The sequence below is a fragment of the Fibrobacter sp. UWT2 genome (assembly GCF_900142545.1).
Classification (GTDB): Bacteria; Fibrobacterota; Fibrobacteria; order Fibrobacterales; family Fibrobacteraceae; genus Fibrobacter.
This window is the reverse complement of the sequence record NZ_FRBF01000021.1, coordinates 1-43,546: the sequence shown is the minus strand read 5'-3', so window position 1 is coordinate 43,546 and position 43,546 is coordinate 1. Positions and strand designations below refer to the sequence as shown.

General features: G+C 51.3%; 29 protein-coding genes. 17 read left to right on the top strand and 12 right to left on the bottom strand.

The annotated features are described in order from the left end of the window. Nucleotides 1–328: 328 nt before the first annotated feature. From BUA40_RS12380 to BUA40_RS12370, 3 genes are read right to left on the bottom strand one after another with little or no spacing between them, the layout of a single operon-like run. Nucleotides 329–1,168: an MBL fold metallo-hydrolase gene (locus BUA40_RS12380; RefSeq protein WP_072801170.1), complete on the bottom strand. Its 840-nt coding sequence runs from the start codon at nucleotides 1,166–1,168 to the stop codon at nucleotides 329–331. A 15-nt stretch (nucleotides 1,169–1,183) separates the two neighbouring features. Next, nucleotides 1,184–1,726 carry a hypothetical protein gene (locus BUA40_RS12375; RefSeq protein WP_072801169.1) on the bottom strand — a complete coding sequence of 181 codons (543 nt, stop codon included), beginning with the start codon at nucleotides 1,724–1,726 and terminating at the stop codon, nucleotides 1,184–1,186. Between the two features lie 27 nt (nucleotides 1,727–1,753). Beyond that, a complete protein-coding gene (locus BUA40_RS12370; protein ID WP_072801168.1) occupies nucleotides 1,754–2,311 on the bottom strand; it encodes a flavin reductase family protein in 558 nt (185 codons plus the stop codon). Nucleotides 2,312–2,514: 203 nt separating this feature from the next. Here BUA40_RS12370 and BUA40_RS12365 point away from each other — a divergent pair, with 203 nt between their 5' ends. Together BUA40_RS12365 and BUA40_RS12360 are read left to right on the top strand one after the other, a co-directional pair. Beyond that, nucleotides 2,515–3,354: a TIGR02147 family protein gene (locus BUA40_RS12365; RefSeq protein WP_072801167.1), complete on the top strand. Its 840-nt coding sequence runs from the start codon at nucleotides 2,515–2,517 to the stop codon at nucleotides 3,352–3,354. After that, on the top strand, nucleotides 3,341–4,654 hold the full coding sequence (locus BUA40_RS12360; protein WP_072801166.1) for an IdeS/Mac family cysteine endopeptidase: 1,314 nt from the start codon (nucleotides 3,341–3,343) through the stop codon (nucleotides 4,652–4,654). The genes BUA40_RS12365 and BUA40_RS12360 overlap by 14 nt, the downstream gene beginning before the upstream one ends. Before the next feature lie 17 nt (nucleotides 4,655–4,671). Here BUA40_RS12360 and BUA40_RS12355 read toward each other — a convergent pair whose 3' ends face one another. After that, nucleotides 4,672–6,360 (bottom strand): ABC-ATPase domain-containing protein, encoded by a 1,689-nt coding sequence (locus BUA40_RS12355; protein ID WP_072801165.1) that lies wholly within the window; start codon nucleotides 6,358–6,360, stop codon nucleotides 4,672–4,674. A gap of 185 nt (nucleotides 6,361–6,545) precedes the next feature. On the opposite strand from BUA40_RS12355, the gene BUA40_RS12350 reads away from it, so the two are divergent. The 8 genes from BUA40_RS12350 to BUA40_RS12320 all read left to right on the top strand — a co-directional run bounded on the left by BUA40_RS12350 (nucleotide 6,546) and on the right by BUA40_RS12320 (nucleotide 14,537). Next, nucleotides 6,546–7,079 (top strand): PEGA domain-containing protein, encoded by a 534-nt coding sequence (locus tag BUA40_RS12350; protein WP_072801164.1) that lies wholly within the window; start codon nucleotides 6,546–6,548, stop codon nucleotides 7,077–7,079. A gap of 102 nt (nucleotides 7,080–7,181) precedes the next feature. After that, entirely contained in the window at nucleotides 7,182–8,579 is a 1,398-nt protein-coding gene (locus BUA40_RS12345) for a COG3014 family protein (protein WP_143149798.1), read from the top strand. 82 nt (nucleotides 8,580–8,661) lie between these two features. Further along, nucleotides 8,662–9,471, top strand: coding sequence for a hypothetical protein (locus BUA40_RS12340; protein ID WP_072801162.1), 810 nt, complete (start codon nucleotides 8,662–8,664; stop codon nucleotides 9,469–9,471). Between the two features lie 21 nt (nucleotides 9,472–9,492). After that, nucleotides 9,493–10,218, top strand: coding sequence for a response regulator transcription factor (locus tag BUA40_RS12335; protein ID WP_072801161.1), 726 nt, complete (start codon nucleotides 9,493–9,495; stop codon nucleotides 10,216–10,218). Beyond that, nucleotides 10,206–12,077 carry a sensor histidine kinase gene (locus BUA40_RS12330; RefSeq protein WP_072801160.1) on the top strand — a complete coding sequence of 624 codons (1,872 nt, stop codon included), beginning with the start codon at nucleotides 10,206–10,208 and terminating at the stop codon, nucleotides 12,075–12,077. Before BUA40_RS12335 ends, BUA40_RS12330 begins: the two co-directional genes overlap by 13 nt. Before the next feature lie 173 nt (nucleotides 12,078–12,250). Further along, on the top strand, nucleotides 12,251–13,585 hold the full coding sequence (locus BUA40_RS12325; protein WP_072801159.1) for an ATP-dependent 6-phosphofructokinase: 1,335 nt from the start codon (nucleotides 12,251–12,253) through the stop codon (nucleotides 13,583–13,585). Nucleotides 13,586–13,616: 31 nt separating this feature from the next. Then, nucleotides 13,617–13,760: a hypothetical protein gene (locus BUA40_RS14600; protein ID WP_178299644.1), complete on the top strand. Its 144-nt coding sequence runs from the start codon at nucleotides 13,617–13,619 to the stop codon at nucleotides 13,758–13,760. Nucleotides 13,761–13,778: 18 nt separating this feature from the next. Further along, on the top strand, nucleotides 13,779–14,537 hold the full coding sequence (locus BUA40_RS12320) for a hypothetical protein (RefSeq protein WP_072801158.1): 759 nt from the start codon (nucleotides 13,779–13,781) through the stop codon (nucleotides 14,535–14,537). Between the two features lie 94 nt (nucleotides 14,538–14,631). On the opposite strand, the gene BUA40_RS12315 is transcribed toward BUA40_RS12320, so the two are convergent. Both BUA40_RS12315 and BUA40_RS12310 read right to left on the bottom strand, forming a co-directional pair. Next, nucleotides 14,632–18,423 (bottom strand): fibro-slime domain-containing protein, encoded by a 3,792-nt coding sequence (locus tag BUA40_RS12315; RefSeq protein ID WP_083585402.1) that lies wholly within the window; start codon nucleotides 18,421–18,423, stop codon nucleotides 14,632–14,634. Between the two features lie 193 nt (nucleotides 18,424–18,616). Then, on the bottom strand, nucleotides 18,617–22,492 hold the full coding sequence (locus BUA40_RS12310; protein ID WP_178299642.1) for a fibro-slime domain-containing protein: 3,876 nt from the start codon (nucleotides 22,490–22,492) through the stop codon (nucleotides 18,617–18,619). Between the two features lie 268 nt (nucleotides 22,493–22,760). Between BUA40_RS12310 and pta the strand changes: the two genes are divergently transcribed. Then, complete coding sequence (gene pta / locus BUA40_RS12305; protein ID WP_072801155.1) at nucleotides 22,761–24,149, top strand: phosphate acetyltransferase; 1,389 nt, start codon at nucleotides 22,761–22,763, stop codon at nucleotides 24,147–24,149. A gap of 169 nt (nucleotides 24,150–24,318) precedes the next feature. On the opposite strand, the gene BUA40_RS12300 is transcribed toward pta, so the two are convergent. Both BUA40_RS12300 and BUA40_RS12295 read right to left on the bottom strand, forming a co-directional pair. Further along, nucleotides 24,319–26,895 carry a hypothetical protein gene (locus BUA40_RS12300; protein WP_143149797.1) on the bottom strand — a complete coding sequence of 859 codons (2,577 nt, stop codon included), beginning with the start codon at nucleotides 26,893–26,895 and terminating at the stop codon, nucleotides 24,319–24,321. An 89-nt stretch (nucleotides 26,896–26,984) separates the two neighbouring features. After that, nucleotides 26,985–28,520, bottom strand: coding sequence for an Rne/Rng family ribonuclease (locus tag BUA40_RS12295; protein WP_072801154.1), 1,536 nt, complete (start codon nucleotides 28,518–28,520; stop codon nucleotides 26,985–26,987). A gap of 256 nt (nucleotides 28,521–28,776) precedes the next feature. Here BUA40_RS12295 and BUA40_RS12290 point away from each other — a divergent pair, with 256 nt between their 5' ends. The 3 genes from BUA40_RS12290 (at nucleotide 28,777) to ahcY (ending at nucleotide 33,155) form a co-directional block, all read left to right on the top strand. Then, nucleotides 28,777–31,230: a SpoIIE family protein phosphatase gene (locus BUA40_RS12290; RefSeq protein ID WP_072801153.1), complete on the top strand. Its 2,454-nt coding sequence runs from the start codon at nucleotides 28,777–28,779 to the stop codon at nucleotides 31,228–31,230. 28 nt (nucleotides 31,231–31,258) lie between these two features. Beyond that, the gene (locus BUA40_RS12285; protein ID WP_072801152.1) at nucleotides 31,259–31,555 is read left to right on the top strand and encodes an STAS domain-containing protein; all 297 of its coding nucleotides are present in this window, start codon (nucleotides 31,259–31,261) and stop codon (nucleotides 31,553–31,555) included. Between the two features lie 139 nt (nucleotides 31,556–31,694). Then, on the top strand, nucleotides 31,695–33,155 hold the full coding sequence (gene ahcY, locus BUA40_RS12280) for an adenosylhomocysteinase (protein ID WP_072801151.1): 1,461 nt from the start codon (nucleotides 31,695–31,697) through the stop codon (nucleotides 33,153–33,155). An 80-nt stretch (nucleotides 33,156–33,235) separates the two neighbouring features. Here the strand turns inward: ahcY and BUA40_RS12275 are convergent, their stop codons facing one another. Continuing rightward, entirely contained in the window at nucleotides 33,236–34,294 is a 1,059-nt protein-coding gene (locus BUA40_RS12275) for a sialate O-acetylesterase (protein ID WP_072801150.1), read from the bottom strand. 369 nt (nucleotides 34,295–34,663) lie between these two features. Beyond that, nucleotides 34,664–35,665 (bottom strand): hypothetical protein, encoded by a 1,002-nt coding sequence (locus BUA40_RS12270; protein WP_072801149.1) that lies wholly within the window; start codon nucleotides 35,663–35,665, stop codon nucleotides 34,664–34,666. 138 nt (nucleotides 35,666–35,803) lie between these two features. Between BUA40_RS12270 and murJ the strand changes: the two genes are divergently transcribed. Continuing rightward, nucleotides 35,804–37,396 (top strand): murein biosynthesis integral membrane protein MurJ, encoded by a 1,593-nt coding sequence (gene murJ / locus BUA40_RS12265; RefSeq protein WP_083585399.1) that lies wholly within the window; start codon nucleotides 35,804–35,806, stop codon nucleotides 37,394–37,396. Nucleotides 37,397–37,450: 54 nt separating this feature from the next. Here murJ and BUA40_RS12260 read toward each other — a convergent pair whose 3' ends face one another. Beyond that, nucleotides 37,451–38,989, bottom strand: coding sequence for a phosphomannomutase (locus BUA40_RS12260; protein WP_072801147.1), 1,539 nt, complete (start codon nucleotides 38,987–38,989; stop codon nucleotides 37,451–37,453). 12 nt (nucleotides 38,990–39,001) lie between these two features. After that, nucleotides 39,002–40,765 (bottom strand): FISUMP domain-containing protein, encoded by a 1,764-nt coding sequence (locus tag BUA40_RS12255; protein ID WP_083585398.1) that lies wholly within the window; start codon nucleotides 40,763–40,765, stop codon nucleotides 39,002–39,004. Between the two features lie 193 nt (nucleotides 40,766–40,958). On the opposite strand from BUA40_RS12255, the gene BUA40_RS12250 reads away from it, so the two are divergent. Together BUA40_RS12250 and BUA40_RS12245 are read left to right on the top strand one after the other, a co-directional pair. After that, nucleotides 40,959–42,593, top strand: a complete 1,635-nt coding sequence (locus BUA40_RS12250) for an endo-1,4-beta-xylanase (RefSeq protein ID WP_178299640.1) — start codon at nucleotides 40,959–40,961, stop codon at nucleotides 42,591–42,593. A gap of 88 nt (nucleotides 42,594–42,681) precedes the next feature. After that, nucleotides 42,682–43,437: an FISUMP domain-containing protein gene (locus tag BUA40_RS12245; RefSeq protein WP_178299638.1), complete on the top strand. Its 756-nt coding sequence runs from the start codon at nucleotides 42,682–42,684 to the stop codon at nucleotides 43,435–43,437. Nucleotides 43,438–43,546: the final 109 nt, after the last annotated feature.

Genomic DNA, 43,546 nt, shown 5'->3' with positions numbered 1-43,546 from the left:
TTCGTATTATTGACTATTCCAAGAAATCTCTTGGACCCGTCACTAAGCACATCTCCGATTCCTTCAATCTTCCCGGCGGCCTCGCGGGCCTCCGTCTCGCGTTCGTTTGGGTTTGAACCCTTTCGTTCGCGGGTGAGGCCAATTATAGAACTTTACGCCGTGTCCGTCAAGGGGTTAAGGCAAAAAATTTCACTTTTTTTTCGATTTTTTTGAAATAACGGTATTCCGCCCATGCGCGACACAATCTATCAACACACTATAAACATAATTATGGAAACGCCGCTAGCAAAAAACCGTTTTGCCCTTCATAAAAGGCATTTAAGGAACACTAAAGCTCGATAGTCATGCCACAGCGCATTTGTTCGGCGCGGTCGCCCAAGACTTCGTGCAAGATTTCAAACGCACGATTTCCGGTGCAGTGCCCGGTATAAATCTTTTGAACATCCAATTCGCGCAGGCGCTCGGCAAAGGCGCGCACGACTTCATCTTTATAGCGGAACAAATGGAATCCGCCCAGAATCGCGTAAATCTTTTTGCCAGGGAACGTGGCCTCGATTTCTTTTACGATGTTGTCTGCGCCACCGTGGCTGCAACTGTTCATGACAAACAAGCCCTTAGGCGTATCGAATACGAGACTTTGTTCGTGATCAAAACTATCATAGCGGTACTTGCCGTTTTCCTTGACCGAAAGATGCGCACGCTCGCCAATCGCAGAGAGCCCCGGAGTCTTGTGCGGCACCAGGTACACATTCGGCGCAATTTGCATATCGCCTTCGGCAAAGCGGATGCGGTCTGCAAAGCGCTTTAAAAAGCCCTTGTGGATTCCAATGTATTCGTGGTAAGTAAATCGGCCCAGCAATTTGTGTGTATGGTAGCAATTTTCGTCCGCACCCTTGCGCAAATAAAAAGGAGCAGTCTTGTTCGCATGAAAGAACTTGGCCATGCCATCGCTATGGTCAAAATGTGCGTGACTCAAAATACCTATATCAATCTTCGAAAGGTCCACGCCCATCACGCCCGCGTTTTTCGCGAACAAATGCGACGCTCCCGTATCAAGCAGGTAACGTTTGCCCTCGAATTCCACATACACCGACAAGCCCCATTCGCCAAAGAGCTTGCGGGAGCCACAACAACTAGCAATGTTATCTATCAGGACCTGAATCTTCATATTACAAAAGCCGGATTATTCGCAATCAAGGCAAGTCCATTCAACAACACCAGAACCGTAGTTATTAAAACGAGCTCGCGTGTAGCTTTCAATATCAATTAAGAATCCGATTTTGCCTGCATTCTTGGTGCAGCAACCATCGCAGTCGCTATCGGCGCACTTGTCGTAAACTACGGCATCAATCGTGTAGCCACCCTTGCGAAGTCTAAAGGTCTTTAATTTGTACGTATCCCAATCTTTTTCATGGATGGCGATAATGTTATGTTCGCTGACCCATTCTTCGGTCTGCTGATCTTCGAGACCTGCAAACCAACCCGCCCAGGTGCAGCCATTATAGTCTTCGCATTCTTCGCTGCCGGGTTCCGGCCAAGATGTATACCATGTAAGGGCCGCCCTATTCCATACGGTATCGGTAGAAGATTCGCTAGATTCAATTTCGGCGCTTGATTCCGGCAGCTGAGCAGACGAACTTTCCGGAGCAGGCGAGCTAGAATTATCGTCACTGCATGCGGTGAACAATGCAAGCGCAAGAACTGCACTACCCAAATAGAATTTCATAGAGCCTCCTTTTTGCCCAAAGACTTTTTAAAGCAACTTTCCGTCGCTAAAGGCGTTGCCTACACGGCGTTCCATCACGTAGTAGCCATGGCCTGCAGAATCGTAGCACACCGGCGCGAGCTTTTCAACCGAGAGCTTGCCGGTTTCATCCAACGCAGAATCATCGACAGACACATTCACGATTTCGCCGAGCAAAAGTTCCGAATCTTCGTCATAGCTGACAAGCTTGCATTCCAATGCGAGCGGGAGTTCAGCAATCAGCGGGGCATCCACATGAGCGCTCTTGACAGAGGTCAAGCCGGAATGAGCAAACTTGTCGGCGACCTTGTTGCCCGAGGTGACGCCCAAGTAATCAATCGCCTTGATGTTCTTGGCTGTGGCCATGCTGACGGTAAAAGCCTTGCGCGCAAGAATATTCGGCATGGTCTTATGGCTGTGCGCCACATAAATGGCAACTTGGTTCGTGTCGCTAATGGAGCCCCAAGCGGCCACCATGGCATTCGTAGAACCGTCTTCGTTATACGTCGCAATCACCAATGTAGGCTGCGGGTACAAGTAAGCTTTAACACCGAGATCTTTGCGCATTGTTTGCTCCTTTTAAGTTTTTGATTTACAAGATATAAAAATTTTCCGATTTCATCGCTAATTTTCTCTATAACACAAAGCGTGTTATTTAGAATTAAAAACTTGAATTAACCGGATAAAAATCGGCGATTTTCGTAAAATTCAGCGATTTTTGTGTTATAAAAACATTGACTTTTGTAATTGCAGAATCTAGTTTTATAAATATGAAGTCGGTCCTCGAATACAGAGATTACCACGCATTTATGCAGGATTACTACGACTCCCGCAAAAAAAGCGGAGCGTTTTCGTGGCGTGAATTCAGCAAGAATGCCGGTTTTTCGTCTTCAAACTACCTGAAACTGGTTTGCATGGGCAAAAGCAAACTGAGCAAGGTCAAAACAGCCCAAGTTGCCAAAGCCATGGGGTTGATTGGTCATGAAGCCGAATACTTTGAACAACTCGTTATTTTCGGAAATGCCATAAAGGATAGCGTCAAAAAAACAGCTTTCTTGGAAATGTCAAGGATTGCCCAAGAGCACAAGGTTCGCGTTATCGATAGCGATGCATTCCAGTACTACGAATCCTGGAAATACCCCGTCATTCGTGAACTTGCCCCCATGATGCCCGACGCTCAGCCACGAAAAATCGCCGACGAATGCAAAGAGTATGTTTCGGCTGAAGAGGTCCGCGACATTCTCGCTTTCTTAGTGAAAGCAGGATTCCTCAAGAAAGACGGCGATAAAGTCTATTCGCAAACTGAAAAAGCAGTCGTCGGTTCGCCAGAAGCCCTCCCGATCGCCATTCGCGAAATGCACAAGGAAATGGGCAGCATGGCCGTGCGTGCAGTAGACCGATACAACGCAAGCGAGCGCTACTTTACTGGAATGACGATCGGTGTTAACGAAGAAACCTATTCACGAATTGTTGACGAAATCAACATTTGCGCCAAGAAGATTGCCGCCATTGCAAATGAAAGCGACAACCTAAATCAAGTCTACGGATTGAATTTTCAACTTTTCCCTTTCACAAATAAGATTGAAGGAGAAAGCCATGCTAAACATTAAACAGGATTTCTACATGGCGGGAGCAATTGCCCTTATTACGCTTGCAGCCTGCTCCTCGGACAGCCCTACCACGGCGGGCTCCACGACTATTCCGAATGCGACTGCCGAAGTCAGCAGTTCTTCGGAAAGTCCGATTACTAGTTCCGCAGACAAGATAATTGAAAGTTCAGCAGACGATGTAATCGTCAGTTCTTCGAACGAGGTGACAACAAGTTCCTCGGACAATGTAATTACGAGTTCGACAAACGAAGAAATAAATAGCAGTTCCTCGAACAACGAAACCATTGGAAAACAGGACATCATTTTCACCACTACGCCCACAGCAAAAAAAGCAATCCCCCAAGGTGAGGTCATTGTTTACGGTGATGAAAATGGAGCGCACGCATCCTGTTCTGCCGGTAAATACGCCAGCACAAAAGAATACGACGCCAAAATCAGCATTGCAGATGGCAAAACTACAGAAAGAACTCTGTGGCTAAGAAACTTTGGTGATGCATGCAAGGATATTTTAAAATCATTTAAGGAATCCTGCTCTATTGGAAAGACTGTTGTTTCACAGGATGCCGCATGCAACGACAACGGCAATTTAAAGGTATTCTGTTTCGCAACGAATACAGATAGTATAGGTGATTTTAATGTCATCATGGAGGATTTTACAAAGCAATCCAACAAAATTTGCGGCAGTATAGCCGACGGCGTAGACTCAACAGAATATGACCTGCCGGTATCGGAACCCGACTCCAACATCAAGGCAAATTCAGGCAGAAAATTCATCATTGCGCCCAACACAGAAAACCTAGAGGTCTCCGATGAAGAGCGAACAATCTTGGACAGCCTTGCAAAAGCTTTTCCGCAAAAATCCACGACAGACCCAATTGATGGAATGACGCTTTTTATCCATCGTGAAGCACAGTATAACTTTACAACGAAAAAAGAAAGATACACTATCCCCGAAGAAGACAATCCGTACTTCTGCATAGTTGATGTGTATCAAGAAGAATCAGGATTGATTCGTTCATTCACTCCCAATTCACGTGGAACGCTTCTAGCAACGACTCTTCTTACCCCAAACAATTCTATCGCTTACTTGGCCTATGGCGAAGTCTATTCTTCAGTAGGACCAGCCAAGAGCCTATTCAAGGAAGAATGCGAAGCGACTAACGGATCTTTCTATGACTACTACCCCAACGACGGTAAAGTAGCCGTAGCATGCGCGGTAAAGAATTTTACAGGCATTCCTTTCGAGACGATTGTCAGCGAACAGCAAAGCCTGTGCGATAATGATTACAAAAGCTTTTAAAGCAAAAAATCTTTTAACTACCTAGAGCCTTCACGCAGTCTGAACGCCACACAGGCGATGTCGACTACACGCGGGAGGCTCATTTCGCGACTCATGCCTTGCGGCAAATTGCGGAAGCCCACGTTCTGGATTTTTTCGTGAAGTTTCTGGATAGTCGCGGCGACAGAATCGCCGGCATTTGACGCATCGGACGATTCTGAATTGCTGGCGGCATTCTGCAACAGGTTCAAAAGTACGAAACCCGCACCCAGGCGCTGTTGCTTGTCGACAAGCGTGTTGAGGCGCGAAGTGTCGGATACGAGGAACCCGATTTGCAACAAAGTATCGCCCGAGAGTTTCACCTTGACTTGGCGCTCGACCGCAGAGGTGGGGCGCACGGATTTTTGCAAGGGTTGCATGTAGCCTACAAACGGGCGCGCGCTTGAGACCGCGGCTTCCCCGGAACAGGTTCCGGGCTGGCTCGACTTTGCGCATTCGGCCTTGTAGTTTGCCATGATGACGATGTTGTCGGCAAGGTCGAGGTAGTCGCCGCAAGCGCCTGCCACCAGAATAAAGCTGTAGCCCTGAGCCGAAATTTCACGGATGCGGTCTGTCAGCGGAATCAGCGGTTCGCGGTCATCGCCCAAGAGCTTGCGCACGCGAACGTCGCGAATCAAGAAGTTCACCGCCGAGGAATCTTCGTCAATCAGGAACGCCCTGGAGCCCGCTTCCATGGCTTCGAGCAAGTTTGCGGCTTCGCTAGTAGAGCCCGACGCCGAAAGCGTATTGAAATTCTTGGTCGAAACGCCGCCCGGCAAGTCGCGCACGAACTGCGACAAGTCTGTGCCGCGCACGCTGCGGCCGTCTTCGACGCCCACGCGGAGAGCCGATTCGTCAATCACGATTCCTTCGCGGCCGTCGCCCGGAATATGCGGGTAGACCGCGCGGGTCAAGGCCTGCAGCAAGGTCGACTTTCCATGGAAAGCGCCACCCGTAATCACGGTGATTCCCTTCGGGATTCCCATGCCGCGAATTTCGCGACCGCACACATCCAAAGTCACCGCCATCTGTTCGGGAGCGGTAAACGGCACCGCACCTTCCAGCGGCAATTCGCTCAAGCCAGAGGCTCGCGGAAGCACTGCGCCATCGGGCACGAATGCACACAGCCCGCGGGTTTCGAGCTGAGCCAGAATCTCCTTGCGTTCGGCGAGCACGCGGAAATGTTCCTGCAAGGCGGCCTCGTCGGACTTGCTGTAATAAAGACCTGCCGACACCAAGTCGGGCAACACCATCGTCAAAATTTCGGCAGCGACTTCGGCCTGAATCTTGCGACCTTCGCCCGGGAGCCTAACCTGCAGGCAGGCCCGGAGCTCGCCGTTATCAATCCACAAGGAATTTCGCACCAGCATCTCGGGTCCAGCCATATCGAATACGATGGCGGCGTCCTTATCGGGATACTTTTCCTTAACCAGTCGCGAAAGCTTGCGGTGCAAGAAATCGCTCAATGCCAAACGACGTTCAAAAGAGCCTCCCCATTCGCCCGTATAACCGAGCATCGAAAGATTCGCCTTGATCACGACCCTGGAGGCCGGCGCATACGGATCACCCTGCACATGCAGGAATTCTAGCGCAAAGTCGCCAAAATCCCATGGTTTGTCTGCCAAGGACTTGTAGAGACCGTAATTTTTGCCGTTTAAAGTGCGAATTTTCTGGTAAAGGGCTTTCATATAGAGGAAGATAGAAAAAAGGATTGAGGTCGCGACTTCGTCGCTTTGAGGTGCGAGCGCGGCATTTCACGCCTTTGAGCATTTAATTTCCCCTCTTTTTCCCCAGGTATCTAAACTTTTGCATAAAAAAAATTTAAATTCCATAAAAACTTTATATTTTTAGAACAAACAAACAGGAGAAATCCATGAAAAAGCTTTACGTTTTTGCGCTTTTGGTCGCATTCCTCTTTACCGCCGCCGTCGCTGACGACGATCCACCTCCGCGCGGTAAGGCCGCTACCATCACCATCATCACCAACCCGCCTAACAGCGACGTGTTCCTCGGTGGCGAACCTCTCGGCAAGAGCCCGATCGAAAACGCCAACGTCAAGTCTGGCCGTCAGACCCTCGTGGTGATCGACCAGGGTTACGAACTGGTGAACCAGCGCGTGAACATTTGGCCGGGTAACGACAAGCGCAACGTGTTCGACTTCGGCACCAAGATTCCTAAGGGTGCTATCAAGGTGACCACCATTCCGGGCAAGTGCCTCATCTACATCGACGGCGACAATGCCGACAAGACCGACGGTGCCGCACTCACCATCAACAACCTCGATGCCGGTGACCACGTGATTCGCGCAGAATGCTCCAACCGCAAGTCTGCCGAAGCTCTCGTGACCGTGAAGGGCGAAGAAACTGTCGAAGTGACTCTCGACGCTTCTGGCAAGAAGAAGAAATAATTTAGCGAAAGCGTTCTCTCTCGAAGGCTTAGCAAACGCTCTCCGACAAGACCGGAGAGCGTTTTATTTATATTTAGACCTAGCGTCATTTTGGGAGAAAACATGAAACGCCTAGTTCTTTTCGCAATACTTTCCTTGATTCTTTGCTCTTGCGCAAACAAGTCCATGACTCGTTACGAAACGCTCGCCCCGGTCCTTAAAAAAGAAGGATTCGAAGGCACGATTGAAAAAATCGAAAAGAAAAAAGACAAACTTTACGGCGAGAAGAGCGCCTTCCTTTACCACTTTGACGAAGGTATGCTTTACCATTACGCCGGCAAGAACCAGGAAAGCATCAAGCACTTTGAACAGGCCGAACAGATTTACGAAGACTTGTACACCAAGTCAGTCACGAACGAAGCGGCCGCCATCGTCACCAACGACAACATTCGCCCCTACAGGGCACGCCCCTTCGAAGTGCTGATGATGTACCAGTACCAGATTCTGAACTACCTCGCCATCGGCGATCTGGACGGCGCATTGGTCGAAGTTCGCAGGGCACAGATTGCCTCCGAAGCCCTTTACCAGAAAGACAAAGAAAAGGTGAATGACAACGGCTGGTTGCGCTACCTGAGCGCCATCGTTTACGAAATGGCCGGCGAAGAAGACGATGCCGCCATCGCCTACTTGAAAGCGGCCAAGGCCTTCGAAGAAGGCAACGTGAAAATGCCCAAGGAAGTCTGGGAATACATTACCGAAGCGCTCACCAAGATGGACCGCGCCGACGACCTGAAAGGCTTAAAGACCGAACCGCTCGCCCAGACTCCCAAGGCCACCGAAGCCCGCGAAAAGGGCCAGGAAATCATCGTGGTGGGCTATGCAGGTCACAGCCCGATTCTCGGCGAAATGTACCTGTCGGGTACCTACGTAAGCGGCACCGCCATGAACCTTACCTATAAAGACGGCAAGACGGGCAAGATCAATACCTTCACCGTATTCGCACCGCCTGTCGCAGGAGCGGGCAGCAACACGTTCCACGTAGGATTTGCACTCCCCGAAAAGAAGGAACTGCCCCAGCGTGCGAGCATGTTCAGCGTGAATGTCGACGGCAACATGCGCGTCTCGCCCGAAAAGGTCGCTGACATTGATTCTGAACTGGAACAGAACATGAAAGACGAAAACGCAACCACAATGGTCCGCACCGCGACCCGAGTGGTGCTCCGCACGATTGCCGCCCAACAGGCCAAAAAAGCCACCAACACGGGCAACGGCGTTTTTGACCTGGTGAAAAACATTACCGTAGATGTAGGCCAGAGCCAGCTGGAACAGGCTGACCTTCGAATTGGCCTGTTTATGCCCAACAGCATCAACGTGACCCGCATTCCCGTAAACGAAGGTAAACATCAGGTAAACGTTTCGGCAATGGGTGCGCACGGCCAGATTGTCGGGGACTATAAATTGAACGATATTGTGGTCAAAAAAGGGCAAAAAAAGTTAGTCGTCGTTCCCGCGATAGAGTGATTTTAAGTATTTTATGAAAATAATAGTATCCGCTTTTTGAAATATTAATGTAATTTCAAGAGCAAACGTTTAAGGAGTACTCATGAACTTTAAAGCTTTACTCGCTGCTGGCGCATTGCTCGCCACACAGTCGTTCGCTATCGTGGGCGTCGGCTTCCACTACGCCCCCGGTTTTGGCACCAAGATGAAAGCCGCTGAACCGGCTACCATCGCCGACAAGATTGAACTCAGCCACGAAGGTTTTGACGGCATGATGCAAGGTTTCGGTTTCAAGGCATGGGTTGATATTCTCCCCGTAATCGACATCGAAGCCACCTTGAACATCCAGTTCGGCTCCTACGACGCCTCCCTCTGGGTTGAAAATCCCTCCCTGGATGGCCAGGTCGTAAAGACCGAAATCCCGCTTGAAATTGAACTGGGCGGCACCCCGTTCGGCAAGGCCAACCCGAAGTTCGTCGCTATGACCGGTGACCTTTCCATTACCTACCCCATTACGTTCTTGCCGATTATTCGCCCCTACATCGGCGGCGGTCTTTCTTACCACCTGAACAGTTTCGTCTTGAACCAGAAGTTCGCATGCAGCTTCATTCAGCCGAACACCTTCGAAGAAGTCGCAGCAATCGCTTTAGACCCGACCATGGACGACGCCACCAAGTCTCAGGCACTCCAGGCCAAGGGTCAGGAAATGAAGGTCCAGATTCAGGACAAGGCTGTTGACGAAGGTCTCAAGACCAGCATCGGCGGTCACATTCTTATCGGTACCCGCGCCAAACTCCCGATTATCCCGATTGCCGCTTACGCCAACTTCAAGTACTACATTGGCGGTGACTATCCTGAAGAAATCGACTCCGGCAACATGACCGCAGAAGTCGGTATCGGCCTTGCAATTTAATAACACACTCCTAGGTAAAAAATGACGACTGAAAACACAAGCACCACCAAAATTCTTATCATCGAAGATGAAATCGCTATTGCCGAAGGCTTGATCGACCTTTGCAAGTTGAACGGCTACAATGTCAAGCACTGCGCCGATGGCGAAAGCGGCCTCGCAGAAGCCCTCACCAAGCAGTACAACCTTGTTCTTCTTGACCTCATGCTCCCGGGCATGGACGGTTTCACCGTTTGCGACAAGATCCGCGAACAGGACAAGAGCCTTCCGATTATCATCCTTTCTGCTAAGAACGCCGATGACGACATCATCAACGGCCTCAAGTACGGCGCTGACGACTACATTCCGAAGCCGTTCTCCGTTCCGATGCTCCTGGCCCGTATCGACGCCGTGCTCCGTCGCAGCCGTCAGACCATGGAAAACGAAGGCAAGCTCATTGCCGGTAGCCTGCGCGTGAACTTCCGTGAATACACGGGTACCCGCGGCACCGAAGAACTCGCCTTTACCCGTAAGGAAATCGAAATTCTTGAATACCTGTGGCGCAACCGCGACCACGCCGTTCCCCGTTCCGAACTGCTCCGCAAGGTCTGGGGTTACGAAAACGCTGATTCTGTGGACACCCGTACCGTGGACATCCACATTACCAAGCTCCGCAAGAAAATCGAAGACGATCCTTCGCATCCGAAACTCTTGGTGACCTTCCGCGGTGAAGGCTACCAGATGCGTTCTGCACCCGAATGCGACAAGTAAAGCTTAAAGCAGCTCTTTCGTACATTAAAAAACACCAGGCAATCATCACCGAACGCCTGGTGTTTATTTCCATTTTCTTGGTCATCGCAATTCCCTTGACCATCTTGTTCATCAAGACTTACGAGCAGTCCGCTGCCCTGGAAGAAAAGAAAATAGAAGAACGGATCGACGCCGCCTACGAAAGCCTGCGCCTGCGCCTCTCGTCGGACTTTAATATTGAAAACAGCCGTTCCTACAAGGACTACGGCATCTTGAACTCCATTACGGTGATTGGCGGTAACAGCCGACTCTTCTCGGAGTTCTTCTCGTTCCCGGATTCCAGCGGACCTTACTGCGACTTCGACTCGCTTTATCGCCAGTGCCGCAAAGGCTTGCTCGGGCATTTCCAGATTTCGCATAGTGGCGAACTCTTGACGCCCTTCTACCCCGACACCAGTACCGGTATCGGAAAATCCATGTGGGACAACTTCTCCTTCGACGACCAGGAACAACGCAAGAAGACTCGCGACCTGATTCAGTACCTGCTCATCAAGCTTGACATTCGGAACGGGCTTCCGAAACGCACGGTGCAGACCGTGGACTCCACCGAAGCCATTGACCAACTTTACGACGAAATCCCGGACTTGCAGATTCCTACCCGCGTAGAACTGACTTCTGAAGAAGAAGCACTGACCTACATGGCAGAAACTGCCAAGAACGACACGACCATCGCTCCCGACATTCCCGTATTTACCGGTAGCAACACGAACGTCAACATTACCGATCTTAAGATTCGGATGACGTCGGATTACATCGTGTTCTTCCGTACGATTTACATCGGCATGCTTCCGATTGTGCAGGGTTTCGTAGTAGACAAGGCGATTTACCTGAACTACATGACCCAGGAAGAACAGCTGGCCTACGCCAAGCTGCCTTACGCCATTGAACTGGTCTACGAAGATACCGTACTCCTGACCATCGGCAAGAATAACGCCGAATATGAACTGAGAACCAAGCGTCCGCTCCCGCCGCCCTACGACAAGATCGTCTTCAAGATGTATTCCAGCGAAGTGAGCGGTTCTGCCGACATGACGATTCTGTTTAGCGGCCTCATTCTTCTGATTGTAGTGGCCGTCTGCCTGATTACCATTTACCGCTTTACGCAAAGCAAGGTGGCTCTTGCCGCCAAGCGTCAGGACTTTGTTTCAGCGATCACCCACGAGCTCAAGACTCCACTTACCGCCATCAAGATGTACGCCGAGCTATTGCAGAATTCCTGGGTGGCAAGCGAAGAGAAGAAGCAACGCTATTACGGCCAGATTGCCAGCGAAGCCGACCGACTCTCGCGCCTAATCCAGAACGTTCTTAATTTGTCCAAGCTCGATGGCAATCGTTGGAACGTGCAGCTCCGCAAGGAACGTCCGAAGGCTGTGCTTGATGACTTTGTAGCGATCTACAGCAAGAACATCGAAAAGCAAGGATTCGAACTTACCGTTTCTACCGACACCGATGCAGACAACGTAGCGCTCTTGATTGACCGCGACGCCGTAATGCAGATTCTGATGAACCTGGTGGACAACTCGCTCAAGTTCTCGAAGAACGCAAGCTACAAGATGATCAGCATCGAACTCCGCGTGAACAACGGCGATATGTACCTTGCCGTGCGTGACTACGGTCCGGGTATTCCGGCATCTGAAATGAAGAAGGTGTTCCAGGAATTCTACCGAGTCGAAAACGAAATGACACGTTCTACAAGCGGAACAGGTATCGGTCTTTCCATGGTGAAAAAGCTCTGCACGCTCACCAACATGAAGATCGAAATCGAGAATGCTGGCCCTGGCCTCAGAACCAAGATTCATTTCCCGCCGCTTGATATATAGCCATTTCAAAATTTGAAATTTATTTAACAAGCTTTGTAATATTCGCCCTGGATTTAAGTCCGGGGCGTTTTAAGTAACAATTATCTAAACTAAATTATACTTCTAACTCCTCCATTTTTTAGTATTTTTTAGGACGCCTAGATGTATTCTAATGGCAAAACGAGGAGCATGTCATGACTCAGGAAGACATTCTAAATAATCCGGAGAAGTACGACCTTTCCATCGAAACCGTTGGCAAGGGAACTTTGAAATCGCCCATGAAGGGTGTTCCGTTTGTGTCGGAGTCTGACCGAGTGAGCCTTACGGCTGACGTTGGCCGAATCCAAAAATTCTGCGAAAGTGGCAAGGCCATTCCCTCGCTCGAAGCGGCAGGCCCTCGCGAAACGATTTTCCACGACCCCGCCTGGACACGCGCAGGCATCGTGACCTGTGGCGGCCTCTGCCCCGGTCTTAACAACGTGATTAAGGGTCTTGTTCAGGTGCTGTGGTTTGACTACGGCGTCAGAAACATTTTCGGTATTCCGTACGGCTACCGCGGTTTGAACCCGGCCTATGGTTATTCTCCGATGATTTTGAACCCCGACGTGGTGGACGCCATCCAGGAAGACGGCGGCACCATTCTCGGAAGCTCCCGCGGAAACCAGGACGCCAAGGTCATGGTCGACACGTTGATGCGCTTGAACATCAACGTTCTGTTCTGCATCGGCGGTGACGGTACGCTCCGAGGCGCCCACGATATCGCCCAAGAAGTCAAGAAGCGCCACCAGCCCATTTCGGTGATTGGCATTCCGAAGACAATCGACAACGACTTGAATTTGATTGACCGCACCTTCGGTTTCGAAACCGCAGTGCTCAGCGCAACCGACGTGATTACCAGCGCCCACAACGAAGCAAACGGCGCATTCAACGGCCTTGGCCTCGTGAAGCTCATGGGTCGCGACTCCGGCTTTATTGCCGCTTACGCTGCACTCGCTACCACGGTGGTAAACATCTGCTTGGTACCCGAAGTACCCTTTACGCTTGACGGCCTCTTCAAGGCTCTGGAAAGCCGCTACAGCAGCGGCAAGACTCACGCCGTGGTCGCAGTTGCCGAAGGCGCTGGACAGGAACTGTTCAAAGACCAGCCCGAACGCAGGGACGCCAGCGGCAACATCTTGAAGAACGATATTGGCGAATTCCTGACGCGTAAAATCAAGGAACATTTTGACAAGGTCGGCAAGGAAGTGAACATCAAGTACTTTGACCCGAGCTACATGGTTCGTAGCATTCCGGCTCAGGGTACCGACGCCATTTTCTGCTTCCAACTCGCCGAAGCAGCCGTACACGCCGGCATGGCAGGCAAGACCGATATGGTCGTCGGCAGCATGAACAACGCTTTCTCGCACGTGCCTATCGAATACGCCGTCAGCGAACGCAAGAAGATTAACCCGAACGGAGCGCTGTGGCACGCCGTTCTCGGTATCACGCGCCAGCAGGACTACTTCTCCGGTAAGGGGAAGGGGAAGTAATCCTTAAATACAGAAGAGGAAACAAAAAGCAATGCTAAAACAAGAAGATAAGGTGTTAATTCGCACTGCACTTATGGAATATCGCTATCTTTTATTCAAGACCTACCACGGCACCAACGACGAAAAGTCGCGAATTGCCCAATTGAATAAAGTCCTGCAGAATTGGAAAGTGTAGTTCTCGTCAAAGGGGAAAATGAAAAAATTCTTGGTAACATTGCTGGCGTTCGCATTTTGCGGAATAAGCGCTGCGAACGAAGACCTTCGCATCGCTGACTCCTGCTACACAGCACGCGCAGAACACGCCGTTGGAGACAAGGCCAACGCCAAGAATGCCAAGCTCATGATCGACAGCTACCGCAAGGCCATGAACGATGCCTCTGTGGAAGAACGCGCCACCGAAGGTTATGTCAGGAGCTTGTTTTTCGCTTTCCGATTTGTGCATTTCGAAAAACACCAACGCAAGGCCAAGCTGGACAGCCTGAAAACCATTAGCGAAACCGCCTACCAGAAATTCCCGAAGAACCGCGAAATCGCCCATGTGTACGCTAGCGCCCTTTCGATGTGGGGCAACGAACGCGGGGCTCTCACCTCGGTTAAAGAAGGAGTGGCCACCAGGGTTCGCGACGTCGCCATTATGGCCGAAGACTACCAGGTGCTTGGGCGCGCCCACTTTGTGCTGCCCTACGTGCCGCTGGTACTTTCTTGGCCCGACAAAAAGCTTGCGGATAAATACTTGAGTCTTGCACTCGAAAAGAACCCGCGCGACCTGTACAACTATTACTTCTTGGCAGAACTCCGCTTAGACCAGAAGCGCTATGCCGATGCGCTCAACCTGATCGATCGCGGACTTTCCCGCGGCGTACGCACCAACTTCTTCCTCGAAGACAAACGCGGCCGCTGGCACTTGAAAGAACTTCAGAAACAAATCAACGCCAAGCTCGACAAGAAATAAGCAAATAAAAAAAGCACTTAAAGCAAGAAGGCCGCACCCCCAAAGGTGCGGTCTTCTTTTTGCCGAGAGAGACTCTTTGTTCTGGAGCTTGGGCTTAGAGGCCCAAGTCAAGTGCGTTAGCCTTGCCGCGGCGCACGCCCCACAGGAAGTCCTGCGTGCGGTTCACGACGGTCTTGGTGCCCACTCTGATGCGGTATTCCAGTCGGGCGATGTACACGCCGGTAGATACCAGTCTGCCGTTTTCAGCACGCATGTTCCAGGCGAGGAACAGCTTGCCGTTATTGTCGAGGCAGGTACCTCTGCCGCCATCCTTGAAGATATCGCCGTTGCAAGTGATCACGTTGGAGTAGCTGTTCACGAATTCACCGAGGCTAGAGTAGTAGGTAGCCTTGTAGTAGAGTTCCGTGTTTTCGGCAACCGTTTCCACGATCTGCTTGATATCTTCCTTGGTGCCGCGCTGGTAATGATCGATGTTTCCAGAATTGAGGATTCCGTTCTTATAGGCATCCACAATGACATCGCTCAAACCGAATTGCTTCTTGGCCTCGTTGATTGTCATTGCGCCAGCGTCAACGGCGGCAATGATTTCTTCGATGGTGTAGCTTCTGGGCTGGGTGCCAGCCTTTTCGGCGGCCTTCGCTTCGTCCTTGCTGACGTAAGAGGGCACAGCCTGCACAGCCCTGGAGACTTCCGTAATTTCGTTTTCAACAAGTTCTGCCATATTCAAGTCGCCCAAGAAGTGGCCCTGGGTACCGTATGCGGCAGCAGCCTGTTCTGCAGTAAGAATCGACGGATCCTGAATGATTCTCGGAACGGTAGATTCCGGGCTTCTGATAATTTCTTTGGCATTTTCGTAAGACGGGGATTCCGGATTCAACGTCACGACGCCCGGACTTGTCACATTCACCTTCTGTTCACCCGTAATGCGCACCCAGGGGTTGTTCACATGCGGATTAACATTCATCATGTCGTAGGCGAGCATGAGGGACGGAGGCGGAGTGAAGCGCACGGAGTCGCCTACAGCCGGGATGACATCTGTATCTGCACCCTTCGGGAAGATCAACTTCCAGCGATGCGGAGCCGTCACAGAAATGTCGCTTGCCGTCTTGACCAAGGAATCCAGGATTCCGTTCTTCCAGACATGGAAGCGGAACACATCGGAGCTTACATCAAGATCGAGAATGCTTTCGCTGAAGGTCAGGATCAACTGCGTGTTGCCATCCTTCATGTAAGAAACTTCAGCCTTGTTCACGATCGGTCCAACCTGATCCTGAAGCTGTCCTTCGGCCGGGAATACAGACTTGTGGCCATTATCGACATAGGTGTACCAGACCCTGATTTGTCCGGTATAGACCTTTGCCAAAGTGTCACCGGTAAAGGGAGCCGTTCCAAAGCCGCTACCCTTTGCAACTACAATAGCTTCGTTAGAGCCGTCTACGTACTTGGGCTTGTAGGAGGTGTTGAAATTCGAGCCGAAGGTGAACTTGGCAGAATCCAAAACATTCTTTCCACCCAGCTTACCGTTAAACTTGATCCAGATGCTATCGCCGCGGCCATCGCCGTCGTTGTCGTACATGTAGGCAAGTTCGATCTGCGGTACTGGCGGCAGTGCGAAGTTGATACCGGTCCAAGTGGCAGTATTGGCAGAGGCCTGGCCCTTCACATAGAGGGCACCACCCTGGACTTCATCCACGGCCTTCACATAGAACGAACCCTGGTAATTCCTGAGCTGAATTTCGGTAATGGGGTTGCCCAGAGAATCGCAAGGAACCAAGGCGTTGTCGTTGGTAGAAGGATAGACGATCTCGTTGGGGTTAGCCCATTCGTCAGCGTACTGCACATAGACCTTGTAAGTCTGGCCCACCCACATAGTATCTTTACGCATGCTGAGCTGATAGACTTCGCTTTTCACCGTTTCGCCAAGGACGTTTCCGACAGAATCGATATAAACCAGTTTCGGAAGATCGTAGGCGCCAACGACGAAGTACACGTCTCTGTACTGGGAGTTGTCAGATTTCAGGGTCACGCGGATAAAGTAGGTTCCCGGAGCAAGGCCGTGGTTCTTCTTGATGTCTTCCTTGTTCACGTCAAACGCATCGAAGTCCTTGTTGACGATGATACCGCCGAACCAAAGGCCTGCGGAATCCAGTTCCACACCTTCGTCGGGCAAGTTGCCGCCAAAGAGCGTAAAGACAGAAGGACCGCGTTCCAGGGAGAGTTCCGTTTCACCGCTGCCGAAGTCGCAAGCGAGCTTGCTCTTGCGGACTCTCTGGTAGATTTCCTTGCCAATCACGTTCGGATCGTCCGAAGCGTTCTTGAGCATAATGCTTGCTTCGGTCTTCAGGTCAATGGAGGTATGCATGCGGAAGTTCGAAGAACTGACATGACGTTCTGCATAGAAGATATGGAACGGATAGGTTTCGCCTTCCTTAAGTCCCAAGGTATCCAGGTCCACGGCACCGGCCACCTGACCATGCTGACCACCGATATCCACCACCAACCTGTTGTTGATGAACACCCAGACGTCATCATCGCCATAGAAGTCGAAGTACTGACCCGGCACGTATTCAAACGTTGCCTGGATCTTCATGGTGAAGCCGAAGTTATGACTGCGACCATTATGAGTTGTCGTTCTCGTATCGTAATAGGGATTCGGAATGGTTTGCGCTTCGTCGAGATACTTGAAATCATCCAACAGGAACATACCATCTTTATTGACTTCGTTACCCTTCGAAATGGCATCTCCAGATACTTCTGCAAGCCAGAAACCTTCGTCATCCATAGAAATGTAAAGGTCGCGGCAAGTCATGTTGGTGTATTGATTGCCTTGGTCGTCTGTGGCGAGAACTTCGGGCAAGAACCAGTTAGCCAAATGTTCGGTAATCTTACAATTTTCGGGGAAAGGTGTTGCCGGAACCGGGACGCCGTTTTCGCCGAGGATGGGTTCAACCATGCCGCGCATGGGGCTACCGCTACAGCCACCAGAACCGAAGTCAGCGCTCACGCCGTTTTCAGGGTTTCCGTTTCCACGTTCGCCATCGCCCTGGTTGCCATGCAGCCAGTCAAACATCATGACCGGGAGTTTTTTCAACGGGCAGTCACCCAGAATGCCTGCGGGGCGCTGGGAATAGACTTCTGGGGCACCTTCCTGGTTACCCTTGACCCAAATGGAGTCACTCAAGGCAGCCACGGAATCGAGGCTGATTTCAGTTGCAGTAGTAGGTTCAACCTTGGTAAGGCCTTCGGAGCCAACAAAGTTGCCGCCAATCGTCTGCTTAAAATAGACGTTCAAATTTTCGGTAGCATTAACAGAGGCAACAAACCAACCGCAATACTTGTCCATGGCGGACATTTTATAAGATTCACCGTTCAAGTATAAAATGGCGTTAGTGTTGGACCAAGGGGTAAAGAAGACGATGTGCTTACCGCCCCTTGCCGGAGTGGGATTGTCCCTGCCGGGATTATCGCCGGGGCCACCGGGATTGTCCTGACCCGGATTTTCACCAGGTTCCTGACCAGGGCCATCGGGGCCTTCGCCGGGAGTCGGAGCCGCAGCAAAAGACCATTCGCCGCTTCGGTCGATGTTGATATAGACGGCATAGTCACTTGCGAACAGCTCTTCGGCATTGATAGTCGTCAAAGGTTGCGGACTACGGCAATTTCGATCGGTATAGAACCTAATCGTGCGACCTTCAATGGAATTCGCACTAAACGAAATTCCATTTTTGGCGGAAGAACAGGATTTGTTCTGAGTACGATTCGTGTAAATCGTATAGTAGAGGTTTTGGCCTTCGTAGCTTACATCAACAGAATAGTCCGCAGCCAACACCGCGGTCGCAAACAAAGCGAGCAAACTGGTTGCTCTCTTAAAAAATTCGCACCTCATCCACATCTCCTAGGGGCAAAAGCCCATATATATACACACTTATAAATGTTTTATGATAGAAATAAATTTTTTTTCAAAAAAAATCAACACGGCACTCTGAAAATGCCGTTAATTATGGTTAACAATTGTGTAAAATACGTGTATTTTGGGGAAATTTCCCCAAGTACGGGGTAATTTCTCCCAAAAAATTGGACTAAAGGCCCAAATCGATGGCGTTTACCTGGCCGCGACGCACGCCCCACAGGAAGTCCTGCGTGCGGTCGACGATGACCTTGGTGTTCACCTTCACGCGGAAAATGAGTCGGGCGATATAGACGCCGGTTGCAGCCAGACGTCCGTTATCGGAACGCATATTCCATGCCAAGAAGAGTCGGCCATCATTTTCGAGGCAGTTCTGCTTGCCGCCTTCCTTGAAGATGTCATCGTTACAGGTAATGGTACCCGAATGGCTGTTCACGTAGTGACCCAGGCTCGAATAGTAGATCGCCTCGTAACGCAACTCAGTCTTGTCGGCGACGGCGCTCACGATTTTCTGGACGTCGGCCTTGGTTCCGCGTTCGTAGTTACCCAGGTTTTCGCTAGTCAAGAGGTTGTTCTTGTAGGCGTCCACGATGACTTCGCTCAAGCCGTATTGCTTTTTGGCTTCATTGATCGTCATGGTGCCAGCGTCAACAGCGGCAATGATTTCCTTAAGCGTATAGGTCTTGGCAGGAACGCCCGTTTCTTCTTCGAGCTTTGCATCTTCCTTGCTCTTGTAGCCATCGGACTTGTTCTGCACCGCCTTCACGATTTCGGCGATTTCGTTTTCCACAAGTTCAGCCATGTCCAAGTCGCCCAGGTAATGACCCTGCGTGCCGTACTGTGCAGCCACCTGGTCAGCCGACATGGTCGTCTCGGTAGAAACCAGCTTGGGCACGGTCGCTTCGGGGCTCTGGATAATCACGCGGGCACTATCGAAGGTTTCCGATTCGGTAGAAAGGCTTACCACCTTCGGGCTGGTCACGGTCACCTTCTGTTCACCGGTAATGCGAATCCAGGGGTTCAATTCATGCGGAGCAACTCCCACAAGGTCGCGGGCCATACCAATCTGAGACGGCGGCATAAAGCGCACGGAGTCGCCCACGGCAGGAATAATGTCGGTATCGAGGCCCTTCGGGAAGATGAGCTTCCACTGATCTTCAGGAGAGGTCAGAATGTCGCTTGCACTCTTGACAATGGAATCCTGGACGTTGTTCTTCCAGCAATGGAACCTAAACAATTCGGTGTGGGCTTCGGTGCCGTCAATGCCTTCACTGAAGGTCAATGTCACCTGCGTATTGCCGTCTTTCAGGTACTTGACTTCGGCGGCGGTAATCACCGGGCCTACCATATCCGTCAAGGAACCGTCAACAGGGAAATGCGCCATCTTGTTGTCTTCGTCAGTGTAGGTGTACCAGATGTTGATCAAGCCAGCATAAGGGCTATTCTTGCCACCGGTAAAGATGGGTGATTCGAAGCTTGCACCCGGAGCCGTAATTGAAAGAGAGACATCGCCGATGTTGTAGCCGTCGACCTTGTAGGCGACCTTGGTCACCTTGTATTCTTCGTAGTCTTCCTGGAACAGGAACTTGACAGAATCGACAATGGTTCGTGCATCGATCGGCTTGGTCAGCTTAATCCAGATGCTGTCGGCGCGACCATCACCTGTACGGTCGTAGATATAGGCGTTTTCAATCTGCGGAACCGGAGGCACCGCGATGTTGATCTTGGTCCAGTGAATTTCCTTGTTCTTGGAGCCTTCGGTCGAGACAGTGAGTACACCGTCGATCACTTCGTCGGTCGCCTTCACAAAGAACCTTGCGCGGCCACCCATCAGCAGCACCTGGTCAATGGGGTTACCCATGGCGTCGCAAATCGTCAGATTCGGAGTCGAAGTCTTGATGTTCACGGCAATGCCATTGTAGATCATAGCCCATTCTTCGGCATACATGATGTTGACGAGGTAAGATTGTCCAGCCCAGAGCTTTTCGGAATTGTCCCTGATCAAGTTGATGGGCAAGGTATCGCTAGAAATGTCGCGGCTCAGTTCATCGCCAAAGGGGCTCCAGTATTCCGTGAAATTCAGAGTATCCTGGGTGTCAAAATCCACGATGGTGTAAACAGAATCCTTTACGCTTGCAAAGGCGAGATTCGGCAGTTCATACGGTTCAATAGTAAACGGAATATCCTTGTAATCATCCGGATTGGTCTTAAGGCGCACGCGGACATAGTAGTTGCCGGGCGGCAACGCCTGAGCCTTGGTGATTGCCTTGGTGTCAATCGTAATCATGGTGAAGTCGTTTGTCACGGTAATGCCGCTGTAGTAAGCGGAATCGAGTGTCTTGAGGGCGACACCATTCTTGTCGAGGCTCTTTCCGTACAAAGTAAAGTTCGACGGACCGAGTTCGGTGTGCTGCTTTTCGGGGCTTGTAGAGAAGTCGCAAGCGAGAACCGTTTCGCGCACGATCTGCCACACTTCCTTGACAATCAACTTCGGGTCATCCGACAAGTCTGTCAGGAACATGCTGGCTTCGGCCTTCAAGTCCATGGAGGTACGCATCTTGAAGTTCGATTCGTTGCGGTGACGTTCGGCGTAGAAGATGTGGAAGGGATAGGTTTCTCCAGGAACCAGTTTTTCAGCAGGATTGTTCTTGCCGATGGTATCGAGCTTGACCTTGCCTTCGATCTGCGTATGCTGACCGCCGATGTCCACCACCAGCTTGTTGTTGATGAACACCCAAACGTCGTCGTCACCCAGGAATTCAAAGTACTGGCCAGGCACATATTCAAAGGTAGCCTGAATCTTCATGGTGAAGCCATAGTTGTGACGGCCAATGGTCGAATCGCCCAGAATGCTGTCGTACATGGGGTTCGGCACGGTACCAGCTTCGTCGAGGAACTGGAAGTCATCCAAGAAGAACAGACCCTTTTCTTCGCTATCCTTGTTCTTCTGGCCGAACCAGAAACCATCGTCGGTAAGCGTCAGTTCAAGGTCGCGGCAAGTGGCGTTGGTGTAGCTGTTGCCGGCTGCATCCGTAGCAACGACTTCGGGCAAGAACCAGTTGCCGAGGTGTTCTGTCGTTTTGCAATTGCTGGGGAAGTCGGCGGCAGGAACAGGCACGCCGTTCGGGCCGAGTTCACGTTCGACCATGTTCCTCATCACCTGGTGACCATTGTCGTTCTTGCATCCGCCAGTACCGAAGTCCTGGCTGGTAGTGTTGGCTTGTGCAATGGTATTTTCTTCGTCGCTACCATCGCCATGCAGCCAGTCAAACATCATGACCGGGAGTTTCTTGATGGGGCAATCGCCCAGTTCACCGGGAAATTCCGTATAGAGTTCCGGTTCGCTATACTTGGAGCCCACAATCCAGACGGTGTCAGAAGCTTGAAGCAAGGAGTCCAGCTTGATTTCCTGCTCCACGGGAATTTCTTCCTTGGAGGCGCCTTCGGCACCGATATGCAAATCGCCGATAGTCTGCTTAAACGACACGTAGGCATCTTTGGGGGTCAGTACGGCGCGGTATTCGAACCAGCCGCAGTAGGGACTTCCCACCGGAGTCGTGTAGTCGGCCTTGCCGTTCAACATAATGACCACGCCCGTGTTGCTCCAGGGAGCAAGGAAACGGATCGTCTTCTTGGCCGGTTCTACAATAACAGGTTTTTCATCGGTAGTCGTCAGCGTACCGTCAGCATTAATCTGGATCCAGACCTCAAAGACCTGCTGGCTATCGACGCCGTTCTTATATTCCGGGAACAGTTCCGCGAGGAAGGGTTCGTGGCCTTCGTTCAAGTAAGAGGCGCAGGTATCCTTGCCCTCGGCGCAGAAAGAACCGAAGCGCAGCTGGCGCACGTCTTCTCGACCTTGACGGTCGGAACCTTCAAGACGTTCCTGAGTGAAGCAGACTTTAAACGTACCGTCGTCGTCTTTGCTCAGTTGCTTGTACTTGAAATTGGCTTCATTGTCTGCGTAGAAAAGGTTGTTGCCATCGTATACAACATGGGCTATGGCTACACAGTCCTGCGCAAATGTGTTAACAACTAAAAGGGTCAAGCACAATGCTAAACCCCGGAAAAAGTTTTTGCACTTCATCCGTTCTCTCCATGAATGTCCCACACACAAGACACAACCAGCATAAAAATAGGTTATTTTACAATACCTATCTGAAAATAAACCTTTACCAGGTGGTCTTTTTGCGGATTTTATGGGGTCTTTGGAGAGAATTTCGATAAAATCCACTAATTAAATACAAAAAGTAAGGCCTGCAGGGTATCAAAATCCTAATTTTTAGGAGGAATTTACAAATCAACAGGAGTTTTTTATGAATCGAGTGTATTTGGTCGCCTCCGCCAATATGGAAGCCAAAGTCAAGGAAGTCATGGATGCAGTCGCAGGTGCCGGCCTAATTGCTGCCGCCTACAAGCCCTGCGTGAACGGTGCCGACGCCGTCAAGGAACTGAAGGCCCACAATTCCGCCGTGCTTATGGAAAAGATCGCGGCCGACTTTCTTTCGCAGGACTTTGATTCCGTAGACGCCGTGGTGGTCGAAGGTGCACAGGGCATGAGCGACGTGATGGCCCAGAAGTACAATGATTCTTTGGCTACCGCCCTCGACGCCAAGATTTATTCTGACGGTGAAGACGCCGACTTGTTCTGCCCCAAGCGCCTGCTCGCTTGCTGCAAGTGCCTCGCTGCAGACCTTGCCGCCGAACCCGCCGAACGCAAGACCAGCCAGGCCATGTTCCGCGCAGGCCTTCTCCTCAAGGCTTCCAAGGCCAAGAAGCGCATTGTGCTCCCTGAAGGTTCTGAACCGCGTACCGTGCAGGCCGCAAAGCTCGTGATTGACCGCAAGATCGCCGTGCCCGTGCTCATCGGCAAGAAGGACGAAATCTTCGCCGTTGCCAAGGAACAGGGCGTTGCTCTCCCGGCTGACATTGAAATTATCGAACCGTCTGCAGAACTCGCTGAAAAGTACGTGCCGACTCTCGTGGAACTCCGCAAGTCCAAGGGCATGACTGAAGACCAGGCCCGCGCCGCTCTTGCCGACAATGTAATGCTCGGCACCATGATGCTCAAGATGGGCGAAGTGGACGGCCTTGTTTCTGGCGCCATCCACTCTACCGCCGACACCTTGCGCCCTGCCTTGCAGGTGATCAAGTGCGCTCCGGGCGTGAAGTCCGTGAGCTCCGTGTTCTTCATGTGCATGCCGGACAAGACCTACATTTACGGCGACTGCGCCATTAACCTGAACCCGACCGCCGAAGAACTCGCCGGCATTGCCCAGCAGTGCGACGACACCGCTAAGGCCTTCGGCCTCCCGAGCCGTGTCGCACTCCTCAGCTACAGCACCATGAACAGCGGCAAGGGCCCGGATGCAGACCTGGTTCGCGAAGCAACCAAGATTGTGAAGGAAGCACGCCCCGAAATGCTCGTCGATGGTCCACTGCAGTACGACGCCGCGACCGTGCCGAGCGTCGGTTCCCTGAAGGCCCCGGGCAGCACCGTCGCCGGCAAGGCTACCGTGTTCGTGTTCCCGAGCCTTTCTGCCGGTAACATCGGCTACAAGGCCGTGCAGCGCAGCGCCCATGGCACCATCGCTATTGGCCCGATGTTGCAGGGCTTGGCTAAGCCGGTGAACGACCTTAGCCGCGGCGCCCTTGTGGAAGACATCGTTTACACGATTGCTTTGACCGCCGTACAGGCTAATTAGACCGTTCGCGCCCAATCGTACAAGTACGTACCCAGAGCGCTCACTCTCGCAATCGCGACCCGTTAACACCGGGTCGCTTTTTGCTCACGACAAGACCATTCAGCTCTAACGAAACTATATACAAGAAGCGCCTCGTTAAACGAGGCGCCTTTTCTTTCTCAAACTGTTTTTACTTTACGGAAACGGTTCTTGTGATTCCGCCGATGGTAATCAGGTAACGGCCTTTGTTCGGCAAGCTTATTTCGAAGTCGGATGTTCTGATTCTAGGACCTGCAAATCCTGCGACTGAAATGATTCGGCCCTGAATATCAAGCACAAGGAATCTTGCGCCGACGGCGGCACCTGCAATCTTGACCGTGTTCCCGAAAGTGGCTACCGTAAACGCATTGACGTTTGAATTGACGCTGGGCTTGACAGCGGTGCGCCCGCCATCATAACCTTCGACACCAGCGCCGTTCAGGAGCGGATAAGGATCCGTTCCTACTTTCTGTCCCCACACGTGGCCGTCTACACCTTCGGCGCTGTAATTGTACAGCTCCCAGGCAACGGTACCGTTAGCGAATTCTTCGGCGGTATTCTTTCTGGTATCATCTCGCGTGCAAGGCATTTGTTCGATGTAGAAGACATTGATCATTGTCGAAGATGTCAACTGGCACGAATTCAAAGCCAGATCGCTTGTCGTATAGGAATTCGTGATGACGACATTAGCTGTTGTAGGACCAAAGCCAGATCCCGGTACAATTTCATTGGACACGTTGTTATGATATTTGTTTTCTCCGACATCTCCGACATTGTACGAATTGACTATTGTGGCTTGACCAATATCGCCGATCATTCCGCTAGCGCCACAAGAGCCACGAATAAGCCCATCATTATGAGAGGTCGATATATTGACGGTAGCGCCCGCACCGACAAGACCAGACGCTTTATCCCCCGTAATCGGAGCATCGTTGTAAGAACCGGTTATATTCAATGTTCCCCAAAAATCAGGAACAAAGCCTGCAGAATAATCGCCACAATGATCGCCTATCTCTGCAGAAATTTCTCCCGAATTGTACGAATTCGAAATGACCGCATAATTAGCGGCGAGGAAACCGACAAAGCCACCAATGTCTCTTCCTCCAGAATAATATTGCTCATTTTTGGATGCCGTCATCTTCGCCGCATTGTAGCTCTTGTCTATAATCAAAGTATCAAGAGCATTATTGTCCAAATAATCACCCATGTTTCCCGAATGAGCAATAAAGCCGCCAACAGTAACCCAGTCCTTGTCTGCGACATCCATAATTCCATCGTTAAAGGAATTGGTTATGAATACAGAGGACACGCGACCCACATCCGCCATGAAGCCTCCCATATAGGCTCTACTCGAGGCATTGGGATACATTCTTCCGGAATGATGGGAATGATCGATGGTAATAGTCAAGGTATCACCACCCACACCGACAAGGCCTCCAAATTCGTGTCCGACAATGGTCATGTCCGTATAAGAGTGAGCGATGGACAAGCCCGTCTTTTCGACAACTCCTCCTACAAGGCCACCTACATGGTTCTTGCCTTCGAAATAGGAATCTACGACACCCACGCTGTCAATAGAAACAACCTTTTTATCTGTACTTTGCACCACGCCAAACAAGCCGATATCATTTCCAGAAGAATTATTGAGATAGAGCCCGCTAATCGTGTGGCCCTTGCCGTTGAATTTTCCCATGAAGGGATTTTGCAAGGTTCCTATCGGCACCCAGTACAGCAAATGATCGGTGTCTTTGCGGAGAGAATCGGCAGAAGTCAACACACTCTTGTTCACGACAATGTCTGCCGTAAGTTCACCGCAGGCATCCTGTTCCTTTTCGAATCCGTCCTTTCCGCTAACAAGGTATGCAAAGCCGTAAAGTTCGTTTGCATTGCCAATCTGGTAGCAACCGTTAACCTTTTGAGGAATCGTTACATCAAACCATTTTGCATACATCACGACGCTGTCGAATTGAACTACAGAAAGCGGTTCGCTAAACCGGGCGAACGGAATATAGAAAGTATCCTTGGCATCTTTTTCCAACATCCAGCCTTGGAAAATGTGGCCATCCCAATGCGTAGAATCTTGCCAAAGGTAACAGTCCGCAAAAGAGGAACAGCTTCTTTCAAGGTATCTTCCGGGACCGCCATTCATATCTGCAATAACACGATAACAGTTGTAGTCAAACATGACTTCCAACAAAAGGTTCATGTCGGGCATTTCAAAGACGTACACGCTGTCTTCTGTTTTAATTTCAGTTCTTTCAGAACCACTGCGGTCATACCACTTGATCCAATGGTAGCGTTCTGCCGGTATAGGCGTCATTTTAACGGAATCGCCAACGGCAGCTGCAAGCAGGAACTTGGTCTTTTCCATATCCGTTACGGCGGCATAGCCGTGAGAGATATACTGGTTTCCGTATCCTGTTTCGAACCAAGAAATTCTGCGGACGTCCTCTTGTTTTTCGAACCCGATATTGATGGTCGCATCACCCTGGATATTGGCCACGCAACTATCAGGAACGCAGGACAAAATAGACGACCCTGTACCCTTCAACGAGGCGCTCGCCCAAGTGTATCCGCTAGGGGCGCTGCACTTGACCGTGACAGAATCTTTAACGCCATCCGACGTGCAAGAACCGCCTTCGGCACCTGTATAGTTGTATGTGATGGTATATGCGTTGGCCAAAGCCGCAAATGCGGCAATAGTGAAGAACATCCACTTAAACATCATTTCCTCCTTTTTCTGCAATATAAAAATCATTTATATAAAAACAAGGGCCGCTCCGTCGGAGCGGTCCCGTTAATTGTATGACAAGAAGGTTACACGAACTTGTAGAGGTCGGTAATGTCTTCGTTGTTCTTGTCGTAGAACCAGAACTGGTTGATATGGGCGTGTTCGTCTTCGACCAGGCTGATGCTCATGCCATGCTTGTATTCCAAGTAGTTGAACATGCGGTTGTGGTCCTTGCAGAGCACGTCGATCACCTGGGCGCTTACCACGAGAGTGACTTCGCGGAGCTTGCCCTTGGCCTTGGCGCGTGCCATCCAGCGATCGATCATGCCGAGCGTGGATTCGAGCGTTGCAATGCGGCCATCGCCGTCGCACACCGGGCAGCGTTCGGTCTTTTCAGTCATCAGGTTCACGCGGACGCGCTTACGGGTGACTTCCATAAGGCCAAACTGGCTGATGGGAGCGGGGCTGATCGGGGCCTTGTCGCGGCGGATTGCCTTGCGGAATTCCTGGTAGACCTTTTCGTTGTCTTCTTCGGATTCCATATCGATAAAGTCGATAATGATAAGGCCACCCACGTCGCGCAGACGCAGCTGCTTTGCAATCTCGTAGCAGGCGTCGATGTTGGTTTCGAGGATGATCTTGCCCTGGTCCTTGCCGTGCACCTTCGGTCCGGTGTTCACGTCAATAGAGACGAGAGCTTCGGTCTGTTCGATGACGAGGTTACCACCACGCGGAAGCGATACCTGACGCTGCAGGGAACGTGCGTAGTCGTTTTCGATCTTGAAGTATTCGAACAGGCTTTCGTTGCTGCTCCAGAGCTTCACCTTGTCGAGCTTGTCCGGCGAGAGCACCTTGAGGTATTCACGCAGGGCGAAGTATTCGTCGCGGTTGTCGATATACACGTAGTCGGTGTTATCGCTGAAGTATTCGCGCACAGTCTGTTCAATAGAATCGGATTCTTCGTAGATGCAGGTTTCGGCAGGCTGGTTTTCGAAGTTGTACTTCGTCTGTTCCCACTTGCTTTCGAGTTCACGCATCTGCTTGTTGATTTCGAATTCGGATTCGTTCAGACCGTTGGTACGAACGATATAGCCCACGTCGCGACCCTTGAGGCGGCGGACCACCTTCTTGAATTCGCGGCGCTTGGCCGGGTCGCGTTCACGCTTGGAGACACCAATGAAGTTGGTGCCCGGCATGCACACGAGGAAACGACCTGCAAAGCTCAGGTGAGTGGTCAGACGAGCACCCTTGGTGCTAATCGGTTCCTTGACCACCTGAACCATGATTTCCTGGCCTTCTTGCAGGATTTCATCAATAGAGACTTCCTTGGAAGAACCGTCTTCATCATCGTCATCACCATATTCGCGACGGAGAAGTTCGTTTCTGTCCATGGCGTCTTCTTGATGCAAAAAGCCTGCCTTTTCAAGGCCAATATCAATGAACGCAGCCTTGAGTGCCGGAAGCACCTTCTGGACCACGCCCTTATAAATATTGCCCAGAACTCGGTTAGAAGAAACACCCTCGACGACAAGTTCAACGAGTTCGCCGTCTTCCATGATGGCGATACGTTTTTCGTAAGGGGTCTTACTAATCAAAATTCCGCGCTTGCACTTATTTGCCATTAAAGCTCCTAAAAGTAAGCAAAACTTGTTGGACGTCCCTAAGAAGCATTCCAAAAGTATGGACGCTTCCGAACCCACGTGCTTCTCTTACGGAAAGTACCGCATTTCCACAGCGTAAAGTCTAGGGAACATAAATATAATAAGTCCGTAACCCCATTTCGGATTCCAAAAAATGAAATAAGGCGAATTTTGTAGAAAAAAAGGCAAAAAAGACAGAAAATTACATATATTTTAAACAATAAGAAGAGAGGAATATATGGGATTTAATTTCCGAGGACTTGCCTTTAAGCAGTCCTTGATGATTCTCGCGGCTATTACAGTCGTGTTCGGCTTGATTTTTGGCATCATGAGTTACAAGACTCAGAACATGCTAAACAAGATGACCGTCGAGAACGGCGAAGAAACAAGCCGCGCCAACGTGAACTACATCGACAAGCTCTTTAACGCAAGCAAGCTCATTGGCGAGGACTTGTCGCACAAACTGACCGATCACCCCATGACCAAAAGCGACATGGACGACTTTTTGATGCAGTCGCTCTTTAACGCCCGCAACCTGGTGCCCCAAGTGGTCGCCGTGGTAGTCGCCTACGAACCGGGCATGGGCCCTGAAACACCGAAGGGTGAATACATGAGGCTCGCCCGCTTCAATCACACCGATACCAAGCTCGTGACCGGCGCCAATTACCAAGACAAGGAATGGTACGCCAGCACCAGAGACGGCAAGACCGCCCGCTGGCAGGAACCGTTCATCGGTGAATTTGTCCCGGAGCCGATTGCTGTGTACACCATTCCCCTTTTCAAGAAAGACAAGAATGGCGAAGACGTACTGGTCGGCGTACTTGCAATAGACATGTCTATCGAGTTCCTTAAAGACGAAATCGGATCGATTCCTATTTCGAACTCAGGGTACGCCCTGATTACCACCGCCAAGAACTTGGCTGTGGCGTACCCCAAGGAACTTGCCCAAGGCAAAAGAAACCGCGACATTATTGTCAAAGAAAAACGAGGCAACAGCTTAACCAATTTTGACCGCAAAGGCCGCGACAACAGCGGGCTGTTTATCGGTACGGTTGCCGACGGCGAAGAATCGGCCATTTACTACACCACCATCAATTCGACCAACTGGACATTCATGGTCGTGTGGCCCATTCAGAAATACCTGGAAGACCAGAGCGCCATGCGCAGGCTGTTCTTGATGATGGCTCTCGGCGGATACGGCGTAATACTCGTAATTATCTTGCTGATTTCGTTCCGCGTGGCAAAGCCGCTCAAGGACTTGACCATTGCGGCCCGCAAGCTCGGGCGCGGAAACTTCGACGTGGCGATTCCGAAAATCACGGGTCATGACGAAGTGGCCGAATTCGCGTGGGCGTTCTCGAACATGCTCACCGAAATCAAAGACAACATTGAAAAGCAGAAGGACATGAAGCGTATCGAACGCGAACTGGACCTTGCCCGAAACATTCAGCTTTCGATGCTGCCCGGCGAAGAACGCGACGAAAATTCTGACGATGACCGCCACGAACTCGCACCGTTCCTGCTGCCCGCCAAGGAAGTGGGTGGCGACTTCTACGACTTCTTCAAGATTGACAATGATCATTTGTGTGTAGTGATCGGCGACGTGTCCGGCAAGGGCGTTGCAGCGGCCCTATTCATGATGGTTGCCCGCATTATCTTGCGCACCATGACCAAGAACCTGAAGTCTATCAGCGAAGCGTTCAACAAGACCAACTACGCTCTTGCCAAGCGCAACCGCCTGAATATGTTCGTAACCGTGTGGGCAGGCATTATCGACCTGCGCACGGGCCATATCGACTTTGCCTCGGCAGGTCACAACCCGCCCGTGGTAAGACACAAAGACGGCTCTACCGAATTTATCCCGAGCAAGTCGAGCATAGTTATGGCCGCCATGGAAAATACGGTTTACAAGCAGCAAAGCTACGACCTGGGAGCTGGCGACACGCTGTTCCTTTACACCGACGGCGTCACCGAAGCTACCGACAGCAACAACGAGCTGTTCAACAACGACAGACTCATTGAAGTCATAAGGAAGGGTGGCGAATTGAGCCCTGCCAACACCTGTTCCTTGGTCAAGAAAGAAATCGACAACTTTGTACAAGACGTTCCGCAGTTTGACGACATCACCATGCTCGCCGTCAAATACAACGGAAGCGATGAACCCGTATGGGAACGCTACGAAAAGACAATTGACGTTATGGGCAGCAACAAGGGCGAACTCAAATCGTTTGTCGAAGATATCTTGACACCAATGGATGGAGCAAAGAAAATGCAAATGCAAGACGCCTGGGAGCGTTATGAAAAAATAGTGGATGTCATTCCCGAAAACCAGGACATCCTGACGGCCTTTGTGGAAGGAATCCTCGCCCCGATGGAAGGCTCCATGAAGTCCCAGATGCAGATCAACATCGCGATTGACGAAATCTACAGCAACATCGTGAAGTTCTCGGGCGCAACGGAAGTGACCTTGATTGTGGAAATCCGCAAGGCAACGCTTTCGGCAAGGCTCACCTTCATTGACAACGGGAAGCCCTACGATCCCATTAAGCAGGCCGACCCCGACATTTCGCTCCCTGCCGAAGAACGTGAAATCGGCGGACTTGGAATCTTTATCGTGAAAAAGACCATGGATAGCGTATGTTACCGTAGAAACGGCGACAAGAACGAACTGGCAATCACCAAGACTTTATAAAAAATTAAATTAAAGAGAGAGGTTAACTATGCAAATCAACAAGACCCTTAACGGAGACGCCCTGACCATCGCTATTACAGGACGTATTGACACCTTGACCGCCCCGCAACTGGACTCCGAAATCCAGGGCAAGCTGGACGGGGTCAAGTCCCTCGTCATCGACCTGAAGAACGTGGAATACATTTCTTCTGCCGGCCTCCGTATTTTCCTTGCCGCCCAGAAAGTCATGAACAAGCAGGGCTCCATGGTCGTAAAGAACGCAAGTTCTGCCATCAAGGAAATCTTTGAAGTCACGGGTTTCTGCGATATCCTGACGATCGCATAAATCCCGAAAACGTTCCAAAAGCGTTCATTTTAAAAGACCCGGGGATTCCTGGGTCTTTTTATTTGTCCCCACTTGACGCTTTTTATGCATATAACTATATTTATGCATAAATAAGAATTTTTGAAAAGGATATATTAATATGGAATACAAAATTAAGGACATTAACCTTGCGATCGAAGGCCGCAAGGAACTCGACTTGGCCGAAACTGAAATGCCGGGCCTGATGGCTCTCCGCAAGGAATATGTAGGCAAGAAGCCGCTCGCTGGCGCCCGTATTATGGGTAGCCTCCACATGACCGTGCAGACCGCTATCCTCATCGAAACGCTCGTGGACCTCGGTGCCGACGTGCGCTGGGTGAGCTGCAACATCTTCAGTACGCAGGACAACGCTGCCGCCGCCGTGGTGGTAGGCAAGAAGGGCACTGTGGAAAATCCGCAGGGCGTGCCTGTGTTCGCCTGGAAGGGTGAATCCTTGGAAGACTACTGGGAAAACACCGCCCGCGCCCTCGTGTGGCCCGACGGCAAGACCCCGGACCTGATCGTGGACGACGGTGGCGACGCTACCATGCTCGTGACCTGCGGTGCCGAATTCGAAGATGCCGGCAAGGTGCCTGAATTCAACCCGGCCACCGACAGCGAAGAATGGGGCGTATTCCTCGCCACCTGCCGTAAGATTTTCGAGAAGGATCCGAAGCAGTGGACCCGCGCTCGCGAAGCTTTGAAGGGTGTTTCCGAAGAAACGACTACCGGCGTGCATCGCCTTTACCAGATGGCCCAGGCTGGCCGCTTGAAGTTCCCGGCAATCAACGTGAACGATTCCGTGACCAAGTCCAAGTTCGACAACCTCTACGGCTGCCGCCACTCCTTGATCGACGGCATCAACCGCGCCACCGACGTGATGATGGCTGGTAAGATCGCAGTCGTTTGCGGCTACGGCGACGTGGGTAAGGGCTGTGCCCAGTCCCTGCGTGGTCAGGGCGCACGCGTAATCATCACCGAAATCGACCCGATTTGCGCTCTGCAGGCTGCCATGGAAGGCTACGAAGTCAAGACGCTCGACGAAGTCGTTAGCTACGCCGACATCTTCGTAACCACCACTGGTAACACTGGCATCATCAGCGCCGCCCAGATGGAAAAGATGAAGAACCGCGCTATCGTGGGTAACATCGGTCACTTCGACAACGAAATCGACATGGCCGGCCTCAAGAAGATTCCGGGCATCAAGCGCAACGAAATCAAGCCGCAGTACGACGAATGGATTTTCGCCGACGGTCACAGCATCCTTATCCTCGCTGAAGGCCGCTTGCTGAACCTCGGCTGCGCTACTGGTCACCCGAGCTTCGTGATGAGTGCAAGCTTCACGAACCAGACCATCGCTCAGATTGACCTCTGGCTCAACGCTCAGGGCAAGCAGACTGTCGCTGGTATCAAGTACGAAAGCGGTGTCGTGTACACCTTGCCGAAGATCCTCGACGAAAAGGTTGCACGCCTCCACCTCGAAAAGCTCGGCGTCCACCTGACGACCCTCACCAAGGCCCAGGCCGACTACATCGGCGTGCCCGTTGAAGGCCCGTACAAAGCTGACCACTACCGTTACTAATAGGTATGAGGTCGCTCCGCTCTGAGGTATGAGCGCGATACTTCTGCAAAAATTTCCCTCGGCGATAGCCGGGGGATTTTTTAATCCGCATTAAAAACGAAGCGAGCTAATATACGTCGGTTGGATTCCACCACGGCTATGGTGCGACCGCATACGGCGGGCGGGAGTTCCCCGCCCTTTTTGTTTAATACGCCGAGCATGTTCCCTTGCAAGTCGAACAGCTTGATTCGCGCATTAGCAGGCGCCCCCAGAATGGAAAAATGCCTGCCGGTCTGTTGCATGGAAATGTACTCGTTGAAGGACAATCCTTTGCGGGGTTCATTGCTCTTGTCCAGCAATTTAAGCATCGTGTCTGCATAGCGTTTTCCCAGCATCTCGTAGCCTTCGCGCGTAAAGTGCAGATAGATACCATCTTCGTTCAAACCGGGGCAGCCTCTAGCCGAAATCACATGTGCATTCGGGATCTTCGCTGCAGCTTTGGTCACCACAGGGTTTCGCCAACCCATTTGGCCGCCAACATCCGATGTCACGAATTCGCCCATAAGAAAGGGGACCTTCGTAGAATCGAGGTTCAAATCTGTCATGAGATCGTGGTACACCTTCTTGACTCGGGCCGACCAGTCTTCCCGATAGGCGTCGGCTTCGCCCTGGTGGAATAGGATTCCCTTGATGACACCTTTGCGCTTTGCGATTTTTCCCAAATCCACGATTCGCTGATACAGGTTTCCGCCATATTCCTTCAAGTACGGTTCCCACCAGGAATCCCCTTCCTTAAGCGTTCTCTTGAGGTATTCCTGATAGCGGTCCTTGTCGAACAAGTCTATGCTTTGCCCACCAATAGAAACGTTTACTACGGCCACCCTAATACTGTCCGGCAAGGAATCAACCATCGCACGACCAAAGAAATCGAGGGGCCCGATTCCGGCTCCGGAATTTCCCAAGGGAGGCGCCGCCATATAGAACTTGCCCATCTTTTGAGAACCCATATCTACAGACCGCAAAACCAGAAAACGGGGATTGTGAATGAAGTCGTCTTTTGTAATAGAAGCGACTCCGGACATGTTAGACTGACCAAAGGCCAAATAGATATGAAGGTTCGGGTTCTGCGCAAAACATACCGTGACCGACAGCCACAGCATGATACTTAACACTTGAGCAATTAAAGTCCTTCTTATCTTCATCGCTCCCTCTCAATCAGAAATATACTCTAATTTTACCCACAAAAGCACCCCCAAAAACCTTTTCTAGGGAAATTGTCCTGTAATCTACGTCACACTGTTTACAAGTGTAACATTACACATTGCTTACATGGCTTTTTTTGCACCCCCGATAATTGTATTTTATGGACATGAATTCGAACGAAATCCAAATTGTCAAACAGATTGTCCTGCTAGTCGTCGCAGCGGTGATGCTGGGCTTTATTTACGGCTAGTTCGTCAATCCCTTTCACAAAAAAAGGCCATTAGAGAATCTCTAATGGCCAAAAATATTTAGCGATCGACTAGCAATTAATAGTTGATAGCGATATAGAAGCTGCCGGCACCAAAGCGACGGTCAAAGCTGTCAAATCCATCCCACAAAGCATCCCATGCAATGCCCAATTCCAACTGAGTTGCCGAATTGCGGAAGAAAATGACACCCAGTTCTGCACCACCGGCAAGACCCAGGGCAAAGCCTTCAGAGTCATCGCTGTAATGGTCGTCCACCTGAAGACCAAGACCAAAGCCAGCTCCCAGGAACGGGGTGATGGTCCCGGTACTGGGGAAGAAACGGCCGCCCAGCAAGAAGGTTTCGTGCCACTGCCATGCATCGCCAAAAGACATGTTCATGTTGTTCACGATGGTAATGGCAGCCTGCGGAATCACTTCGAAAATACGAGCGTAATGGAACACAAAGGCCTGTTCCCAAGACTTGTCGGTATCATAAAGTTCATGGCAGGCGTCAGGAGCATGAGACTTGTCGCAGCCGGGATCCTTGAACTTGTAGTTGTGCCAAATGGCAGCACCCAGACCGTAGCTCACGTAATTACGGGTCGGACGCTTATGGGCAAAATTGTCGTTCGGATCGCCATCGTTACGGTCGGCAGGCACAAGCACAACCACTTCGGGTTCCGAGCGGGGTGCCGTAGAGGCGTAGTTGTCATCAGCAGGAGCGGCATTGTCGTCTGCAACGTTTGCAAGTGCACTCTTGACAGCACCTTCAATGGCCACGTCCAAGTCATCGATGGAGCCGGCCTTCTGCTTGCCGCTACCGACGATAGAGCCATCTTTAACCTGTTCGCAGACAACCACGAAAGAAGATCCCATGGTCATGACGTTGGTACGCAGCTGGATATCTGCGGAGTTGTCCACCGGGGTGTTACCGGTTCCGCTCACGGAGGCGCGGACAATGGACTGGACCATGCTCGGGGCATCGGGCGAAAATTCAGCACCCTGAGGGGCGAGGACTTGAACGTTTGCGGCAAACGAGATTGCTGCCAGAGAGAAAAGGGCCGTAATAATCTTCTTCATGTCCCTAAATATAGATAAATAAAATAGACGAAAGAGAAAGCGCCCCCTTTGCTTATTACTACCTTTTAGCGATGAGGAACGAGAAATTCCATTCCACAGGTCACTTCCAACTTCCTACTGTCTACTTCGTACTAACCTATGAACAAAGCCGCTATTATCGTTGCCGTATCGATGCTTTTGAGCCGCGTGCTCGGAATTTTCCGCGAAATGCTGTTGGCACATGCCGCGGGCGTATCGCTCGAAAAGAATGCGCTTGACCTTGCGTTCATGATTCCGGACATCTTGAATCACGTGGTGAGTACCGGGTTCCTCTCGATTATCTTTATCCCGATTTTTACGGGTTACAAGGTGGCTGGTGACGAACGTGGCGGTTGGAAGTTCTTTAGCAATGTCCTGAATACTTTCGGAATTGCTCTCTTGATTTTAGTGGTACCCGCGTTTATTTGGATGAAGGAACTTTTGCAGCTCCTGACGGTCGAGGGAGCCACGCCGGAACTAATCGAGCGCGCCGCTTACTATGGCCGCATTATTTTGCCGGGACAGGTTTTCATTTTTGTCGGAAGCATTTTGGTTGCCGTGCAGCATACCCGCAAGCAGTTCTTGATTCCGTCGCTGACGGGCCTGATTTACAACGTGGCGATTGTGGGCGGCGGCGCTTTGGGACTTGCGCTCGAAAAGTTCACCGGCACGGAATACGGCCTTGAAGGATTCGCCTGGGGCGTGCCGGTAGGCGCCTTCATCGGCTTCTTTGCCTTGCAGATTTTTGGCGCCCGGCGTGGCGGGGTGCATTATGAACTCTTGGTGCAGCCGACCCACCCCGATATCGTTCGCTACTTCAAGATGATGCTCCCGATGTCGCTTGGTGTGGGTTCTATGTTCGGCCTTGAATTTATTATCAGAAGCTTTGGCGCAAACTTCGGCACCAGCGGCATTTCGAGTTTGAACTACGCTTACCGCGTGATGTACACGCTGGTAGCAGTCTTTGGATTCTCGGTGAGTGTGACGAGCTACCCTGACATGGCTCGCCTCGTTAAAGAAGGCGATTTCGGTCAGCTGAATCGCAAGATTTGGAAGAGCCTTTCGCGCATGTTCTGCATCTTGATTCCGGCCGTAGTTGCCGTATGGGCTTTGAGTTTTCCGGCGGTGCGAATCTTGTTTGAACGCGGCGCCTTCCAGCGTGAAACCACCGAAGCGATTTCTGAAATTCTGCGCTGGTATTTGCCGGTGAGCCTCGGCCTTTGCTTGCAGGCAGTGCTTGTGCGTAGCTTCTACGCCTGCGAACGCATGTGGGTGCCGACGCTTTTGAATACCGGAATCTTTGCAGCAACCATTCCCGCCTACATTCTGCTAGGCGCCCCCGAAGTGGGACTCGGCATCAAGAGCGTGCCGATTATCGGCGCCACCGGTGCATTGCTCCAGGTGCTTTCGATGATCTTGATGTGGGCTAAAAAGAACGGCACCGACGGCATGAAGGACGCCCTATTGAACATGGTGCGCGCCCTCGTGGCCTTCGGTATCATGATTGCAGCCGCAGTCGGACTCGACCGCGTCTCGGGCGCATTCGTGCGCGAAGCAAACTTCGTCGTGCTCGTTGTATACGCCTGCGCCGCCGGTATTTTGCTGTTCACGCTCACGCTGATTATCCAGCGTTACCTCGGAAGCAAAGATGCCAAGGATATTCTCAACGAACTCCTTGGCAAAATCTTAAGAAAGTTGCATCTCGCGCACTAACGGCGATACAACCTCTCGTCTTTCGTCTGTAGCTGCGCAGCAGCGTTCTTTCGTCTATTTACGCCAGGATTCCATGATCTTCATGCAGCCAGCGAGTAGCTCGGCGGAGCGGTCCTTGGCTTCGGTTTCCACATAGCAGCGGAATTCCGGAGCGTTACCGCTCGGACGCAAGTGCACGATATCGCCGGAATCAAATTCCATGCGGTAACCGTCAGTTTCATCAATCGAAACGACTTCGCCGTGGAACGGCTTGGGAGCCGGGCCATCTTTAGGCTTGAACTTGGAAGGCTTTGCGGTAAGCGAGCCGAACAATTTGGCACCGAGTTTCTTTTCGCGGATTTCGGCGAGCTTTGCCTTCGACACTTCGGTCGGGAATTCCTTGAGGCGGTCGCTGAGCGTAAAGCGTTTCGGAAGTTTCTTGAGCAAGTCGACCACGCACATTTTCTGTTCGCGGACCATGACCATCACGGCAATCATCGGGAGCAATGCATCGCGGGTCGGCAAAGCCGGAAGCGTGCGGGTCGCGCCGTCTTCGAAAGAACGCGTGAGGTTTGTTTGCAGCAAGAATCCACCGTTTGCTTCGTAGCCTGCGACAGAGACGCTCTTGTCATTTGCATCAACGAGGCTTTCCATGCCGGCAATCACATAAGGGCTTCCGATGCGCGTGCGGCAAATCTTTTCGAAGCTGCCGGATTTTTCAAGCGACGTGTTGCAACTCACCGGAGTTGCAATGCGCTTGATACCAAGCGCCTGGGCAGCCAAGATGCCCAGCACGTCGCCACGCAGCCACATGCCTACATCGTCTGCCAAAAGCGGGCGGTCGCTATCGCCATCGGTACTGAAGATTGCATCTACGAAATCCTTGTGCGCAAATTCGCGGGCCAAGTCTTCGTCTTCCTTACGGATTGCTTCGGTATCCACCGGAATAAAGGTTTCGCTGCGGGCGAAAGGCTTGACTGTTGCGCCCAAGCTTTCGAGCACCTTCACCACAATATCGCGGCCCACGGCGGAATGCTGGTACACGCCAATGGTCAAGCCCGAAAGAGCCTTGGTGCCAAAGAAAGCCGGATAACGCTTCACGTAATTTTCTTCGGCTTCCGCTTCGACAGCCGGGAGCGCGGGGGCGTTCTTGAGCATACCCTTCGCATCAAAAATCGCTTCGTCGAAATCCACCGACTGCGAAACAATTCCCTGTTCGTCTTTCTTGGTGATTTCGCCCTGCGGGTGGTTGAACTTGATACCGTTACGGTCGGCCGGAATGTGGCTACCCGTCACCATGATGGTCGGGAGAGCCTTATCGATACCGTACAATGCGATTGCCGGGCTCGGAATACGGCCACAGTAAATCACCTTCCAAGAAGAATCTTCGCCAGCCTTCACCAAGGCCTTCAAGATGCGTTCGGTACTCGGACGCAAGTCACCTGCAATCGCAATCGTGTGATCGCACTTGTAGCTAGCCTCGCAGTACTTGATGAACGAGCGCGCATACACATAGCACACGCGATCCGTCATCGCCGTCACCAGGCCGCGGGCACCGCTAGTACCGAATGCCACGCCGGACTGTTTCATTACTTCTTGCATCGTAACGCTCATAAAAACCTCAAGCTAGTTGTTGTAAATGCAGCGAATATAGGCTGCGGTATATTTGTGTGCATTATCCATACCTATGGACGAATCCTTACGGTAGGCCCAAAGGTACGCATATTCAAATTTGTGCGACGTACCGGTCACATCGTATTCCGTCGTACTCCAGAAAAGCGCTTGTTCTCCAATCTTGATATACTTGCCGTAATATTCGTATTCACCCCCAAGCTGATTTGTAAAGTTAGCGATTGCATCGGGGTTCCTCAAAGCATAATTATAAAGGGTAAGCCATTCATCTTGACTCGGAATATGCGTTCCTTCCGGGCAAATTCCACGATACGGCAACTCAATTTCGCCCAACTGTTCGCGGTCATACTTCGTACTCACCGCCATCGCCGTCGCCCAAGTATACAGTCTGCCATATTTTTCGCAGTTCTCTTCTTCATCTGCGTAGCAGCGGCTATTCTTCATAGGAACTTCCAAATTCTTGGTGGTCCATACCTGGTCACCAATCTCTATGCGTCCCAAGTCGGGATATTCGTAGTCCTTCCACGAATCGTCTACAACGTCTTCGCTAGAAGAAGATTCGACACTAGATGAAGATGCATCGCTGGAAGAAGACATAACCAACACAAGTCCATCGCCCTTGACGCAACGAACATATGCGCCCATATACTTGTGCGGGTTACTCCTTGCGATAGAGCCGTCCTTGCGATACGCCCAAATCCATGCGAATTCAAACCCGAAAGCCGTTCCCGTCACATCGTACTCCGTAGCGGTCCAGAAAACCGTTTCTACATCTTCGTCCCGATAGAAAGCCTTCCAGTCATACGCACCGCCAATCTGGTTCGTAAAATACGCCTTGTATTCAGGATGTTCTTCGATATATTCGTTAAGTTCCGTCCATTCATCATCCGTCGGCAAGTGTGAACCTTCGGGGCAAATTCCACGATACGGCGTAATCAGGAACCCGAGTTCTTCGCGATCGTACTTAGTGTCGATTGCCATAGCCTGCGCCCAAGTATAGATTCGGCCATACTTTTCGCAATTGGCAGGATCATCGTCATAGCAACGACTTCCTTCTACAGCAATATCCAGATTCCTGGTCATCCATTCCTGGTTTCCGATTTCCACGAATTCATCGGTTACAAGGGCCATTTCACTGCTGCTTGATTTCGTTTCACTAGAAGAGGAACTTTTTGCATCAACGGCATTTCCGTTAGACGAACTGGACGATTGTGCAGACTGCGACGAAGAACTGGACTGTACCGAGGAACTCGAACTTTCTTCGGGGGCGTTTAAATCCACATTGCGATAATACGCAACACTGTCTTCCGTTTTACAATAGCATTCGTCAAAAGTTTTTTCGGGAGCATTGGCAACAAATCCATTAAACTGGTAATTGTCTTCTACACCCAATTTGTACTTACAGCCATCGACATCTGCCCAAAGATGACTATAGCCTCGTTCGGTGAGGACCTCTATATCAAAGCGTTTTTTTGATTGATTGAAATCTGCCGACACGCACCTTGCGTAAAAGGAGAGCATATAGCTCATGCGTTCTGACAATTCGTCGCATACCGTTTTTTCAAGATAGCTGCCGGCAGAAATACTTTCAGACCATCCGGAATCAGCATCTACGCCATAAGTATCATAGCAGCGGTCAATCTTAGGCTCTTCTATAATCGCAACAATCCTGCCGCTGCTGGAATCATCATCGCCACAGCCGTAAAAAGATGCGGCCATCGCCAAAGTGAACAGAACTTTTGTTACGATCTTCCTCATAGAAGAAAAGGTAGAAAAATACGCAATAATCCCTTATTAGGGGCATCGCCCTTACTGGGCGCACAATGACAAATAAGGCTTTTGAGCGTCAAAAACACTTGATACAGCCGTATACGAAATCACCGCTTTTCCGCTAACACCCCCTGAAAAAAGAGGATATTTTCTATTTTGGATGTTAAAAAAAGGGATGAATATGCTCAAAAAATTCTTGTCCGTGTGCGCCCTCGGCGCTTCTGCCACCCTGGCAGCACCGCTCCTCACCAACGGCGACTTGTCTTATGGTGACGGCGGTTGGTATGTTTGGAACAACCCCGATGGCCCCGCCAAGTACGAAAGCAAGATTGGTGTCGAAGGCCTGGGCGTAAACGGCAGCGAAGGCGTAAAGCTCACGGTGACCGAACTTCCGAACCCCTCATGGGGACTCCAGTTGCAGCCGCCTAAGTGGCTCGCCGACTCCGCCTACTACAAGCTCACTTTTAAGGCCAAGGGTAACGTACCCATCAACGCAATTGTTCAAGGTGGCGCTCCGGACTGGCGCCAAAAAGAAAGCGCCTCGTTCATGCTGACCAAGGACTGGAAGGAATATTCCATGATCTTCCTTGCCGACCAAAAGGGCTACGGCGTCAATAACATCACCTTCCATGTGGGACTTGCCAAGGGTTGGCTCCAGATGGACGATGTTGCCGTCGAAAAAGTCGAAGGCATGGATGACATGAGCTGGTACAACAATTCCGCCGCACGCATCGACAGCCTGCGCAAAAAGGAATTGACCGTGAAGGCGGCTCCCGGCGCCCAGGTGAAGGTAGAACTCATGCGCCACGCATTCCCCTTCGGCACAGCACTCGCCCTTTACCCCAGCAAGGACAGCGTCGAAACCTGGTACCGCAAGACCGCCAATAAGTACTTCTGGTACGGCGTTCCCGAAAACCAGTTCAAGTGGCCGGAATACGAACCCAAGAAGGGCAAAATCCGCCGCGACGAATTCAAGCAGTACCTCGACTACGTGAAGGACTACAACTGGGGATTCCGCGCACACGCCCTCATGTGGGGTATCCAGGGTTACGGCTACGACAAGCATTTCAGTTTCAAGGGCAGTTGCAAGGATATCGGCGAAAAGCTCAAGGCACGCATTACCCGCGACATGACAGAATACAAGGGCCGCATCAAGGAATACGACGTATGGAACGAAGTCTTCCACGAACCCTTCGTGTTCAACAAGTGCGGCTGGGATTTGCTGGATAGCGCCCACATTTGGGCCCATAAGGCAGACCCCGACGCGCGACTCTTCATCAACGAATACAACGTCGTTGTCGCCGGCGAAACCGACCGCCTCTACGACATCGTCAAAGGAATGCTTGACCGCAAGGTGCCTGTACACGGAATCGGCGTGCAATGCCATTTTGGCGACCGTCAGCTGAACCCGGCCTTCATCAAGGCGCGCCTCGACAGGCTCGGCTCTTTGGGCCTCCCCATCAAGGTGACCGAACTTGACTTTGGCGACTGGCAGAAGGGCATGTACTTTGGCGAAGACGAACAGGCCCGCCGCTACGAGATGTTCCTGCGCATCGCCTTCAGCCACCCGGCTGTGGAAGGCATTGTGCTGTGGGGCTTCTGGGATAACCGCCACTGGGTTAAAAACGGCGGCATCATCGCTGCCGACGGTCGCGAAAAGCCCGCCGCCAAGCTCATTTACGACTTGTGGCACAAGGTATGGACCACCAACGGAACGTTCAAGGCCGACGAAAACGGTGTCGTGAAGTTCCGCGGCTACCCCGGCAAGTACAAAGTAACCATCGACGGCAAGTCTGAAATGGTTGAATTGAAGTAACGAAGGATCTCTACTAGATTTTCAAAAGATGCTCCCATGTGGGGCATCTTTTTCTATTATTCCCTTGAACACACTCTGTGAGGAAAATATGAAAAGACTCTACAAAATCGCAATCATGTCGTGCGCTGTGGCATTTTCAGCCTGCGACGATTCCACATCTGCCGACAACGGCGATTCTACGGCCTGCAGTGAAGCCGTGAAAACAGAGTGTCCTGCCACACTTGCAAATGGTACCATCTGCGATAGTCGCGACGGAAAAATCTATAAGATTACAACCGTCGGAACTCAAGTCTGGATGGCGGAGAACTTGAACTACTTTTCCTGCAGCATCAAAGATGACAGCTGGTGCTACGACGACAATGCAGAAAACTGCGACAAGTATGGTCGTCTTTATAGCTGGACAGCTGCAATGGGAATCGATAAGTCCTATCAGACTGAGTATGCGAACTTGACCGGAGTGCAGCGCGGCAACTGTCCCGAAGGATTCCACATGCCGTCGGAGGCCGAATGGAGCGACTTCTATGACTTCGTACAGAATTATGCCATAGATCAGAGTAACGATGAAGGCGCGGTCGTTCGTGCCAAGGGAATGTGGCCTAACGAATCGTATTACCCGGCAACCGATGACTTCGGATTCGCGATGCTGCCTGCTGGTAGAAAATCCTTCTCCGGTTATAAAAGCCTTGGCGAAGAGGCTCTTTTCTGGACAGCGGACGAAGACCATCGTGATATTGTTGGCGGCCCCCGCAATGTCGGTATCTGGACCGTGACGAGCATGTTCGGCTTTGGCGGCGGTTCTATCATGAAGGATGAAGGCATCTCCGTCCGCTGCATTAAGGACTAAAAATTTCCGCACAAAAAAAGTGACCCGCCGGCATAGCCGGCGGTTCTTCATATACGGGCATAGCCCTAGGATACTAGCAACGCGTTGCACGCGTTGACGGCCTGACACT

Excerpts from the sequence above, each read along its gene's own strand:
- BUA40_RS12335 (WP_072801161.1), top strand. The coding sequence starts at position 9,493 with ATGACGACTGAAAACACAAGCACCACCAAAATTCTTATCATCGAAGAT.
- BUA40_RS12360 (WP_072801166.1), top strand. The coding sequence starts at position 3,341 with ATGCTAAACATTAAACAGGATTTCTACATGGCGGGAGCAATTGCCCTT.
- BUA40_RS12350 (WP_072801164.1), top strand. The coding sequence starts at position 6,546 with ATGAAAAAGCTTTACGTTTTTGCGCTTTTGGTCGCATTCCTCTTTACC.
- BUA40_RS12325 (WP_072801159.1), top strand. The coding sequence starts at position 12,251 with ATGACTCAGGAAGACATTCTAAATAATCCGGAGAAGTACGACCTTTCC.
- BUA40_RS12245 (WP_178299638.1), top strand. The coding sequence starts at position 42,682 with ATGAAAAGACTCTACAAAATCGCAATCATGTCGTGCGCTGTGGCATTT.
- BUA40_RS12375 (WP_072801169.1), bottom strand. The coding sequence starts at position 1,726 with ATGAAATTCTATTTGGGTAGTGCAGTTCTTGCGCTTGCATTGTTCACC.
- BUA40_RS12255 (WP_083585398.1), bottom strand. The coding sequence starts at position 40,765 with ATGAGGAAGATCGTAACAAAAGTTCTGTTCACTTTGGCGATGGCCGCA.
- BUA40_RS12345 (WP_143149798.1), top strand. The coding sequence starts at position 7,182 with ATGAAACGCCTAGTTCTTTTCGCAATACTTTCCTTGATTCTTTGCTCT.
- BUA40_RS12365 (WP_072801167.1), top strand. The coding sequence starts at position 2,515 with ATGAAGTCGGTCCTCGAATACAGAGATTACCACGCATTTATGCAGGAT.
- BUA40_RS12250 (WP_178299640.1), top strand. The coding sequence starts at position 40,959 with ATGCTCAAAAAATTCTTGTCCGTGTGCGCCCTCGGCGCTTCTGCCACC.
- BUA40_RS12340 (WP_072801162.1), top strand. The coding sequence starts at position 8,662 with ATGAACTTTAAAGCTTTACTCGCTGCTGGCGCATTGCTCGCCACACAG.
- BUA40_RS12370 (WP_072801168.1), bottom strand. The coding sequence starts at position 2,311 with ATGCGCAAAGATCTCGGTGTTAAAGCTTACTTGTACCCGCAGCCTACA.
- BUA40_RS12260 (WP_072801147.1), bottom strand. The coding sequence starts at position 38,989 with ATGAGCGTTACGATGCAAGAAGTAATGAAACAGTCCGGCGTGGCATTC.
- BUA40_RS12285 (WP_072801152.1), top strand. The coding sequence starts at position 31,259 with ATGCAAATCAACAAGACCCTTAACGGAGACGCCCTGACCATCGCTATT.
- BUA40_RS12330 (WP_072801160.1), top strand. The coding sequence starts at position 10,206 with ATGCGACAAGTAAAGCTTAAAGCAGCTCTTTCGTACATTAAAAAACAC.
- BUA40_RS12295 (WP_072801154.1), bottom strand. The coding sequence starts at position 28,520 with ATGGCAAATAAGTGCAAGCGCGGAATTTTGATTAGTAAGACCCCTTAC.
- BUA40_RS12355 (WP_072801165.1), bottom strand. The coding sequence starts at position 6,360 with ATGAAAGCCCTTTACCAGAAAATTCGCACTTTAAACGGCAAAAATTAC.
- murJ (WP_083585399.1), top strand. The coding sequence starts at position 35,804 with ATGAACAAAGCCGCTATTATCGTTGCCGTATCGATGCTTTTGAGCCGC.
- BUA40_RS12275 (WP_072801150.1), bottom strand. The coding sequence starts at position 34,294 with ATGCTGTGGCTGTCGGTCACGGTATGTTTTGCGCAGAACCCGAACCTT.
- ahcY (WP_072801151.1), top strand. The coding sequence starts at position 31,695 with ATGGAATACAAAATTAAGGACATTAACCTTGCGATCGAAGGCCGCAAG.
- pta (WP_072801155.1), top strand. The coding sequence starts at position 22,761 with ATGAATCGAGTGTATTTGGTCGCCTCCGCCAATATGGAAGCCAAAGTC.
- BUA40_RS12290 (WP_072801153.1), top strand. The coding sequence starts at position 28,777 with ATGGGATTTAATTTCCGAGGACTTGCCTTTAAGCAGTCCTTGATGATT.
- BUA40_RS12315 (WP_083585402.1), bottom strand. The coding sequence starts at position 18,423 with ATGAGGTGCGAATTTTTTAAGAGAGCAACCAGTTTGCTCGCTTTGTTT.
- BUA40_RS12300 (WP_143149797.1), bottom strand. The coding sequence starts at position 26,895 with ATGATGTTTAAGTGGATGTTCTTCACTATTGCCGCATTTGCGGCTTTG.
- BUA40_RS14600 (WP_178299644.1), top strand. The coding sequence starts at position 13,617 with ATGCTAAAACAAGAAGATAAGGTGTTAATTCGCACTGCACTTATGGAA.
- BUA40_RS12380 (WP_072801170.1), bottom strand. The coding sequence starts at position 1,168 with ATGAAGATTCAGGTCCTGATAGATAACATTGCTAGTTGTTGTGGCTCC.
- BUA40_RS12320 (WP_072801158.1), top strand. The coding sequence starts at position 13,779 with ATGAAAAAATTCTTGGTAACATTGCTGGCGTTCGCATTTTGCGGAATA.
- BUA40_RS12270 (WP_072801149.1), bottom strand. The coding sequence starts at position 35,665 with ATGAAGAAGATTATTACGGCCCTTTTCTCTCTGGCAGCAATCTCGTTT.